The 55,566-nt window shown below is 71.7% G+C and carries 53 protein-coding genes (1 of these 53 cut by a window edge); 29 read left to right on the top strand and 24 right to left on the bottom strand.

The features are described from left to right. The 5 genes from folP to ABT354_RS05320 form a co-directional block, all read left to right on the top strand. Nucleotides 1-730: the 3' portion of a dihydropteroate synthase gene (folP, locus tag ABT354_RS05300; protein ID WP_351489324.1), read on the top strand. The gene continues 113 nt to the left of window position 1, outside the view; the window shows 730 of its 843 coding nt (coding positions 114-843); the start codon falls outside the window, past its left edge; it ends in the stop codon at nt 728-730. Continuing rightward, nucleotides 727-1,179, top strand: coding sequence for a nuclear transport factor 2 family protein (locus ABT354_RS05305; RefSeq protein WP_351489327.1), 453 nt, complete (start codon nt 727-729; stop codon nt 1,177-1,179). The genes folP and ABT354_RS05305 overlap by 4 nt, the downstream gene beginning before the upstream one ends. A 248-nt stretch (nt 1,180-1,427) precedes the next feature. Then, nucleotides 1,428-1,787, top strand: coding sequence for a dihydroneopterin aldolase (gene folB / locus ABT354_RS05310; RefSeq protein ID WP_351489329.1), 360 nt, complete (start codon nt 1,428-1,430; stop codon nt 1,785-1,787). Then, on the top strand, nt 1,784-2,371 hold the full coding sequence (folK, locus tag ABT354_RS05315; protein ID WP_351489332.1) for a 2-amino-4-hydroxy-6-hydroxymethyldihydropteridine diphosphokinase: 588 nt from the start codon (nt 1,784-1,786) through the stop codon (nt 2,369-2,371). Before folB ends, folK begins: the two co-directional genes overlap by 4 nt. A 66-nt stretch (nt 2,372-2,437) precedes the next feature. Beyond that, entirely contained in the window at nt 2,438-2,932 is a 495-nt protein-coding gene (locus ABT354_RS05320) for a DUF3180 domain-containing protein (RefSeq protein ID WP_351489334.1), read from the top strand. Between the two features lie 114 nt (nt 2,933-3,046). On the opposite strand, the gene folE is transcribed toward ABT354_RS05320, so the two are convergent. The 7 genes from folE to dacB all read right to left on the bottom strand — a co-directional run bounded on the left by folE (nt 3,047) and on the right by dacB (nt 11,318). Continuing rightward, nucleotides 3,047-3,652: a GTP cyclohydrolase I FolE gene (gene folE, locus ABT354_RS05325; protein WP_351489336.1), complete on the bottom strand. Its 606-nt coding sequence runs from the start codon at nt 3,650-3,652 to the stop codon at nt 3,047-3,049. Between the two features lie 119 nt (nt 3,653-3,771). After that, nucleotides 3,772-5,787, bottom strand: a complete 2,016-nt coding sequence (ftsH, locus tag ABT354_RS05330; protein WP_351489339.1) for an ATP-dependent zinc metalloprotease FtsH — start codon at nt 5,785-5,787, stop codon at nt 3,772-3,774. Nucleotides 5,788-6,015: 228 nt separating this feature from the next. After that, nucleotides 6,016-6,555: a hypoxanthine phosphoribosyltransferase gene (gene hpt / locus ABT354_RS05335; RefSeq protein ID WP_351490137.1), complete on the bottom strand. Its 540-nt coding sequence runs from the start codon at nt 6,553-6,555 to the stop codon at nt 6,016-6,018. A 146-nt stretch (nt 6,556-6,701) separates the two neighbouring features. Continuing rightward, the gene (tilS, locus tag ABT354_RS05340; protein ID WP_351489342.1) at nt 6,702-7,841 is read right to left on the bottom strand and encodes a tRNA lysidine(34) synthetase TilS; all 1,140 of its coding nucleotides are present in this window, start codon (nt 7,839-7,841) and stop codon (nt 6,702-6,704) included. Nucleotides 7,842-8,138: 297 nt separating this feature from the next. Beyond that, the gene (locus ABT354_RS05345) at nt 8,139-9,272 is read right to left on the bottom strand and encodes an Rv3626c family coenzyme F420 biosynthesis-associated protein (RefSeq protein WP_351489344.1); all 1,134 of its coding nucleotides are present in this window, start codon (nt 9,270-9,272) and stop codon (nt 8,139-8,141) included. A 71-nt stretch (nt 9,273-9,343) separates the two neighbouring features. Then, complete coding sequence (locus ABT354_RS05350) at nt 9,344-9,691, bottom strand: hypothetical protein (RefSeq protein ID WP_351489346.1); 348 nt, start codon at nt 9,689-9,691, stop codon at nt 9,344-9,346. A 178-nt stretch (nt 9,692-9,869) separates the two neighbouring features. Continuing rightward, nucleotides 9,870-11,318, bottom strand: coding sequence for a D-alanyl-D-alanine carboxypeptidase/D-alanyl-D-alanine endopeptidase (gene dacB, locus ABT354_RS05355; RefSeq protein ID WP_351489348.1), 1,449 nt, complete (start codon nt 11,316-11,318; stop codon nt 9,870-9,872). Between the two features lie 195 nt (nt 11,319-11,513). Here dacB and ABT354_RS05360 point away from each other — a divergent pair, with 195 nt between their 5' ends. Further along, a complete protein-coding gene (locus ABT354_RS05360) occupies nt 11,514-12,008 on the top strand; it encodes an inorganic diphosphatase (protein WP_003953602.1) in 495 nt (164 codons plus the stop codon). 163 nt (nt 12,009-12,171) lie between these two features. Further along, nucleotides 12,172-14,223 carry a threonine/serine exporter family protein gene (locus tag ABT354_RS05365; protein ID WP_351489352.1) on the top strand — a complete coding sequence of 684 codons (2,052 nt, stop codon included), beginning with the start codon at nt 12,172-12,174 and terminating at the stop codon, nt 14,221-14,223. Here ABT354_RS05365 and ABT354_RS05370 read toward each other — a convergent pair. Beyond that, nucleotides 14,143-14,955 (bottom strand): DedA family protein, encoded by an 813-nt coding sequence (locus tag ABT354_RS05370; RefSeq protein WP_351490140.1) that lies wholly within the window; start codon nt 14,953-14,955, stop codon nt 14,143-14,145. The two genes, ABT354_RS05365 and ABT354_RS05370, sit on opposite strands and share 81 nt — an antisense overlap. Before the next feature lie 281 nt (nt 14,956-15,236). Here ABT354_RS05370 and gad point away from each other — a divergent pair, with 281 nt between their 5' ends. Beyond that, a complete protein-coding gene (gad, locus tag ABT354_RS05375) occupies nt 15,237-16,661 on the top strand; it encodes a glutamate decarboxylase (RefSeq protein WP_351489354.1) in 1,425 nt (474 codons plus the stop codon). A gap of 53 nt (nt 16,662-16,714) precedes the next feature. On the opposite strand, the gene ABT354_RS05380 is transcribed toward gad, so the two are convergent. After that, a complete protein-coding gene (locus ABT354_RS05380; protein WP_351489356.1) occupies nt 16,715-17,356 on the bottom strand; it encodes a PadR family transcriptional regulator in 642 nt (213 codons plus the stop codon). A 156-nt stretch (nt 17,357-17,512) separates the two neighbouring features. Here ABT354_RS05380 and ABT354_RS05385 point away from each other — a divergent pair, with 156 nt between their 5' ends. Then, nucleotides 17,513-18,238 carry a bleomycin resistance protein gene (locus tag ABT354_RS05385; protein WP_351489359.1) on the top strand — a complete coding sequence of 242 codons (726 nt, stop codon included), beginning with the start codon at nt 17,513-17,515 and terminating at the stop codon, nt 18,236-18,238. A 113-nt stretch (nt 18,239-18,351) separates the two neighbouring features. On the opposite strand, the gene ABT354_RS05390 is transcribed toward ABT354_RS05385, so the two are convergent. The 3 genes from ABT354_RS05390 to ABT354_RS05400 all read right to left on the bottom strand — a co-directional run bounded on the left by ABT354_RS05390 (nt 18,352) and on the right by ABT354_RS05400 (nt 21,690). Then, nucleotides 18,352-18,888, bottom strand: a complete 537-nt coding sequence (locus ABT354_RS05390) for a DinB family protein (RefSeq protein ID WP_351489362.1) — start codon at nt 18,886-18,888, stop codon at nt 18,352-18,354. Between the two features lie 298 nt (nt 18,889-19,186). Next, complete coding sequence (locus tag ABT354_RS05395) at nt 19,187-20,644, bottom strand: aldehyde dehydrogenase family protein (RefSeq protein WP_351489364.1); 1,458 nt, start codon at nt 20,642-20,644, stop codon at nt 19,187-19,189. Nucleotides 20,645-20,781: 137 nt separating this feature from the next. Next, nucleotides 20,782-21,690, bottom strand: coding sequence for a Sco1979 family transcriptional regulator (locus ABT354_RS05400; protein WP_502983331.1), 909 nt, complete (start codon nt 21,688-21,690; stop codon nt 20,782-20,784). 313 nt (nt 21,691-22,003) lie between these two features. Here ABT354_RS05400 and ABT354_RS05405 point away from each other — a divergent pair, with 313 nt between their 5' ends. Further along, nucleotides 22,004-22,522: an ATP-binding protein gene (locus tag ABT354_RS05405; protein ID WP_351489369.1), complete on the top strand. Its 519-nt coding sequence runs from the start codon at nt 22,004-22,006 to the stop codon at nt 22,520-22,522. A gap of 311 nt (nt 22,523-22,833) precedes the next feature. Here ABT354_RS05405 and ABT354_RS05410 read toward each other — a convergent pair whose 3' ends face one another. Beyond that, the gene (locus ABT354_RS05410; RefSeq protein ID WP_351490142.1) at nt 22,834-23,076 is read right to left on the bottom strand and encodes a DUF397 domain-containing protein; all 243 of its coding nucleotides are present in this window, start codon (nt 23,074-23,076) and stop codon (nt 22,834-22,836) included. A 414-nt stretch (nt 23,077-23,490) separates the two neighbouring features. Here ABT354_RS05410 and ABT354_RS05415 point away from each other — a divergent pair, with 414 nt between their 5' ends. Further along, on the top strand, nt 23,491-23,985 hold the full coding sequence (locus ABT354_RS05415; protein WP_351489372.1) for a hypothetical protein: 495 nt from the start codon (nt 23,491-23,493) through the stop codon (nt 23,983-23,985). Between the two features lie 106 nt (nt 23,986-24,091). Here ABT354_RS05415 and ABT354_RS05420 read toward each other — a convergent pair whose 3' ends face one another. Beyond that, the gene (locus ABT354_RS05420; protein ID WP_351489375.1) at nt 24,092-26,140 is read right to left on the bottom strand and encodes an FUSC family protein; all 2,049 of its coding nucleotides are present in this window, start codon (nt 26,138-26,140) and stop codon (nt 24,092-24,094) included. Nucleotides 26,141-26,665: 525 nt separating this feature from the next. Next, a complete protein-coding gene (locus tag ABT354_RS05425; protein WP_351489377.1) occupies nt 26,666-27,772 on the bottom strand; it encodes a DUF2786 domain-containing protein in 1,107 nt (368 codons plus the stop codon). A gap of 410 nt (nt 27,773-28,182) precedes the next feature. Between ABT354_RS05425 and bla the strand changes: the two genes are divergently transcribed. From bla to ABT354_RS05455, 6 genes are all read left to right on the top strand, one after another. Continuing rightward, nucleotides 28,183-29,145, top strand: a complete 963-nt coding sequence (gene bla, locus ABT354_RS05430) for a class A beta-lactamase (protein WP_351489381.1) — start codon at nt 28,183-28,185, stop codon at nt 29,143-29,145. A 194-nt stretch (nt 29,146-29,339) separates the two neighbouring features. Further along, nucleotides 29,340-29,936, top strand: coding sequence for a sugar O-acetyltransferase (locus ABT354_RS05435; protein WP_351489383.1), 597 nt, complete (start codon nt 29,340-29,342; stop codon nt 29,934-29,936). Between the two features lie 53 nt (nt 29,937-29,989). Further along, nucleotides 29,990-31,693, top strand: coding sequence for a bifunctional 3'-5' exonuclease/DNA polymerase (locus ABT354_RS05440; RefSeq protein ID WP_351489385.1), 1,704 nt, complete (start codon nt 29,990-29,992; stop codon nt 31,691-31,693). A gap of 680 nt (nt 31,694-32,373) precedes the next feature. Continuing rightward, on the top strand, nt 32,374-34,191 hold the full coding sequence (locus ABT354_RS05445) for an ABC transporter ATP-binding protein (RefSeq protein ID WP_351490144.1): 1,818 nt from the start codon (nt 32,374-32,376) through the stop codon (nt 34,189-34,191). A gap of 323 nt (nt 34,192-34,514) precedes the next feature. Continuing rightward, on the top strand, nt 34,515-35,834 hold the full coding sequence (locus ABT354_RS05450) for a glycosyltransferase family 2 protein (RefSeq protein WP_351489387.1): 1,320 nt from the start codon (nt 34,515-34,517) through the stop codon (nt 35,832-35,834). Beyond that, the gene (locus tag ABT354_RS05455) at nt 35,827-36,975 is read left to right on the top strand and encodes a glycoside hydrolase family 26 protein (protein ID WP_351489389.1); all 1,149 of its coding nucleotides are present in this window, start codon (nt 35,827-35,829) and stop codon (nt 36,973-36,975) included. Before ABT354_RS05450 ends, ABT354_RS05455 begins: the two co-directional genes overlap by 8 nt. 102 nt (nt 36,976-37,077) lie before the next feature. Here ABT354_RS05455 and ABT354_RS05460 read toward each other — a convergent pair whose 3' ends face one another. After that, nucleotides 37,078-38,316: a glycoside hydrolase family 26 protein gene (locus ABT354_RS05460; RefSeq protein ID WP_351489392.1), complete on the bottom strand. Its 1,239-nt coding sequence runs from the start codon at nt 38,314-38,316 to the stop codon at nt 37,078-37,080. 208 nt (nt 38,317-38,524) lie between these two features. Between ABT354_RS05460 and ABT354_RS05465 the strand changes: the two genes are divergently transcribed. Further along, nucleotides 38,525-39,769 (top strand): cytochrome P450, encoded by a 1,245-nt coding sequence (locus ABT354_RS05465; RefSeq protein ID WP_351489394.1) that lies wholly within the window; start codon nt 38,525-38,527, stop codon nt 39,767-39,769. 21 nt (nt 39,770-39,790) lie between these two features. On the opposite strand, the gene ABT354_RS05470 is transcribed toward ABT354_RS05465, so the two are convergent. The 6 genes from ABT354_RS05470 to ABT354_RS05495 form a co-directional block, all read right to left on the bottom strand. Next, a complete protein-coding gene (locus tag ABT354_RS05470) occupies nt 39,791-40,762 on the bottom strand; it encodes a GlxA family transcriptional regulator (protein ID WP_351489397.1) in 972 nt (323 codons plus the stop codon). 9 nt (nt 40,763-40,771) lie between these two features. Beyond that, nucleotides 40,772-41,098 carry a DUF3817 domain-containing protein gene (locus ABT354_RS05475; protein WP_351489400.1) on the bottom strand — a complete coding sequence of 109 codons (327 nt, stop codon included), beginning with the start codon at nt 41,096-41,098 and terminating at the stop codon, nt 40,772-40,774. Nucleotides 41,099-41,184: 86 nt separating this feature from the next. Further along, a complete protein-coding gene (locus ABT354_RS05480; RefSeq protein ID WP_351489402.1) occupies nt 41,185-41,865 on the bottom strand; it encodes a DJ-1/PfpI family protein in 681 nt (226 codons plus the stop codon). Between the two features lie 151 nt (nt 41,866-42,016). Beyond that, nucleotides 42,017-43,132, bottom strand: coding sequence for an alkene reductase (locus ABT354_RS05485; RefSeq protein WP_351489405.1), 1,116 nt, complete (start codon nt 43,130-43,132; stop codon nt 42,017-42,019). 36 nt (nt 43,133-43,168) lie between these two features. Next, on the bottom strand, nt 43,169-44,164 hold the full coding sequence (locus ABT354_RS05490) for an LLM class flavin-dependent oxidoreductase (RefSeq protein WP_351489408.1): 996 nt from the start codon (nt 44,162-44,164) through the stop codon (nt 43,169-43,171). Between the two features lie 316 nt (nt 44,165-44,480). Next, a complete protein-coding gene (locus ABT354_RS05495) occupies nt 44,481-45,410 on the bottom strand; it encodes a zinc-binding dehydrogenase (protein WP_351489411.1) in 930 nt (309 codons plus the stop codon). A 135-nt stretch (nt 45,411-45,545) separates the two neighbouring features. Between ABT354_RS05495 and ABT354_RS05500 the strand changes: the two genes are divergently transcribed. Beyond that, nucleotides 45,546-46,289 carry a TetR family transcriptional regulator gene (locus tag ABT354_RS05500; protein ID WP_351489414.1) on the top strand — a complete coding sequence of 248 codons (744 nt, stop codon included), beginning with the start codon at nt 45,546-45,548 and terminating at the stop codon, nt 46,287-46,289. A 102-nt stretch (nt 46,290-46,391) separates the two neighbouring features. Here the strand turns inward: ABT354_RS05500 and ABT354_RS05505 are convergent, their stop codons facing one another. Then, the gene (locus ABT354_RS05505) at nt 46,392-47,156 is read right to left on the bottom strand and encodes a hypothetical protein (RefSeq protein ID WP_351489417.1); all 765 of its coding nucleotides are present in this window, start codon (nt 47,154-47,156) and stop codon (nt 46,392-46,394) included. A gap of 231 nt (nt 47,157-47,387) precedes the next feature. On the opposite strand from ABT354_RS05505, the gene ABT354_RS05510 reads away from it, so the two are divergent. Both ABT354_RS05510 and ABT354_RS05515 read left to right on the top strand, forming a co-directional pair. Further along, the gene (locus tag ABT354_RS05510) at nt 47,388-47,990 is read left to right on the top strand and encodes a TetR/AcrR family transcriptional regulator (RefSeq protein ID WP_351489420.1); all 603 of its coding nucleotides are present in this window, start codon (nt 47,388-47,390) and stop codon (nt 47,988-47,990) included. A 527-nt stretch (nt 47,991-48,517) separates the two neighbouring features. Next, entirely contained in the window at nt 48,518-49,294 is a 777-nt protein-coding gene (locus ABT354_RS05515) for an NUDIX domain-containing protein (RefSeq protein WP_351490146.1), read from the top strand. On the opposite strand, the gene ABT354_RS05520 is transcribed toward ABT354_RS05515, so the two are convergent. Further along, nucleotides 49,278-50,411, bottom strand: coding sequence for a helix-turn-helix domain-containing protein (locus ABT354_RS05520; RefSeq protein ID WP_351489423.1), 1,134 nt, complete (start codon nt 50,409-50,411; stop codon nt 49,278-49,280). The two genes, ABT354_RS05515 and ABT354_RS05520, sit on opposite strands and share 17 nt — an antisense overlap. Before the next feature lie 778 nt (nt 50,412-51,189). Between ABT354_RS05520 and ABT354_RS05525 the strand changes: the two genes are divergently transcribed. The 8 genes from ABT354_RS05525 (at nt 51,190) to ABT354_RS05560 (ending at nt 55,478) form a co-directional block, all read left to right on the top strand. Then, nucleotides 51,190-51,387 carry a hypothetical protein gene (locus tag ABT354_RS05525; RefSeq protein ID WP_351489425.1) on the top strand — a complete coding sequence of 66 codons (198 nt, stop codon included), beginning with the start codon at nt 51,190-51,192 and terminating at the stop codon, nt 51,385-51,387. 110 nt (nt 51,388-51,497) lie between these two features. Beyond that, nucleotides 51,498-51,722, top strand: a complete 225-nt coding sequence (locus ABT354_RS05530; RefSeq protein WP_351489427.1) for a hypothetical protein — start codon at nt 51,498-51,500, stop codon at nt 51,720-51,722. Nucleotides 51,723-51,805: 83 nt separating this feature from the next. Next, a complete protein-coding gene (locus ABT354_RS05535; RefSeq protein ID WP_351489430.1) occupies nt 51,806-52,270 on the top strand; it encodes a transcriptional regulator in 465 nt (154 codons plus the stop codon). Between the two features lie 95 nt (nt 52,271-52,365). After that, nucleotides 52,366-52,644, top strand: a complete 279-nt coding sequence (locus tag ABT354_RS05540) for a DUF6284 family protein (RefSeq protein ID WP_351489433.1) — start codon at nt 52,366-52,368, stop codon at nt 52,642-52,644. Continuing rightward, nucleotides 52,641-52,919 carry a DUF6303 family protein gene (locus tag ABT354_RS05545; protein WP_351489436.1) on the top strand — a complete coding sequence of 93 codons (279 nt, stop codon included), beginning with the start codon at nt 52,641-52,643 and terminating at the stop codon, nt 52,917-52,919. The genes ABT354_RS05540 and ABT354_RS05545 overlap by 4 nt, the downstream gene beginning before the upstream one ends. Continuing rightward, nucleotides 52,916-54,355, top strand: coding sequence for a hypothetical protein (locus ABT354_RS05550; RefSeq protein WP_351489439.1), 1,440 nt, complete (start codon nt 52,916-52,918; stop codon nt 54,353-54,355). The genes ABT354_RS05545 and ABT354_RS05550 overlap by 4 nt, the downstream gene beginning before the upstream one ends. Then, complete coding sequence (locus ABT354_RS05555; protein ID WP_351489442.1) at nt 54,355-55,104, top strand: DNA cytosine methyltransferase; 750 nt, start codon at nt 54,355-54,357, stop codon at nt 55,102-55,104. The genes ABT354_RS05550 and ABT354_RS05555 overlap by 1 nt, the downstream gene beginning before the upstream one ends. Continuing rightward, nucleotides 55,104-55,478, top strand: coding sequence for an RRQRL motif-containing zinc-binding protein (locus ABT354_RS05560; protein WP_351489444.1), 375 nt, complete (start codon nt 55,104-55,106; stop codon nt 55,476-55,478). The genes ABT354_RS05555 and ABT354_RS05560 overlap by 1 nt, the downstream gene beginning before the upstream one ends. Nucleotides 55,479-55,566 lie beyond the last annotated feature (88 nt).

Raw genomic sequence — 55,566 nt, forward strand, 5'->3', positions numbered from 1 at the left:
CGTCAAGCGGGGTCTCGATCTGGTCGCCGATGGGGCGGACCTGGTGGACGTCGGGGGTGAATCCACCCGTCCGGGCGCCAGCCGGGTGGACGAGGAGGAGGAGCTGCGCCGGGTGATCCCGGTGGTGCGGGGGCTCGCCGCCGAGGGGGTCACCGTCTCCGTGGACACCATGCGCGCCTCGGTCGCCGCCCGTGCCGTCGCCGCCGGGGCGACCCTGGTCAACGATGTCAGCGGCGGGCTCGCCGACCCGGAGATGGTGCCCGCGGTCGCCGCCGCCGAGGTCCCCTTCGTGGTGATGCACTGGCGCGGCTTCAGCGCCGACATGGCCGGCCGCGCGGTCTACGGCGATGTGGTCACCGAGGTCGTCTCCGAGCTGCGCACCCGGATGGAGGCGGTCGTCGCGGGCGGGATCGCGCCGGAGCGGATCGTGATCGACCCCGGTCTCGGCTTCGCCAAGGACGCCGGGCACGACCTCGCCCTGGTCGCCCACCTCCGCGAGCTGCACGCCCTGGGCCGCCCGCTGCTGATCGCCGCGTCCCGGAAGCGCTTCCTCGGCCATGTGCTCGCCGGGGACGAGGGCGCCCCGCCGAGGGCCCGGGAGCGGGACGCGGCCACCGCCGCCGTCTCCGCCATCGCCGCCTACGAGGGCGCCTGGGCCGTCCGGGTCCACGAGGTGCGGGCCACCGCGGACGCCGTCCGGGTCGCCCGTGCCGTCGGGGCCGCCCGGTGAGCGGCGGCGACATCGAGGCGGTCGAGGCGGCCAACACCCTCTTCTACGAGACGATGGAGCGCGGCGACTTCGACGCGCTCTCCGGGCTCTGGCTGGAGGACGAGATCTCCTGCGTCCACCCGGGGTGGCCGGTGCTCTCCGGCCGCGGCGAGGTGCTGCGCTCGTACGCCCTGATCATGGCCAACACCGAGTACATCCAGTTCTTCCTCACCGATGTGAAGGTGGCCGTCTCCGGTGACACCGCGCTGGTGACCTGTACGGAGAACATCCTCAGCGGCGGCCCGGCCGAGTCGGCCGGGGAGCTGGGGCCGCTGATGGGGCAGCTGGTCGTCGCCACCAATGTGTTCCGCCGCACACCGGACGGCTGGCGCATCTGGTCGCACCACGGCTCCCCCGTGCTGACGGAGGGCGACGACAGCGGCGAGCAGGACGAGGAGCCCTCCGCGTAGCCGGGGCCCGGGGCCCGCGGCCCCTGGGTGGCGGGGGCGCACGGGAGCGTACGGGAACCCCGGTGGGGTTTGGCCCCTCTGGCAGGGGGCAGGGGCGGATCCCGGGCCCCGGTGGGCCGACACCGGCCCCCCGCGCGGGGGTGGTGTCGGTGTCCGCAGGTAGATTCGCATGGGCGCTCCGGGTGCGTACGCGTGTACGGCCGTACCGCCCGCCGAGCCCGTCGGACGAGAGAGCAGGAGTGATTCGCGTGGATCGTGTCGCGCTGCGCGGCCTCAAGGCCCGTGGGCACCATGGTGTCTTCCCCCGGGAGCGCGAGGAGGGTCAGACCTTCATCGTGGACCTGGTGCTCGGCCTGGACACCCGTCCGGCCGCCGCCGACGACGACCTGGCGAAGACCGTGCACTACGGCGTGGTGGCCGAGGAGGTCGTCGCCGTGGTCGAGGGAGAGCCGGTGGACCTGATCGAGACGCTCGCCGAGCGGATCGCCCGGACCTGTCTCCGGCACGACGGTGTCCAGGAGGTGGAGGTGGTGGTGCACAAGCCGGACGCACCGATCACCGTGCCCTTCGACGATGTCACCGTCACCATCACCCGGAGGCGGGCATGAGCGACCCCACGGTGCAGCCCGTTCCGGCCTCGGTGGTCGAGCAGGTGGACGCGGCCGACATCACCCTCTCCAACCCCCGGCGGGCGGTGCTCTCCCTCGGCTCCAATCTGGGGAACCGGCTGGAGACCCTCCAGGGCGCCGTGGACGCGCTGGAGGACACCCCCGGTATCCGGGTGAAGGCGGTCTCCCCCGTGTACGAGACGGAGCCCTGGGGCGTGGAGCCCGGCTCGCAGCCCTCGTACTTCAACGCCGTGGTGCTGCTGAAGACCACCCTGCCGCCCGCCTCGCTGCTGGAGCGGGCACACGCCATCGAGGAGGCGTTCGACCGGGTACGGGAGGAGCGCTGGGGTCCGCGCACCATCGATGTGGACATCGTGACCTACGCCGGCCATCTCTCCGACGACCCGGTGCTCACCCTGCCGCACCCCCGGGCCCATCAGCGGGCCTTCGTCCTGGTGCCCTGGCACGATGTGGACCCCGACGCCGAGCTGCCGGGCCATGGCCCGGTGGCGGAGCTGCTGGCCGGGCTCGACCGCACGGACGTGGTACCCCGGGCCGATCTGGAACTCCGGCTGCCCGAGTAGTCGTTAGGCTCATGGCTCGGGACGGCGGCCGAAGGGCGGCAGGGTGACTGAAGGGCGGCTTGGTCGGTGAAGCAACTACGGCTCGGGGTACTGGCCGCTCTCTTCGCCGGAGCGGGGCTGCTCTCCTGGGCGGGCGCGCGGCTGTGGGAGTCCTACGACACCCTGCCGAGCGTTCCGCTGGCCGCCCCGATCGTGCTGGCGGCCATCGCCGCGGTCCTCACCGCCACCGCGCTCTCCCTGCGCTCCCGGCTGAAGGCCCAGCGGGAGCGCCGGCCCGGCGCCAAGGGCGTGGAGCCGCTGATGGCGGCCCGCGCGGTGGTCTTCGGCCAGGCGAGTGCCCTGGTGGCGGCGCTGGTGAGCGGGGCGTACGGCGGGGTCGGGGTGGTCCTGCTCGGCTCCCTGGATCTGCCCGCCCGCCGGGACCAGGCGATCTATGCCGGGTTCTCGGTGGTCACGGGGATCGCGGTGATCGCCGCCGCCTTCTTCCTGGAGCGGGTCTGCCGGCTGCCGGACGACCCGGACACCGCCCACCCGGGCAGCACCGGACCGGCCCGCGCCTGACCCCCGGCCCGGGTCCGCGTTCAGCGGACCCGATGGACCCAGCGGCCCGGCGGGCCGCTCTCCACGACCGGCCCGGCGGGCCCCGACGGGCACACCGGGCTCAGCGGTCCGGGCTCAGCGGGCCAGGATCAGGCTCATCGCCTCGGCGCGCGTGGTCGCGTCCCGGAGCTGTCCCCGGACGGCCGAGGTGGTGGTCTTCGCGCCCGGCTTGCGGATCCCGCGCACCGACATGCACATGTGCTCCGCCTCGATGACCACGATCGCGCCGCGCGCGTCCAGGATCCGCATGAGGGAATCGGCGATCTGAGTGGTCAGCCGCTCCTGCACCTGCGGACGGCGGGCGAACACCTCGACCAGCCGGGCCAGCTTCGACAGCCCGGTGATCTTCCCGGAGTCCGCCGGGATGTAGCCGACGTGCGCCACGCCGTGGAACGGCAGCAGATGGTGCTCGCACAGGCTCACGATCTCGATGTCCTTCACCAGGACCATCTCGTCATGGCCCAGGTCGAAGGTGGTGGTGAGGACGTCCTCGGGCTGCTGCCGCAGCCCCGCCAGCAGCTCACGGTAGGCCCGCGCCACCCGTGCCGGGGTCTCCCGCAGCCCTTCGCGGTCCGGGTCCTCCCCGACGGCTATCAGCAGCTCGCGAACGGCGTTCTCGGCACGCTTCTCGTCGAACTCACCGATCGTGCCGTCGCCGTCCAGCGTCACCGGGTCCGTCATCCTGTGCCTCGTTCCTGTTGCTCGGTCCACGGCGCACAATGCCGCGTCCCCCCAGGCTAGAACCTGGGGGGACGCGGCATTCATTCCGGGGCCGGTGGGGCGGGGCCCCACCGGGGGGATCAGCTCTCCGGAGGCTCCTCGGGGGCGGCCGTGGTGTCCTTGGTGAGGTCCGTGGTCGCCGACGCGTTCAGCGCGCCATTGGTCAGGGCCAGCTCCTTGGGCGAGAGCACCGGGGGACGGGTGGACGGGGTACGCCGGGAGGAGCCGGTCCACGCCGGACGGGCCGGGCGCTTCACGATCGGGGCGAAGATCTCGGCGATCTCCTCCTTGCCCAGGGTCTCCCGCTCCAGCAGCTGGAGAACGAGATTGTCCAGGACGTCGCGGTTCTCCACCAGGATCTCCCACGCCTCGTTGTGCGCGGTCTCAATCAGCTTCTTGACCTCTTCGTCCACCAGCGCCGCGACCTCTTCCGAGTAGTCGCGCTGGTGGGCCATCTCGCGGCCCAGGAACGGCTCGGTGTTGTCCCCGCCGAACTTGATCGCACCGAGGCGCTCGGTCATGCCGTACTGGGTGACCATGGCCCGAGCCGTGGTGGTGGCCTTCTCGATGTCATTGGCCGCGCCGGTGGTCGGGTCGTGGAAGACCAGCTCCTCCGCCGCGCGCCCGCCGAGCATGTAGGCCAGCTGGTCGAGCATCTCGTTGCGCGTGGTGGAGTACTTGTCCTCCTCGGGCAGGACCATGGTGTAGCCCAGGGCCCGGCCGCGCGAGAGGATCGTGATCTTGTGCACCGGGTCGGAGTTCGGCAGCGCCGCCGCGACCAGGGCGTGACCGCCCTCGTGGTACGCGGTGATCTTCTTTTCCTTGTCCGACATGATCCGGGTCCGCTTCTGCGGGCCCGCGACCACCCGGTCGATGGCCTCGTCCAGCGCCAGATTGTCGATCAGCTTCTTGTCGCTGCGGGCGGTGAGCAGCGCCGCCTCGTTCAGCACGTTCGACAGGTCGGCTCCGGTGAAACCGGGGGTCCGGCGGGCGACCGCGCCGAGGTCCACATCGGGGGCGACCGGCTTGCCCTTCTGGTGGACCTTGAGGATCTCCAGACGGCCCTGCATATCGGGGCGGTCGACGGCGATCTGACGGTCGAAGCGACCGGGGCGCAGCAGCGCCGGGTCCAGGATGTCGGGCCGGTTGGTGGCGGCGATCAGGATGACCCCGCCCTTGACATCAAAGCCGTCCATCTCGACCAGGAGCTGGTTGAGGGTCTGCTCGCGCTCGTCGTGACCGCCGCCGAGGCCCGCGCCGCGGTGCCGGCCGACGGCGTCGATCTCGTCCACGAAGACGATGGCCGGGGCGTTCGCCTTGGCCTGCTCGAAGAGGTCGCGCACCCGGGAGGCGCCGACACCGACGAACATCTCCACGAAGTCGGAGCCGGAGATCGAGTAGAAGGGCACGCCCGCCTCGCCCGCGACGGCGCGGGCCAGCAGGGTCTTGCCGGTGCCGGGCGGGCCGTACAGCAGCACACCCTTGGGGATCTTGGCGCCGACGGCCTGGAACTTCGCGGGCTCCTGGAGGAACTCCTTGATCTCCTGGAGCTCCTCGACGGCCTCATCGGAGCCGGCCACATCGGCGAAGGTGGTCTTGGGGGTGTCCTTGGTGATCAGCTTGGCCTTGGACTTCCCGAAGTTCATCACCCGGGAGCCGCCGCCCTGCATCTGATTCATCAGGAACAGGAAGACCAGCACGATCAGCACGAACGGCAGCAGCGAGAGCAGCACCGAGATGAAGGGGCTCTGCTTCGACGGCGAGACGGTGTACCCCTTGGGGATTTCACCGGCCTCGTACTTTTCCTGGAGCTTGGCGGCCAGGTCGGAACCCTGGGTGCCGATATAGCTCGCCTGGATCTTGTCGCTGCCCTTGACCTTGGTGCCGTCCTTGAGGTCGACCTTGACGATCTGATCGTCGCCGGTGGTCAGCTTGACCTGGTCGACCTGGTTCTTGTCGATCGCCTGGACGACCTGGCCGGTGTCCACTGTCTTGTAGCCGCCCGACGAGCCGACGACCTGCATCAACACGACCACGGCGAGGACGGCCAGCACGATCCACATGACCGGCCCACGGAAGTATCGCTTCACGTCCATCCATACGGAGCGAGAACGCCCCGTCCCTCCTGCCCGTAGGTAAATGCTGCTGTGAGAAAAGACTGTTCTTCGGACGGTACCCCAGCATCGCGGCGCTGACCGCACGCTGTGGCGGACAAACCTGCCCTCCGGGGGTCCAACGCGCCGGGTGGGTGGTTGGTTCCCGGGGGGCGGGCGGGGCCGCCCCCCGGGGACCAGGAGACGGACACAGCCGCCCCCGTGAGCCGGTCAGCCGCCGTACACGTGCGGGGCGAGCGTCCCGACGAAGGGCAGGTTGCGGTACTTCTCCGCGTAGTCCAGCCCATAGCCGACGACGAACTCGTTCGGGATGTCGAAACCGATCCACTTGACGTCGATCGCGACCTTGGCCGCCTCCGGCTTGCGCAGCAGCGTGCACACCTCCAGCGAGGCGGGCTCGCGCGACCCCAGGTTGGAGAGGAGCCAGGAGAGGGTCAGACCGGAGTCGATGATGTCCTCGACGATCAGGACGTGCTTGCCCTTGATGTCGGTGTCGAGGTCCTTGAGGATCCGTACGACACCGGAGGACTGGGTGCCCGCGCCGTACGACGACACCGCCATCCAGTCCATGGTGACGGGGGTGGAGACGGCACGGGCCAGGTCGGCCATGACCATCACCGCGCCCTTGAGGACACCGACGAGGAGCAGATCCTTGCCCGCGTACTCCGCGTCGATCTTCGCTGCCAGCTCGGCCAGCTTCGCGTCGATCTCTTCTTTGGTGATGAGCACCGACTGGAGGTCCGTGCCCATGTCCTTCTCGTTCACGCGGTCGCTTTCTCTCGCCGGGGTCCGGGGTCCGTCCCCGGACCGGCGCGGCCGGATTCCGGGGGGCCGGGCTCCGGAAGCCCTCGCCGGGGCTCCCGGGTGACCTCACCCCGGGCGGTACCGGGGCCTGGTCAGCCTTGCCGGATGACAAGTCTGCCACTCTGCCGCCGCGCCTCGACGCGCCCCGGCAGATTGATGGCTCCCTGGCCGCGCCACCCGGTGATCAGGCGGTCGACCTCCTCCACATGGCGGGCGAAGAGCGAACCGGCCGGTGAACCGGCCTCGATCACGGCCCGGCGCAGCACCCGGCGGCGCACGGCGGGCGGCAGCGCGTACAGCTTGGCGCACTCCAGCTGGCCGGTCTCGTCACGGACGGCGGCGTCCGCGTCGGCCGCCCAGGTGTCCAGGGCGTCGGCGTCGTCGCGGGAGAGCTGCGCCGTCCGGGCCAGCGCCTCGACGACGCCCTTGCCGAGCGCCTTCTCCAGGGCGGGCAGCCCCTCGTGGCGCAGCCGGGACCGGGTGTAGGCGGGATCGGTGTTGTGGGGGTCGTCCCAGACGGGGAGGGACTGGACCATGCACGCCTTGCGGGCGGTCTGCCGGTCGATCTGGAGGAAGGGACGGCGGTAGCGGCCCCGGGCGCCGGAGACGGCGGCCATGCCGGACAGGGAGCGGATGCCGGAGCCCCGGGCGAGTCCCAGCAGGACGGTTTCGGCTTGGTCGTCGCGGGTGTGGCCGAGGAGGACCGCGGCGGCGCCCAGGCGGTCGGCGACCTCGTCCAGGGCCGCGTAGCGGGCGTCCCGGGCGGCGGCCTCGGGGCCTCCGTCGCGGCCGACCCGTACCGAGACCGCCTCGACGGGGTCGAGCCCCATGGCGGTGAGGCGGGCGGCGACCTCGGTGGCGCGGAGGTCGGAGCCGTCCTGGAGACCGTGGTCGACGGTGATGCCGCCGGCCCGTACGGAGAGCTTGCGGGCCTCGAAGGCGAGGGCCGAGGCGAGCGCCATGGAGTCCGCGCCGCCGGAGCAGGCCACGAGCACCAGGGGGACGGGGGCGGTGGCGGCACGGGCGGCGGAACAGCCCGGGGCGGCGGAGTGCCGGAGCCGGGCCACCCGGTCGCCCCGGGCGGAGGGGTTCTGCGGGCCGTGGGGGGCGGGGAGGCTCCCCGCGGGCTGGGGGGTGTGCTCGGCGAGCCGGGGGGTGTGCTCGGTCAGCAGGTCGTGGAGTACGCGGCGGACCGCCAGGCGTATCGCCGCGACCGCAGGATGGGGACCCATGTCCGGTGCCCTTCGTGAAGAGGTGGGGGTACCTCGGGTGGAGGAGAGATCGGTACGGGGTGTCTCGGCATTCCGTGCCGGATTCCGGCGGCCGGGGCGACCACCGCTGCGGGGGCTGCCCCGGTCCGTCTCCGGCGGACCGACTCGGTCACTGAGAGTGCGACGATGGTGACAGAACCGAGCCGTTCTCCGAGCATCGCACGGCTGCCTAGGCCACCAGGGTCCCTCGGATGGGTGATGCTGCGCCCCCTCGGGGGCGTCCCCCGGCCCCCGGGGGGCGTGCGGCGGCGCCCGGTCTCACCCGTCCGCCCGCCGGTGCACCCGCGCGACCCAATCCGCCGGTTTCGAGATCTCCGCCTTGGTGGGGAGGGTGTTGGGGGAGGTCCATACGCGGTTGAAGCCGTCCATACCGACCTCGTCCACGACGGCGCGGACGAACCGCTCGCCGTCACGGTACTGGCGCAGCTTGGCGTCGAGCCCGAGCAGCTTGCGCAGCGCGAGGTCGAGCCGGCCCGCGCCCCTGGCCCGGCGCTGCTGGAACTTCTCCCGGATCTCGGCGACGGAGGGGACGACGTCGGGGCCCACCCCGTCCATCACATAGTCGGCGTGCCCCTCCAGCAGGGACATCACGGCGGTGAGCCGGCCGAGGATCTCCCGCTGCGCCGGGGTCTGCACCAGTTCCACCAGGGAGCGCCCGGAGTCGTCGCCCACCTCGCCCTCGGGCCGGGCCCCGGCCAGCGACTGGGCCGCCTCGCGGAGCCGTTCCAGGAAGGTCATCGGGTCGACGTCGGTCTCCCCGAGGAAGGACTGGATCTCGCCCTCCAGATGGTCGCGGAGCCAGGGCACCCCGGTGAACTGGGTGCGGTGGGTCTCCTCGTGGAGCGCGACCCAGAGCCGGAAGTCGTGCGGGTCGACCTCCAGCTCCCGTTCGACATGGACGATGTTGGGCGCGACCAGCAGCAGCCGTCCGCCGCCGTCGGGTCCGGCGGGCAGCTCACGGCTGGCGGGGGCGAAGGTCTCGTACTGTCCGAGCACCCGGGAGGCGAGGAACGACAGCAGCATCCCCAGCTCCACGCCGGTGACCTTGCCGCCGACGGCACCGAGGACGGCGCCGGTGGGCCCCCCGCCGCGACGTTCCTGCATACGGCCGAGGAGCGGGGTGAGCAGCTGCCGGAAACCGGCCACATTGGCCTTGATCCAGCCCGCCCGGTCCACGACGAGGACGGGGGTGTCCTCGGGCTCATGGCCCTCGGGGATCATCCGGGTGAACCCCCGGACGTGCTCCTCCGACGCCTTGGCGTGCCGCCGCAGCTCGGCGACGACCCGGCGCGCCTCGTCCTTGCTCACCTCCGGCCCCGGCCGGACGAAGCGGATCGCGGTCGCCACCGCGAGATTCCAGTCGACCATCTCGGCCCCACCGATGCTCGTCATGCGTCAACCGTACGTGCTGGGCCGGTGCGGTGGTGGTTCTCCTGGTTCCGGGAGGCCCTCGCGGAAGCTCCTCACCGGGGCGGTACGGCGCGGGGGCGCATCGCGCGCACGGTCCGGGTGACGGCGTACCCCAGCAGCCACGGCAGGACGGTGATCGCGCCGAGGTAGACCAGGAGATAGCCGGTGACGTCCTCCCCGTAGGTGTCGTGATCCCAGTTCCTGACGGGCAGCAGGACGATCCACGCCGAGACGGCGACCGGCGGCAGGGGCAGCAGCAGCGACCAGAGCCGGGGCCACATCCCCGGGCGGTGGGCGCACCACACCCCGAGCGCCGCCATGGCGACGGGGCCCAACGGCACCCACAGCAGGGCCGGGACGAGGAAGACCGCCGACCACTCGTCCGCGTATCCGAACATCATCGGCGCCCCCGGGTGTCTTGTGCCGGACCCTCACCCGCCCCGGCACGGGCCGGTACGGGCGCCGGGAACGACGCCCCGGGGTTGTCCGGTGGTTCCCGTACGCCCGGAGGGGGCAGGGGCGTCAGGGGGCCGGGCTGCGTCACGGCGCGCCTGTGCCAAGCAGGTAATGACGGGGCGGCTACGGCGCCAGTGCTCCGGCCAGGCGGTCCAGGGCGTCCTGGGAGGCGTCCCGTGAGGGGGTGCGTCCGGCGAGGAAGGCGAAGGCGAGCAGCCGCCCGTCGGGGCCGGTGACGGTGCCGGAGAGGGAGCCGACCCCGGTGAGGGTGCCGGTCTTGGCGCGGACCAGGCCGCTGCCCGGGTCGGTGCCGGAGTAGCGGCCGGCCAGGGTGCCGGTGAACCCCGCGACCGGCAGCCCGGTGAGCGCGGGCCGCAGTTCGGGGCGGCCGGGTTCGGCCGCGCGGGCGAGCAGGGTGGTGAGCAGCCGGGCGGTGACCCGGTCGCGCCGGTCGAGGCCGCTGCCGTCGGCGAAGCGCGCCCCGGTCAGCGGGAGTCCGAGCCCGGAGAGACGTTTCCGTACCGCGCGCTCGGCGCCCGCGAAGCTCGCGGGCTCGTTTCCGGCCACTGCGGTCTGCCGGGCGAGTGACTCGGCCACGTCGTTGTCGCTCTCCGTCAGCATCCGCTCCACCAGGGCGGCCAGCGGCGCGGAGTGGACGGCGGCGAGCGGGCGGGCGCCCCGGGTGGCCTTCCCGGGCGCCGGGGAGGCGGCGACCCGTACCCCCTCGTCCTGGAGCAGTGCGGCGAAGGCACGGGCGGCGTCCCCCGCAGGATCGTCACTGCGCTCGGCGTAGCCGGTGCTCCGGGGATCGGTCCGGGCGCCGTCGGCCATCAGGGCGGTGACGGGGGCGAGATTGCCGTTTCTGCCGATGGGGTGGATCGGGCCGCCCCGGTAGAGGGAGGTGTCGTACGCCAGCCGGACCGGCCGGTCCGGTGAGCCCGCGGGGGCGGTACGGGGCGCCGCGCCGTCCCCGGTCCCGGGGCCCCGGTCGGCGAGGGCGCGGGCGGTGCGCTCGGCGAGGGTGCGCAGGGCCGCCCGGGTGAGGGTGGCGTCCCCGCCGCCCACCAGGGTGAGCCGGTCCCCGGAGGCGACCACGGTGGTGGCGATGCGGTGCTCGGGCCCGAGCGCGTCCAGCGCCGCCACCGCGGTGGCGATCTTGATGGTGGAGGCGGGGGTCATGGGCCGGTCCGCCCCCTGCCCGTACAGCTGCCGCCCGGTGGCCGCGTCGATCACCGAGGCGGTACGGAGCGGTCCGAGGCCGGGGTCGCGCAGCAGGGGGCCCAGCTCCTCGCCGAGACCGCCCGCCTTGCCGTCGGCGGGCCGGTCGGAGGCGCGGCCTCCGAGGGGGCCGAGCACCCCGGGTGCGCTGGGCGCGGGGGCGGGCCGCCCGGGTCCGGCGGCGGCCGGTCGGAGCCCCGTACGTCTCTCGGACTCCAGTTCAGCCGCCTGGGCGCGTTCGGCGGTGCGACGGCCCGACTCCCAGGGTCCGGCGAGGGCGACGGCTCCGGCGGCGAGGGCCAGACCGGCCGCGGTGGCACCCGCCACGAGCTGCCATGTTCTGATGATCGGCATCTCGCACCAGCCCCTTTCGCGATCACACACCTGCGTGAGAGACACTTAATCACCAGAACTGCGTCTTGCCGTGTGCACGGCACCCCGGTCAGCACCCGGTCAGCGCCAGCGACCATACGGCTGGGGGTCCGGGGATCGCTCCCCGGAGAGGCACAGCCTTATCGGACGTATGTGTTGATCATGGAGGAGTCACCCGTGGAGTTCGACGTCACCATCGAGATCCCGAAGGGTTCGCGGAACAAGTACGAAGTGGACCACGAGACGGGTCGTATCCGCCTGGACCGTCGACTCTTCACCTCGACCAGCTACCCGGCGGACTACGGATTCGTCGAGAACACCCTGGGCGAGGACGGCGACCCGCTGGACGCGCTGGTCCTGCTGGACGAGCCCACCTTCCCGGGCTGCCTCATCAAGTGCCGCGCCATCGGCATGTTCCGGATGACCGACGAGGCGGGCGGCGACGACAAGCTGCTCTGCGTCCCGGCCTCCGACCCGCGGGTGGAGCACCTGCGCGACATCCACCACGTGTCGGAGTTCGACCGCCTGGAGATCCAGCACTTCTTCGAGGTCTACAAGGACCTGGAGCCGGGCAAGTCGGTCGAGGGCGCGGACTGGGTCGGCCGCGCCGAGGCCGAGGCCGAGATCGAGGCCTCCTTCAAGCGCCTGGAGGCGCAGGGCGGCGCCCACTGAGGCCGTCCACGGACACACACCGCGACGGGCGGGCACCTCGGGGAGGTGCCCGCCCGTCGTGTACGGGGCAGGAGATCCCGGAGTCGTACACCGCCGGGACCGCGCACATACTGGGCTGACACCGGCGACACGAGAGGGCGAGAGGGAGCGAGGTCAGCACGTGGTGGCGGAGCCGGACGTTCCGGAAGGTGGGGCCGCAGCGGGAACGGGCCCCGGCGACCGGGCCTCCGGGGGCGGGGAGCGCCCCCGGGACGGGGCACGCGGCGACCGGGCGGACCGGGGCGCGCGGAAGGGCACCGACGGTCCGGGACCGAAGCGGTCGAGCGGCGACCCGGGACCGGAACGGCCGAGCGGCGATCCGGAGCCGAAGCGGCCGGCCGACGGGCCGGGACCGGAACGGCCGGGAGCCCAGGAGACCCCGAGGCCGGGCACACCCCGCCCGGCGGGGGGCGAGCCCGAGGAAACCCGGGAGACCGGGAAGCCCCGGGAGACCACTGAGACCACCCGGGTCACCGATCTGCCCGTACCGCCCCGGCCCCCCGTCGTCCCCTCCCCCGACCCCACCGTCCACGGCAGGCCCCCCGAGGAGCGCAAGGCCGCCTCCGACGAGGCCCACAGCGCCTTCACCCCGCCCGTCGGCGTCGCGCTGCCCGACAGCCCCGACGAGGACCACACCACCTCGGAATTCGCCCTGCCCGACGGCGCGCTCCCGGAGCCCCCGCCCGAGCAGGAAGGTTCCGCCTTCGCCACCCCCAGCGTCTACAGCGCCCGGCACTCCCCGCCCGCGTACACCCCGTCGCACGGCCTGCCCAAGGTCCGGCTGACCAAGGACGCCCCCTGGCAGGACCGGATGCGGACCATGCTGCGGATGCCGGTGGGCGAACGCCCGGTCCCCGAGTCGGTGCAGAAGCTCGACGAGGCGGGGCCCGCGGTCCCCCGGGTGCTCGACCTGACCCTCCGTATCGGCGAGCTGCTGCTCGCGGGCGGCGAGGGCGCCGAGGACGTCGAGGCGGCGATGTTCGCCATCTCCCGTTCGTACGGACTGGACCGCTGCGAGCCCACCGTCACCTTCACCCTGCTGTCGATCACCTATCAGCCGTCCCTGGTGGACGACCCGGTGACGGCCAACCGGACCGTACGCCGCCGGGGGACCGACTACACCCGGCTGGCCGCGGTCTACCGGCTGGTCCACGACATCAGCTCGCCCGACACCGGGATCACCCTGGAGGACGCCTACCGCAGGCTCGCCGAGATACGGCGCAACCGGCACCCCTACCCCGGCTGGGGCCTCACCGTCGCGGGCGGACTGCTCGCCGGATCCGCCTCCGTACTCGTCGGCGGTGATCTCCTGGTCTTCCTCGCCGCCACGGTCGGCGCCATCCTCGGCGACCGTTTCGCCTGGCTCTGCGCGGGGCGCGGACTGCCGGAGTTCTACCAATTCGTCGCGGCGGCCATGCCCCCGGCGATGATGGGCGTGGCGCTGACCCTCTCCCCGCTGGACATCCGGGCCTCCGCCGTGATCACCGGTGGGCTCTTCGCCCTGATCCCCGGACGGGCCCTGGTCGCCGGGGTGCAGGACGGGCTCACCGGCTTCTACATCACCGCCGCCGCCCGGCTCCTGGAGGTCGGCTATCTGATCGTCGGCATCGTCATCGGTGTGCTCATCGTGCTCTCGCTGGGCCTCGCACTGGGCGCCGGACTCACCCCCGAGACCGCCCTGCTCCCGGTGGAACGCCCGGTGACCCAGCTGCTCGCGGCCATGGGTCTGTCGATGTGCTTCGCCGTCCTGCTCCAGCAGGAGCGGCACACCGTCTGGCTGGTGACGCTGAACGGCGGGGTGGGCTGGGTGATCTTCGGCGCCCTGGCGCACACCGCCGACGTGAACCCGGTCGCGGCGACGGCCGCGGCGGCCGGTCTCGTCGGCCTCTTCGGGCAGATGCTCGCCCGCTACCGCTTCGCCTCGGCACTCCCGTACGTCACCGCCGCCATCGGTCCGCTGCTCCCCGGCAGTGCGACCTACTTCGGTCTGCTGGCCATCGCCCAGGGTGATCTGAACACCGGTCTCGCCTCGCTCTCCAAGGCGTCGGCGGTGGCGCTGGCCATCGCGATCGGGGTGAACCTGGGGAGCGAGACCTCACGCCTGTTCATCCGGGTGCGCGGAACCGGCGCTTCCGCCGAGCCCCGCCGCGCCGCGAAGCGGACCCGCGGCTTCTGACCCGGGCCGGGCCGACTCCGGGGCTTCCGGTCCGGGCCGGGCCGGCTCCGGGGCCATGGGTCCAGGCCCAGGCCCAGGTCCGGCGGAGGCCGCCGGCGGCCCCGCCCTGCGGCGCGCCCGCGCGGCCCGCAGCAGCTCGACGGCGATCGGCAGCACCGACACCGCCACCACCAGCAGCAGGATCGCCTCGATATGCCGGTGGACGAGATCGATCGTGCCGAGGGCCGCGCCCAACAGGGTGACCCCCGCGCCCCAGAGCACCCCGCCGACGACATTGAAGACCACGAAGGAGCGGTACTCCATCCGGCTGACCCCGGCGATCACCGGGACAAAGGTCCGCACCACCGGGACGAAGCGGGCGAGGACCAGCGACTTGCGCCCGTACGCGGCGAAGAAGGCGTGCGCCCGCTCCACGTTCCCCCGGTGGAAGAGACGGGAGTCGGGACGGGTGAAGAGCGCCGGTCCCACCTTCCGGCCGAAGAGATAGCCCACCTGGTCCCCGGCGACGGCGGCGGCCACGATCAGCACGCACACGGCCCACAGCGGCAGGGTGTCCAGCGTGCCGGAGGCCACCAGCAGCCCGGTGGTGAACAGCAGCGAGTCCCCCGGCAGGAAGAAGCCGATGAGCAGTCCGGACTCGGCGAAGACGATGGCCAGGACGCCGATCAGACCGAAGGCGCCGATCAGCCGGTCCGGGTCGAGCCACTCCGGCCCGAGCACGAGATCCGTCACCGGCCCGAGAGCGAAGTCCGTCACCGGGCCGAGCGCGAGGGTGGTCACGGGGCCGGGCTCCTGACCTCGGAGAACACATCATATGAAAGAGCGCCACTCCCGTACGAAAGGGGCGCGCGCCCACGCTACCAACGACCCGGCCGCCGGACGCGGACGGCGGCTCCCGCGTTGCGGGCGGCACCCACCCGTACCAGCGTGGTGGTCGACCCGGCCCGGCCCCGCCCCGGGTGGACGGGCACCGGGCCCCACCCCGTACGGACACCGAAGGGCGGCGCGACCGGATGCCACTCCACCAGGGCACGGACCGGCGGTCGGGACCCTCCCGCGAGATGCGGCGGCTCTCGCTCAACCCCTTCTACGGGGAGGCCGACCCGGTCAGCGGGATGACCGAGGCACCGCCCACCCACCGGCTGCCCGACGGCCCGCTGCCGCCGCTGACCGCGTACCGGCTCGTCCACGACGAACTCATGCTGGACGGCAACTCCCGGCTCAATCTCGCCACCTTCGTCACCACCTGGATGGAGCCCCAGGCGGCGGTGCTGATGAACGAGTGCCGCGACAAGAACATGATCGACAAGGACGAGTATCCGCGCACCGCCGAGCTGGAGCGGCGCTGTGTGGCGATGCTCGCCGACCTCTGGCACGCCCCCGACCCGGCGGCGACGGTCGGCTGCTCCACCACCGGCTCCAGTGAGGCGTGCATGCTCGCCGGGATGGCCCTCAAGCGGCGCTGGGCCAAACGGAACGCGGACCGCTATCCGTCGACCGCCCGGCCCAACCTCGTCATGGGCGTCAATGTCCAGGTCTGCTGGGAGAAGTTCTGCGCCTTCTGGGAGGTCGAGGCGCGGCTGGTGCCGATGGAGGGCGAGCGGTTCCACCTCGACGCCGAGGCCGCCGCCGAGCTGTGCGACGAGAACACCATCGGTGTGGTCGCCGTGCTCGGCTCGACCTTCGACGGTTCGTACGAGCCGGTCGCCGGGATCTGCGCGGCCCTGGACGCCCTCCAGGAGCGGACGGGGCTCGATGTGCCGGTCCATGTCGACGGGGCGTCGGGCGCGATGGTCGCCCCCTTCCTCGACGAGGAGCTGGTGTGGGACTTCCGGCTGCCCCGGGTCTCCTCGATCAACACCTCGGGGCACAAGTACGGCCTGGTCTACCCGGGGGTCGGCTGGGCACTGTGGCGCTCGGCCGCCGAACTCCCCGAGGAGCTGGTCTTCCGGGTCAACTACCTCGGCGGGGACATGCCGACCTTCGCCCTCAACTTCTCCCGGCCCGGCGCCCAGGTCGCGGCGCAGTACTACTGCTTCCTGCGCCTGGGCAGGGACGGCTACCGGGCGGTCCAGCAGGCGTCCCGGGACGTCGCGTGCGGGCTCGCGGAGCGCTTCGCGGAGATCCCGGAGTTCCGGCTGCTCACCCGGGGCGACCAGTTGCCCGTCTTCGCGGTGACCACCGCACCGGAGGTCACCGCCTTCGATGTCTTCGACGTCTCCCGTCGGCTGCGTGAGTACGGATGGCTGGTTCCCGCCTATACGTTCCCCAGAAACCGGGAGGATCTGTCCGTCCTGCGGGTGGTCTGCCGCAATGGGTTCTCCGCCGACCTCGCCGCCGTACTGACGGAGGATCTGGACCGGCTCCTGCCGGAGCTGCGGAAACAGCCGTACCCACTGAGCCCGGACACGGCGAAGGCCACCGCCTTCCACCACTGAGCCCGGCGCGCCCACCGCTGAGCCCACCGGGGCCGGTGGGTCCGGTGGGTCCGTCAGGCGGTGTCGCCGGGGTGGCGCTCCCCCGTCGCGTACGGGTTCTCGTCACCCTCCCCGAGGACGGTGACCGGCAGCTCGCCCTCCCCGGCGAACACATAGGCGCCGCCCTCGATCCGCCGGATCAGCCCGAGCGTCCACTCGACACCGAAGTCGGCCGAGGAGACCCAGAAGTCCATGATCTCGCCGATATGGCCCAGCGACCCCGGCCCCTCCTCCGGGGTGTAGTAGTCGGTCACCGCCGTTCGCCACTCCCGCATCGCCGCCACCCGCTCCCGCAGCAGCGCGACCGCCTCGGCACGGGGCAGATGGACGATGAAGCCGATCCCCGCCGAGAGCACGTCCAGCTTCTGGTCATGGGCGGTCAGCGCCTCCCGGAGCAGCCGGAGGAACTCCTCGCCGCCCGCCTCGGTCAGCTCGTACTCGGTCCTCGGCGGGCCGCCGGCCGGGGAGGGGGCGGTCTCATGGGCGTGCAGCAGTGCCTGTTTCGCCAGCTGCTTCAGGGCGTGGTAGATCGAGCCGGGCTTGGCGTTGGACCACTCGTGCGCGCCCCAGAACTCCAGGTCGTTACGGATCTGGTAGCCATGGGCCCGGCCGTGCTGACGCACGGCGCCGAGCACCAGCAGACGGATCGCTGACATCGGCCGGTTCTCTCCTCGTCGCTCTTGGGTGCTCGGGTTCTCACCGTTCCCGGCTCTGCGTATCCTCCCGTCCTCCCCGCCGGCGCGCTCGGACGGCCCCCATGAAGGCACTATTCAACTTTGACCTATGTAGCCAATTTTGACTAGCCTGCGAGGATGACCGAGAAGACCATCCCGCTCCTCCCCTGCCGCACGCAGCTGCTCCCGTCGGTGGTCGACTTCTATACCGCCCTCGGCTTCGAGACGACCTTCTTTCAGAAGAGCCCCTATCCCTACGCCGTGGTCGAACACGGCACCATCGAACTCCAGTTCTTCGGGATGAAGGAGTACGACCCCGCCGAGTCGTACTCCGGCTGCTACATCCTCACGGAGGCCGTGGACGCGCTCTACGAGACCTTCCGCGCGGGGCTCAAGGAGATGTACGGAAAGGTCCCGGTCCGGGGGCTGCCCCGGATCGGACCGCTCAAGGACATGTCGTACGGGGTACGGCAGTTCCTGATGACGGACCCCACCGGCAACAGCATCCGGGTGGGTCAGACGATCAGCGAGGACCCGAGTCATCGCCCGGTACCGAAGGGGACGTACGAACGCGCCCTGCATCTGGCCGACCTCTTCGTGGACTCCAAGCAGGATCTGCCCGGGGCAGCGAAGATCATCGACCGGGCGCTGACCGGGACCGGCACGGAGGAACCGACTCCGGCGCAACTGCTGAGGCTGCTGGTGCTGCGCGGAGACATCGCGGTACGGGTCGGTGAGACCGGGCGGGGCGCCGAGTGGCTGGAGCGGGCGGCGGGCATCAACCCGGCCGGGCTGCCGGAGGAGCAGCGCACGGAGGTACGGGACACCCTGGCGCGGCTGGCGGAGCTGCGCGAGGAGGCCTGACACGTCCGGAGGCCGCCGGGGCCGGGGGCTCCCGGACCGGGGCCCCGGCCCCCCGGACCGCCCAGCCGGCCGGCCCGCCCAGCCCGGCCGGACCGCTCAGCCGGCCGGACGGCTCAGCCCCGCTCCAGGGCCACCAGCTCGAAGGCGCCCTTCCCGTCCAGGGACTCCCGGACGATGTCGGCATGACCCGCATGCCGGGCGAACTCCTCGACCAGATGGAGCATCAGCCAGCGCATCGACACCCGGCCGTCCTTCGGGAACCACGGCGCGGGCGGCAGCGGAAAGGTGTCGTCCAGGCTGGGCACGGCACGGATGAACTCCTCGGTCTCCCGGGCCACCCCGTCCCAGAACTCCAGCACCTGGGGGATCGACTCATCCTCGGCGAGCCGGAACCCGTTCGCCCAGTCGTCCTGGCTCCGCTGCCGCTCGTTCGGCCGCTGCTGGGCCATCCGCAGCCAGGTCAGCTCGACCTCCGCCACATGCTTGAGCAGCCCGGACAGGGACAGTTCGCTGGCGCTGGGGCGGCTCGCCGCCTGCTCCTCGGTGAGCCCCAGGACGGACCGCCGCAGGGCGCCCCGCTGCGCCTCCGCGAAGGCGATGAGGGCGCCGCGCTCGTCGCCGTGGGCCTCCGCCGGTACATGCGTGACCATGGTGTCCACCCTTCGTGTGCGCCGCGCGAACGCCTTGGTGTACGCCGCGCGAACGGCTCTCCCGGGGCGGGGCCGCAGGCCTCCGCTCCGTCCGACATCGCTCACCCTACGAGCCATCGCGGACAGAAACGGTCCGCGATGACCCGGTGATGGCCGCGTCCCGGAAACAGCACCGCCGATCCCCCGGGGTACGGGGAATCGGCGGTCGCGCCGGGGGCGCGGGGCTGTCGCGGCCGGGCCAGGGACAGCGTCCAAGCCCGGGTCCGGGTCCGGGTCCAAGCCCAGGTCCGGAGGGCGATCAGAAGGGGAACCGGGACCGGCCGTGCTGGACCGAGATCCACTTCTGGGTGGTGAACGCCTCGATCATCGACTCGCCGTTGAGCCGGCCGCTGCCCGAGTGCTTCTCCCCGCCGAAGGGCACGATCGGCTCGTCGTGCACGGTGGAGTCATTGATGTGGATCATGCCTGTGTGGATCCGCTTGGCGATCCGCACCCCGCGCTCGATATCGGCCGTGTGCACGGCGCCGCTCAGCCCGTACGGGGTGTCATTGGCGATCCTGACCGCCTCGTCCTCCCCGTCGAAGGGCACGATCAGCGCCACCGGGCCGAAGATCTCCTGCCCGAGGACGGGGGAGTCGGTGGCGATACCGGTGAGCACGGAGGGCTCCACCAGATTGCCGTCGGACCCGCCCCGCAGCAGCGCGGTGGCGCCCGCCGCGAGGGTCTGCTCGACCAGCGCGGTCACCGCGTCCGCCTGCCGGGAGTTGATCAGCGGCCCGATATGGGTCGACGGATCGGCCGGGTCGCCCACCTTGAGGGTGCGCACCTTGGCGACGAACTTCTCGGTGAACTCCTCCTCCACCCGCCGGTCCACCAGCACACGGTTGGCCGCCATACAGACCTGGCCCTGGTGCACGAAACGGCTGAAGACGGCGGCGTCCACGGCGTAGTCGATATCGGCGTCCTCCAGCACGATCAGCGCGCTGTTGCCGCCGAGTTCCAGGATCGCGCGCTTGAAATTGGCCGCGCAGACCATGGCGACATGCTGGCCGACCTTGTCGGAGCCGGTGAAGGAGATGGCCTTCGGCACCGGGTGCTCGATGAGCGCGTCACCGATCTCGGCGATATCGGTGATGACGACATTGAGCAGCCCCGGCGGCAGACCGGCGTCCTCGAATACCTTGCCGACCAGGGAGCCGCCGCAGATCGGGGTGTTCTGGTGGGGCTTGAGAACGACACCGTTGCCGAGCGCCAGCGAGGGCGCGACGGACTTGATGGAGAGCAGGAAGGGGAAGTTGAACGGGCTGATGACGCCCACCACCCCGACCGGGAGCCGGTAGACCCGGTTCTCCTTGCCGTCGACCGGGGAGGGAAGAATCCGCCCCTCGGGCCGCAGCGCCAGCTGAATCGCCTCGCGCAGGAATTCCTTGGCGAGATGCAGCTCGAAACCGGCCTTGATGTGGGTGCCACCCAGCTCGGCGATGATCGCCTCGGTGATCTCCTGCTCGCGCTCCTCGATGATGCGCAGCGCGTTCTCGAAGACGGCGCGGCGGGCATAGGGGCTGGTCTCGCCCCAGGCGACCTGGGCCCGCTCGGCGGCGCGGTAGGCCTGGTCCACTTCGGCGGCCGTGGCGACGGTTATGGAAGCCAGCTTCTCCCCGTCGTACGGATTGAAATCGATGATGTCCCAGGAGCCGCTCCCGGGCCTCCACTCGCCGTCGATGTACTGGTAGGCCAGTTCGCTGAACAAGGACATATGATCCGATTCCCTTACCCGTCGGAAACTCGTCAGGGCCTCCCGGACCCCGCGGAACGCCAGAAGGCCAGAACGTCAGCCAGAACGCCGGAACCTCACACAGCTCGGGTCTGATGCGACGTCACTATACGTCTGTGCTAGGTAAGTTGGAGTAGACCACGCAGAACATCACGACTTTCCTCCGTGTCCGGACTGTCCTCCCCTAGTCGCGTCATCGCCTTCTCGTACTGGGCGACGTCTTCGCGCTTGTCCAGATACAGCGCACTGGTGAGCTGTTCGAGATAGACGATGTCGGACAGGTCGGACTCCGGGAAGCGCAGCATCGCGAAAGAACCGCTCTCGCCCGCATGCCCGCCAAAGCTGAAGGGCATGACCTGGAGCGTGACATTCGGCTGTTCGGAGATCTCGATCAGATGCCGCAACTGCCCCTGCATCACGGCGCGGTCGCCATAGGGGCGGCGCAGCGCGGCCTCGTCCAGGATGGCGTGGAGGCGCGGGGCCCGCTCGGAGACGAGGAGCTTCTGCCGTTCGAGCCGGAGGGCGACCCGGCGGTCGATCTCCGCCTGGGGAGCGTTGGGCATGCCCCGGGCGACCACCGCATGGGCATAGGACTCGGTCTGGAGCAGACCGTGTACGAACTGCACCTCGTAGAGGCGGATATGGGAGGCCGCCGCCTCCAGCCCCACATATGTCTGAAACCAGCCGGGGAGGACATCGCTGTAGCTGTGCCACCACCCGGCGACATTGGCCTCCTTGGCCAGGCCGAGCAGGGCGCCGCGCTCCGCTTCGTCCGCGACTCCGTAGAGCGTGAGCAGATCCTCCACGTCGCGCGCCTTGAAGCTCACCCGGCCCAACTCCATACGGCTGATCTTTGACTCCGATGCGCGGATCGAGTAGCCGGCGGCCTCACGGGTGATGCCGCGCGATTCGCGCAGTCTCCGCAGCTGCGAGCCCAACAGGATGCGCCGCACCACGGAACCCCCACCCGGACCTTCGGCCCATGAATCGGCTGCGGTCACGACTCCAACCCTCCCCATCCTCGTCATGCGTCTCGTTCGGTTCCTCTACAGACCCTCTACAGACTGAGGCACCCCCCGGACCTCAAGTGCGGGATTCTGCCACCAAAACACTTCGGGGCGTACTCGGGCAGTTACGGAAATGGGAAGACCTTGGGGAAGCCATGGAAGAGATCGGGGAAAGATATCACCCACAACTGTGATGGAGGTGGACATGGCGGGCACGTGCACGTGCATCTGCCCTTGCATCTGCCTGACGCATTCGGAACCATGGTCCTCGCCGCATCTGCGTGCTCGTCCGTGTTGTTGCACCACAGCCGCGATTCCCCCGGGAGTGCCTCGCATGGGAACGAATGGATCGACCATGCTCGCGCCGTTACGGCAGGGCCTTCCCCCCATCGATCCCGCACAGGTCTCCAGCTCCGCGTCCTGCTCGCTGCCCGCCCGCTATGAAGCGGTGCGCGGCGCACGGCAGTTCACCCGGACCACCCTGGGGGAGTGGAGTCTGGGGGACCGTTTCGACGACATCGCGCTGGTGGTCTCCGAACTCGTCACCAACGCACTGCGGCACGCCCTGCCCGCCGATCCCCCGCGTGAACCGCAGGATCCCCCGGTACGGCTGCATCTGATGCGCTGGCCGGGACGGCTGGTGTGCGCGGTACGCGACCCGAGCCCGGATTCACCGGGTGGTACGGGGACGGGGCCGGGGGCCTTCCCGGATCCCCAGGGGACCGCGGAGTCGGGCCGGGGGCTCTTCCTGGTGGACTCGTTCAGCGACAGCTGGGGCTGGCATCCGCTGGCCGGCGCGCTGCACGGCAAGGTGGTCTGGGCGTTGTTCCGGCTGGGGCAGCCGGGGCACTAGGGACGACCGGGCGGCCCAGGCGGCCCTGGACGACCTACCTCATACCTACGGGAACGGCGAAGCGGCACCGGCACGGTGCCGCACCATGAGCCGGGAGTGGCGGGCCCGGCTATCGGGGGGCGGGCCCGCCACTCCCCTTCCGTACCGGCGGTGGGCGGTGCGGACTTCGGGGTGACACGAGCACGCGCCGGGCCCGGCGATCAGAGCCGGTGCGTTCCGGGCCGGTTCGTCCCGGGCCTGTGGTTCCGAGCCTGTGGTTCCGGGCCGACGTTCACGGCCGGTGTTCCGGGCGGGTGTTCAGGATCCGGCGATCAGGGTCCCGCGATCAAATGGTCGAACTCGCCGTCCTTGACGCCCAGCAGCATCGCCTCGATCTCCGCGGGCGTATAGACGAGCGCGGGCCCTTCCGGATGCCGCGAGTTGCGCATGGCGACATTTCCTCCGGGCAGTCTGGCGAACTCGACGCAGGATCCCTGCGAGTTGCTGTGCCTGCTCTTCTGCCAGACGACCCCCCGCAGCTCGGTGGCCGCCATGCCGTTGTACGCGTGGTGCACAGGACGCTCCCGGGCTACAAGATGCATTCGTCAACTGTCCCGGATCATAGCTCTGTTTCACGTGCGAATGCGCGAGCGTTGGCACGGGCATATGCACGTGCACGCGCGGTATTGCCGTGGTTACAGGTCCGGCCCGTTACAGGTCCGGACACAATCCGGTTCGATGGCGTATCGGCTCTCAGAAGGGCCGTGGACACCGGCCGCCGCCCATGGCGCGGTCCGCGCCATCCGGGCCGGTCCGTCCCGGCGAATCCCCCTGTACCGAAGAATGACGCTCCGAAGGCTCCCAAGGATCCCGTCTTCGCGTGATAGCCCATATCCGGTTCCCGGTGATGGAGTTGCGCATCTCACAGGCCCCAGGAGAACACCCTGGTAGCTTGGCGCGGACCTCTTCCGACAACCAAGGGGCGCTCCGTGCGTATACGTACCTCCCGGGCCATGGCCGGATTTGTCGCGGCCGCGGCACTCGCCCTCACGGGCTGCGGCGGCGACGACAGTGACAAGAAGAAGGACCCGGCAGAGACCACCGCGGGCGCTCCGACCGCCACCGCGGCCGGCGACTCCCCCGGGAGCGACGCGGGCGCCGTGGACTCCACCTCGGTCCAGGGCCGGTGGGCCGGGAAGACCGAGGGCACCGGGCTGCTGATCACGGTCACCGGCACCAAGGTCACCCTGGTGGCGGGCGGCGGCACCGCGTGCGCGGGCGAGGTCGCCGACCACGGGGATCTCATGCTGTCGCTGAAGTGCCCCGACGGCGCCACCGAACGCACCATGGGCACGATCAAGTCCGCCGACGGCGAGCGGCTCGTGGTCGACTGGGGGAACGGGCTGACGGACAGCCTGGCGAAGGCGCAGAGCGGCAAGCTGCCGTCCGGGCAGGGGACCGGGGACAGCTCGCCGGAGTCCTGACCCCGGAACCCTGGTCCCGGGTACGGGATTCGGGACGGGATTCGGGTACGGGAGCGAGGGCCGGCGATGTCCGGCTCCCCGGCACCCCCGGCCGAGGCGCCGGGGGTCATCGTGCGCCGTCGCCCAGGGCGTCGGCCAGCTCGTCCAGCGCCTCCGCGAGCAGTTCGGCGCCGCTCCCGAGCACAGGGTGACCCCGCTCGGCCTCCTCCCATGCGGCGAGGGCCGCCCGTACCCGGTCCCAGGACGGGACACGGCGCTCCCGTACGGCCTTCGCCGCGCGCTCGGTGTCCTGCCGCAGCGCCTCGGCGAGCCCCCGCGCGGCGGGCACCGGCACGGCACCGTGCTCCGGAAGATGAGCCTCCATCAGCATGGCGCTCCGCCCCATCTGCGCGAGCGCGTGCTCGGCCGCCTCCGCCGCCGCCCGGGTCAGACCACGGCTCCGTACCGGCTCGTGCACCGCCCGTGCCAGCGCCGCCTGCCAGGCGATCCGGGCGTCCCGCGCGGCGATCAGCGCCGTACGGATCTCCTGGCTGGCCGGATCGCCGGGGCGGGCGTAATGCTCGATCACGGCCGCCGCGTACCGGCCGTCCGCCTTCAGCCAGTCGGCGAGGCGATAGCGGAGCCGTGGGGTCTCCCACGCGGGGTAGACGGCGTACGCCAGCATCGCGAGCACCCCGCCGAGCAGGGTGAGCAGGACCCGGTCGGGGACGGTCTGGCCCGCCTCCTGCCCGGTCATGCCGAGCAGGAAGACGACATACGCCGAGATCCCGACATTGGTCGCCGCGTATCCCGTCCGCATCACCAGATAGGTCCCGAAGGCGCAGACCACGGCGAGCAGCCCGGAGAGCAGGACATCCGGGTGCGCGGTCTGGACGACGGCGGTGGCGACCCCCACCCCGATCAACGTGCCGCCGAAGCGGGCCACGGACCGGGCGTAGGTCTGCGAGAAGTCCGGGCGCATCACCATGACGGAGGTCATCGGCGCCCAGTAGCCATGGCCGAGGGGGAGCGCGGTGCCCAGCAGATAGCCGGCGCAGACCACGGCCGACACCCGGATGGCGTGGCGCAGCACCGGGGAGCCCCGGCGCAGCTCCCCGCGTACCCGGCGGACGGCGGCCGGGAGCAGCCGGCGCAGCGGTGGACGGTCGCGGTACGGGCCCTCGTCGTCGCCCTCGCCCCTGGCCTCCTCGACCACGTCGTCGAGGAGCGCGGCCAGCCGGATCACCGCGCGCCGGGGCGGGCCCGCCAGCAGGGCGAGGGTGTCCGGTGTGCGCAGGGTGGCGCGGGCGGCGGGCGGGATCCGTACGGGGGTGCCGTGCCGGATCGCGTGCGCGGCGCAGTCCAGCACCTCACCGGCGGCGGCGAGCAGTTCACGGACCCGGTCGCGCTCCGGGCCCTCCTCGGGGACGCCCACGGCCGGGTCGGCGAGGGAGGCCAGCACCGGGCGGATCCGCTCGGCAACGCCCCGGGTGCCGTGCAGCTCCGCCGGTCTGCGGCGGGCCTGCCGGGGGGTGACGGCGGCGGCGCTGCGGGCGACCATCAGGGGCTCGGGGTCGAAGGAGGCGACGGGGTCGTGGCGCAGCCGCCGCGCGTAGTCCGCCTCGGCGGCCAGGGCGTCGGCGAGGGCGTCCCGCTGGGCGCCCCAGCGCCGTACCGGGAAGAGCAGCACCAGCAGCGCCTGGACCGCCCCGCCGACGGCGATCACGGCGGCGTGTCCGGCGGCGGTCGCCACGGAGGTGGGCAGGGTGATGGTGATCAGCATGATGGCGACATTGGAGGCGGCGATGACGCCGACGGTGACACCGATCGACCAGGCGAGTCCGGCGGCGAAGGTCCACAGGGCGAGCACGGCGACGAAGAGGGCGAGGTTGCCGGCGGCGAGATAGCCGACGAAGGTCGACACGGCGAGGCTGGCCCCCGAGGCCAGGGCGAGCAGCGGTCGGGGGCGCCAGCTGCGCTGGTAGACCGCGATGCCCGCCTGGAAGGCGCCGAACGCCGAACTGACCGCCACCACCGGCCCGAAGAGCGCGAGCGCCCCACCGACCACCACGGCGAGCCCGGCCGCCCCCCGCAGCGCGACCAGCGGCTCCAACCGCCGAGGCTCGATCCGGAGCCCTGCGCGGGCGGTCTCCTTCAGCGCCCGAAGCCAGGTCATGACCTGAGCGTAACGTCCCGTTCAGGGCATTCCGGGCAACACGGTGGCGCCCGCGCCGCCCGGGGTCGGGATCACCACGCGGGCCATGCGGCGGCCCGAACCCCACGGTGGCGGGGCGGACGCCGCCTGCTCCTAGCCGTAAGCCACCAGTGCCGAGCTACCCCCGCGCGCGGGGCCGACGCGGACGGCAAGCTGCGGGACCTGCGCGGCCGGGAGCTACCCCCGCGCGCGCGGGGCCGACGCCACCTGCTCCCGGGACCCCGCGAACCCGAACGAGCTACCCCCGCCCGCGCGGGGCCGACTGCATGGACGACCGCCAGACGCCGACTGTGGGCGAGCTACCCCCGCCCGCGCGGGGCCGACACTTCCCGACCTGGGCCGTTGTCCCGCGATCATGGCGTTCTGCTTGACCTGCTCCAGAACGCCCCTGGCACCGTCCCGGGCTCGACACCCGCACCCTATCCGCTGGAACAGCCACCCCGGGTGGACCCGTACGTGACCCGAGGCGCCCCGGGGTGCCGGGGCTCAGCGGCCCAGCCGCCCCCGCTCCCGCGCCACCCGCGCCGCGTCCGCCGCCGTGCGGCCCTCGGACCAGCCCGCCTCGTCGGTGGCGCCCCGGACCCGGGTCGCGGTGGTGTGCGGGAAGAGCTGGTCCGTGCGGTCGGCGACGGCTATGTCCCGGGTGGCGAGGACGGGCAGCAGCCCGGCCGGGGCGGTGACGCTCTCGGCGGTGGCCGCGAGCCGGTCCCCGAGGCGGGAGGCGTACGAGAGCAGGAAGGACTGGCGGAAGGTCTTGGTGCGGCGGCGCCCGCCCGCCCGCTGGGCCGCCTCCGCGCGGGTCATGGCCGTGGTGCCCTGGACCAGCAGGGAGGTGTACAGCAGCTCGACCGCCTCCAGGTCGCTCTCGAAGCCGACCACCGTGGAGAACCCGAGGTCGCCGTTCCACACCGCACGGCAGCGGTTCGCCGAGGCGACCGCGTCCAGCAGGATCGCCTTGGCGCTCTCGTACGGCTGGTCGACCCCGATCCGGCAGGCGGCCGGGGTGTCGGCCCGGTGCTCGGGGAGCGCCGCCTCGTCGAGGGCATGACGGGCCATCAACTCCTGGGCCTTCGCGGTGAGCGCCTCGGCCTCCTCGGGGAAGGTCGTCGCCTCGGCCTTGGCGAGGAGCCCCCGGATCCGGCCCAGTGTCCGGGGGTCGTAGCCGCTCGCCGCGACGAACACCGTCCCCGGCACCGGGCCCACCGGCTCCAGCGACGGCAGCCGGACCAGCAGCCGGTACAGCTCCAGCACGGCGGTGGCGTAGGAGAAGCGGTCGGCGGTCCACCGCGCCGGGTCAAGGGCGTCGAGCTGACCCCGCCAGCGCGGCGGCAGGGTCCCGTACCCCGCGCACTCGGTGGTGATCAGCTCCGTGAGGAGCAGGACATGGTGGGCGGAGAGCTCGCGCCGGGCCAGCCGGACGAGGTCGGCGGGCTGCCAGCCGCGCTCCCAGGCGCGCCGGACCAGCTCCCGGCCCTGGCGGGCCAGCTCGGCATCGGACCCGGGGGCGGCGGCGAGCAGGGAGGCGCCCGCGTCGAGGGAGGCGTCGCCCTCCTCGTACACCGCGCCTGCCAGCGCGTCGTCCACAGCGGTCATGAGTCGGGCACCCCCCTTCCGGTGTCCTGGGTTTCCCGTGCGGGCGCTCGGGCCCGCCCCGATCCTCGCGGTCGGGCCGGGCGCCATCGGTCGCCGCCCTCACGGTAATACGCCGTCCCGGATCGCGCCGCACTCGTCCACAGCCTGTGGACAACCGATCGCGCATCGCCCGGCACCATCACCCGTGGATCAAGGATCCCCCAGGTCAGCGGTGCTGAGTCCCACCCGTCACCAGCACACCGTCGAGCGGACCACCGCCGGACGGCCCAGAAGACGCCGTGCCCCGGCCCCCCGGTTCCGCGTTCCCATCACCCCGGGATCGGCCGGTGAGAAGGGCCACAGAACCGCCGCCCGGGGCCGGGAAGTCTCTCCCGGTGTCGAATGATCACCTCATTCAGGGAGAAATTCACATGACCCACTCCGTGACACCCTCCGATCGCGCGGGCCGCGCCGACCACGCGGACGGACCCCACCCCCGGCGGCGCACCCTGCTGACCGCCGGCGCCGTGACGAGCCTGGCCGCCGCGGTCACCCTCTCCGGCGGCGGTACGGCACACGCCGCCGGGGACCGCGCCACCCCGGGGGACCTCCGCGGTCGGCTGCGCGCGCTGGAGCGGAAGCACTCCGCCCGGGTCGGGGTGTACGGGCACAACCTCGCCACCGGGCGGAAGGTGGGCTACCGCGAGGACCGGCTCTTCCCGATGTGCTCCCTGTTCAAGTCGCTCGCCGCCGCGGCCGTGCTGCGGGATCTCGACCACGACGGCACGGTGCTGGCGAAACGGATCCGCTACACCAAGGACGATCTGCTGGTCCACTCGCCGAAGACCTGCGAGAACCTGGCCACCGGGATGACGGTGGAGGAGCTGTGCGACGCGACCGTCCGCTACAGCGACAACGCCGCCGGGAATCTCCTTCTGCGCGAGCTGGGCGGCCCGACCGCGATCACCGACTTCTGCCGTGACATCGGGGACCGGGTGACCCGGCTGGACCGCTGGGAGACGGCCCTGAACTCCGCCGAGCCCTGGCGCGAGGAGGACACCACCAGCGCCCGGGCCATCGGCAGGAGCTACGGCAGGCTGATCCTCGGGACCGCGCTGGAGCGGGCGGACCGGGAGCGGCTCACCGACTGGATGCTGCGGAACACCACCAGCGGGAACCGGTTCCGCGCGGGGCTGCCCAAGGACTGGCTGATCGCGGACAAGACCGGCGGCGGCAGCTACGGCACCAACAACAACGCGGGCATCGCCTGGACGCCCGACGGCGCGCCGCTCGTCCTCGCCGTGCTCACCACCAAGCCCGATCAGCCCACGGCCACGCCGGACGACCCGCTGGTGCGGGACGCGGCCGAGGCGCTGGGCGAGTCCCTGGTCTGACCCGGGTCGCCCGCCGTGGGACCGTTCGACCGGGCGCCGGGCCCCGCCCCGGCTGAAGCCGGTCGCACAGGGGTACGGCTGGCACCGGGGGCGACACGGCGGCCGAGGTGACACCGGGTCACCCGGGGCCGGTACCACCGGTTCGCCCCCGGTCCCTACCGCTCCGTTCCCGTACGGGAGAGAAGAGGTCCGAGGTGGGCGTGAACAAGGAACGCATGCTGGCGGGTGACTGGTATCTGCCCGACGACCCCGAGCTGGTCGCCGACACCCGGCGCCGCTCCGCGCTCTGCGCGGCCTACAACGCCGATGGCGGCGCGGCGCCCGAGGACCGGGCCGCGATCCTCTCCGAACTCCTCGGCTCGGTCGGCGAGGGCGTCATCATCCGGCCGCCCTTCCTCTGCGACTACGGCACCTATGTCTCCATCGGCGACCGCACCTTCATGAACTTCAACGCGGTCCTCCTGGACGCCGCGCCGATCACCATCGGATCGGATGTCCAGATCGGCCCGAATGTCCAGCTGCTCACCCCGGCGCATGAGCTGGACACCGAGCGCCGCCGGGCCGGCTGGGAGAAGGGGCTGCCGATCACCATCGGCGACAACGTCTGGCTCGGCGGCGGGGTGATCGTCTGTCCGGGCGTCACCATCGGGGAGAACACCGTGGTCGGGGCCGGTTCCGTGGTGACCAAGGACCTGCCCGCCGGGGTGCTCGCCGTCGGGAACCCGGCACGGGTGATCCGCGTCCTCGACCCGGCGTCAACCGAGAAGGGCCCCGACTACTCGTCCGGGTGAATCGACGGCCGGGGCGCCGTGGATTGTCAGACCCCGGTGCCAGAATCGAACCCATGAGCGATACGGGGGGCCGGTGGGCACTGGCGGCGACCGAGGGCGGCGGAGCACGGCTCGTCGCCCTCGGCCCCGGCGGTGCGCCCCGGGGCCCGGTGGTCACCGCGCCCGACCTGGTCACGGCCGTCCGGGACCGGCCCCATGTCGAGCGCTGGGTGTGGCGGTCCACGCCCGAGATCCACCCCCGGCTGCTGGACGCCGGGGTGCGGGTGGAGCGGTGCCATGACATCGAGGCCGCCGAGCAGCTGCTCCTCGGACACGAGGGGCGGCTCGGGGAGCCCCGCTCCGCCGGGGCGGCCCTGGCCCGGCTGCGCGGCGGCCCCGTCCCGCCCGATCCGCCCCCGAGATCCGCCGAGCCCGGGGCCCAGTCCTCGCTCTTCGACCCCGTCCCCGTACCGCTCCCCCTGGAGTCCCTGGTGGAGGTGTACGGCGAGCAGCAGCGCCGGCTCGACGCCACCGAGCACCCGGGGCGGATGCGGCTGCTGGTCGCCGCCGAGTCGGCGGGCATGCTGGTGGCGGGCGAGATGGGGCGCGCCGGGCTGCCGTGGCGGGCCGATGTGCACCGCCGGGTCCTCGCCGAGCTGCTGGGCGAGCGGTACGCGGGCGGCGGCGAGCCCCGCCGCCTGGCCGAGCTGGCCGATGAGATCTCGGCGGCGTTCGGCCGACGGGTGCGGCCCGAGCTGCCCGCCGAGGTGATCAAGGCGTTCGCCCGGGACGGAGTGCGGCTGCGGTCCACCCGGCGGTGGGAGCTGGAGGAGATCGACCACCCCGCCGTCGCCCCCCTGCTGGAGTACAAGCGGCTGTACCGCATCTGGGTCGCCCATGGCTGGAGCTGGCTCCAGGACTGGGTCAGGGACGGCCGCTTCCGCCCCTCCTATCTCCCCGGCGGCACGGTCTCGGGCCGCTGGACCACCCAGGGCGGCGGTGCGCTCCAGATCCCCCGGGTGATCCGGCGCGCGGTGGTGGCGGACGACGGCTGGCGGCTGGTGGTCGCCGATGTCGCCCAGATGGAGCCCCGGGTGCTGGCGGCGATCTCCCGGGACCCCGGACTGATGGAGGTGGCGGGCCACGACGGCGATCTGTACGCCCTTCTCTCGGACCGGGCCTTCTCCGGCGACCGTGAGCAGGCCAAGCTGGCACTCCTCGGCGCGATCTACGGCCAGACCTCCGGCGACGGCCTGCGGAATCTGGCGGCGCTGCGCCGCCGCTTCCCCGCCGCGGTCGCCCATGTGGACGAGGCCGCACGGGCGGGCGAGGAGGGCCGGCTGGTCCGCACCTGGCTGGGCCGCACCAGCCCCCGTGCGGTGGGGCGGGACGAGGGCGACGAGGCGGGCCTCCCGCAGGAGGCGCCGGAGCCCGCCCCGGGCTCCGGCGGCTCGGACGGCTTCACCCCGGGCCACTCCTCGGCCGACGCCCGGGCCCGGGGCCGCTTCACCCGGAACTTCGTCGTCCAGGGCAGCGCCGCCGACTGGGCCCTGCTACTGCTCGCCGCCCTCCGGCAGGCCCTCTCGGGGATACGGGCGGAGCTGGTCTTCTTCCAGCACGACGAGGTGATCGTGCACTGCCCGGCCGAGGAGGCGGAGACGGTGGCGCGGGCGATCGGCCGGGCGGCCGGTATCGCGGGAGAGGCGGCGTTCGGCAGGACCCCTGTTCGATTCCCTCTGACAACGGCGGTGGTGGAGTGCTACGCGGACGCGAAATGACCCCGGCCCGGCGGCGACGGCTCCGGATGACCCGGGTGGCCTGGGCGGACCGGGTGAATCAAGCGGACCGGGCGGGCCTGACGGGCTGCTCGCGCCGGTCACGCCGGTCGGGGAACGGCTCATGGGATCCGGGAGCGGCGCACGGCCCCGCCGCACACGGTCCGGCGCCCGGCGCCGGAGCGGGCCAGAGAGGCTGAGTGGATGTACGACCCGCGCAGGGCGGGAGCGTGCCCCGCGGGCCGGAGTGACCCGAGTGCCACCGGGCTTCCGGACCCGCACCTCCATTGAGGCATTGACCGTGACGCGACGGCGATCGGCCGCGTTGGCCTTGCGCCAAGGGGCCAGGGACACCGGGACGGGGTTGCATGACACAGCGGACGGAACAGACGGCGAAGTCACCGACATCGGCCCCGGCGGGGCCCGACCCGGCGGAGAACGGCGCGGGTGACCCGCCGGAGGGCGCCGCTCCCGAGGGCACCGATCCGGAGGGGGCGAAGCGGAACGGCGGACGCCGTGGCGGGCGGTCCCGCAAGCGCCGGGCGGCCCGCCCCTCCCCCGAGGGCGCCCCGGACACCGGGGAGGTCTCGGACTCCGAACAGCTGCTCTTCGGCGGTCCGCTGCGCTACGACTCCGGCTGGGATCAGCACAGCGGATCCTTCCTCGAACTCGGCCTCCGCACCATGATCGCGAGGATGCCCCGGCTGATCGCCTCCACGGTCCGGCTGGCGCACCGTGCCGATCCGCGCGCCCTGCGGCAGGTCGCGGGCGCGGAGCTGGGCGGCGGCATCGCCCAGGCGGTGGGTCTGGTGGCGGTCAATCAGGTCCTGGTCCAGGTGCTGGCCCCGGGCGCCACCAGTGAGCGGCTGGTCGCGGCCGTCCCCGCGTTCATCGCCGTCGCCGTCACCGCGCTGATCGGCGCGCTGCTGCGGTCCGCCTCCACCGCCGGGACGGGCCGGCTGGAGCCCAAGGTGTTCCGGGTGGCGACCGAGGAGTATCTCGGCCGGGTCGCCCGGGTGGAGCTGACGGCCGTGGAGGACGAGGAGTTCCACAAGCTGCTGGACTCGGCCCAGTGGGGCGCGGAGTCGGCCCGCCGGATGATCAAGTTCTGTACCTCGGTGGTCACCTCCGGGATCTCGCTGATCGCCGCGGCGGGGGTGCTGACGGTGCTGCATCCGGCCCTGCTGCCGCTGCTGGTGCTGATGACCCTGCCCAGCGCCTGGAGTTCGCTGACGATCGCCCGGCGCCGCTATGTCTCGTTCCACATCTGGGTGCAGCACGCCCGCGCCGGCCAGCTCCTCGGGCGGCTGCTGACCGACGCCCAGGCCGCCCCCGAGGTGCGGGTGCACAACATCGGCCCGTTCCTGCTGAAGCACTTCCGGACCATGGCCGAGACCGGGGAGCGGGAACAGACCCGGCTGGCCCGGCTCGCCGCCCGTACCGGACTGATCGCTTCCGGCTGGACCGGGCTGGCCACCGGGGCGGCGTACGGCACCCTCGGCTTGCTGCTGTGGTCCGGCGCGATGGATCTCGCGGTGGCGGGCACGGCGGTGATCGCCATCCGGACCGGCTCCACCAATCTGGAGGCCCTGGTCGTCCAGCTCAACTATCTCTACGAGGAGAGTCTGTTCGTCGCCGATCTGGAGCGGCTCTGTCAGGAGGCCGACCGCCGGCTGATCCCGCCGACCGGGCTGGCCCTCCCCCAGGAGGTACGGAGCATCCGCTTCGAGAAGGTCTCCTTCACCTATCCCGGCGAGGACGGGAAACCCGCGCTCGACGCGGTGGATGTCACCATCCCCGCCGGCCGGATCGTCGCCCTCGTCGGCAACAACGGCAGCGGCAAGTCCACCCTCGCCAAGCTGCTCTGCGGGCTGTACGCACCCGACTCGGGCCGGATCATGTGGGACGGCGTGGACGCGGCACGGGCGCACCGGGCCGAGCTGTTCGACCGGATCGCCGTGGTGGCGCAGGACTTCTACCGCTGGCCGTTCACCGCCCGGATCAATGTGGCGATCGGCCGCCCGGAGGCCCCGTACGACAACACCCGGCTGGACGCGGCCGCCGCGTACGCGGGGGCGGACCAGACGATCGGGTCGCTCCCCCATGGCTGGGACACCCTGCTCGCCCGGGGGTACAAGGGCGGGCACCAGATCTCCGGCGGGCAGTGGCAGCGGCTGGGCATCGCCCGCGCCCGGCACCGCGACGCCCGGATCCTGGTGGTGGACGAGCCCACCAGCGCACTGGACGCCGAGGCGGAGCAGCGGGTGTTCGACCAGATCAGGGCGCTCGCCGCCCAGGGGCAGACCGTGGTGCTGATCACCCATCGGCTGCACAGCGTCCAGCACGCCGACGAGATCTATGTCATGGAGCGGGGCCGGGTCATCGAGCACGGTTCGTTCGAGGAGCTGATGCGCCCGGAGGACGGGGCGTTCCGCCGGATGTACCGGGTCCAGTCGAGTCAGTACGCTTACGACGGAGAGGCGTCGGGGACGGCGGGCTGAGCGGGACGCCGGACGGCCGGAGGCCGGACGAGCGGGGTGCCGGACGCCCGGCCCAGCGCACCCGGGCCGACCGGGGAACAGTTGTGGCCGGTTGGATTTCTGTTGGGTATCGATTGCGGAACACTTCCGCCTCTCTCCCTCCATCACCGCGTGGCATGACTGATTTTTAGCGCTTTGTCACCCGGTTGCCCGGATAACGTAGCGGTTCAACCACCCTGTGCGCCGATCTTCTCCTTCGCCGTACTCCCCATATCCACGTCTGCTCTTACAACAGGACATGTGCGGTCGGGCCCCGTGCCGTCCCGCCGGCTCCGGGAATGGCCATGCTCGCGTTTCTGCTTGAGATCAGGGAATGGTGGATCAACGGGACCATTTACCCGTTCGCCGTCTTCATGACCATGATCTGGGCGCTGTGGCTGCTGCGCATCGTGCTCGCCCGGCGCTACAAGCCCTGGACCGCACCGCACACCGCGACCACCTCGGTGATCATTCCGGTGGTGGACGAGCCCGAGGACCTCTTCCGTTCGGTGCTCCAGCGGATCATCCAGCAGCAGCCCACCGAGATCATCGTCGTCATCAACGGCCGCAGAAACCCCGATCTGGAACGCATCTGCACCGATCTCGATGTGATGTGGGTGTGGACCGAGATCCCCGGCAAGCGCAACGCGCTACGGGTCGGCCTTGAGCACGCCACCGGCGAGATAGCCGTACTGGTCGACTCCGACACCATCTGGACCAGGAACACCCTGAGCGAGCTGATCAAGCCGTTCCGGGACGCCGAGGTGGGCGGGGTCACCACCCGTCAGCGGATCCTGGAGCCGGGCCGTTCCGTCCTCACCCGCTGGGCCGACTGGCTGGAGTCCGTCCGCTGCCAGTACTCGCTGCCCGCGATGAGTGTCATGGGCGCCGTCGGCTGTCTGCCCGGCCGCACCATCGCCTTCCGCAAGCGGATACTCGACGACTGCATGCACGACTTCCTCAACGAGAAGTTCCTCGGGGTGTTCCTGGAGGTCAGCGACGACCGGACGCTGACCAACTACACCCTCAAGGCGGGGTACCGCACGGTCTACCAGTCCAGCTCGCTGGTCTACACCGATGCCCCGCTGGAACTGAAGAAGCTGGCCAAGCAGCAGTACCGCTGGGCCCGCGGGTCGCAGTACAACTCCCTGCGGATGTTCTGGTGGATGCTGCGCCACGCCAAGGTGCTCTGGCTCTTCTACATGGCGGACATCCTGGTCCCGTTCGTCCTGCTCGGCACCTTCGCCTCCTGGGGCATGGCCGCCTTCGAGCGCAGCAGGCCCGGTATCTACAACGAACTCCCGCTGCCGGAGATCGGCTGGCAGGCGCTGCTCTTCATCCTGGGCCTCGCCGCAGTGATGTCGCTGATATCCATGGCCGTGCGGTTCGGCAGACACTTCGCCTACCGCCCCCAGGACATGTTCTTCCTGCCGGTCTTCATGCTGATCAACACCCTGTTGCTGCTGCCGGTCCGGCTGCTGGGCTTCTTCCGGATGGCGCACAACGCCAGCTGGGGCACCCGGGCGGACAGCTTCGCGGGGGAGAGGGCGCGCAGCCCGCTGGTCGTCGTTCCCTATCTTCTGGGTGGAGCCATGCTGTTCGGGTCGGTGATGATGAGTGTCTAGGTCCTCCGCCGCGCCCGCCGCCGGCCCCCGGGGCAAGAAGAAGCTGCACTGGTGGAACCGGGGTACCGGCGTCCGGCTGCGACTGTGGATGGCCTTCAACATGGTGCTGCTCTCCGGCCTCTCCTACGGGGTCTATCTGCTGGTGCAGTCCAATGCGACCCCCGCGTTCGCCGGGTTCGGCCAGCAGGAGAACCAGAGCATCACCGATCGGCTCATACCCGGCTCCAAGCCCCCGCCGATACCCAGCCGCGCCGAACTGCTCGACCCGCAGGGCCGCCACTTCGGTGTGAGCACCTATGAGGCCCCCTGGTCGAAGGCCGAGGTCAGCCGGGTCTCCGAGGCCGCCGGAACCCGGCCCACCATGGTCGAGTACTTCGTGCAGTGGACCGAGGACTTCGACCCGGGCGCGGTGGACGCCTCCTACCGCCAGGGACTACTGCCCGTGCTCTCCTGGGAGCCTTGGGCCGGCAAGGACAAGGGCGTCACCGACCAGCCGAAGTACCGGCTCCGCACCATCATCGACGGCAAGCACGACGCGTACATCAAGCGCTTCGCCCGGGATGTCGCCGCCCATGACTGGCCGCTGGCCATCCGCTTCGCCCATGAGATGAACGGCGAGTGGTACCCGTGGTCCGAGCAGTACAACGACAACCGCGTCGGTGAGTACAAGAAGATGTGGCGCCATGTCCACAAGATCTTCGAGGAGGCCGGGGCCGACAATGTGATCTGGCTCTGGAGCCCCAACATCCTGCGTCCGGTGCCGGACATCTCCCTGAAGCAGCTCTACCCGGGCAAGGAGTATGTCGACTGGGTCGGCCTCGTCGGCTACGCGGTCAAGGAGAAGAAGGCGGCGGCGGTCTTCGAGCCGACGCTGAAGGCGCTGCGGAAGTTCACCGAACAGCCGATCTTCATCACCGAGACCGGCGCCCAGCCCAGCGGCCACAAGGCGGACTGGACCACCGACTTCTTCCGCTGGCTGAACCGCAATCCCGATATCGCCGGGTTCATCTGGTTCGAGCGGAGCGAGAACGAGGGCGGCAACGCGGACTGGCGGTTCACCGCCGATGCGCTGACGACCGAGGCGTTCAAGAAGGGTGTGGCGACGGTGGATCTGGTGGGCCCGACCCGACGCTCCGGCTGAACACGGCGCTCCGGCTGGACCCGGCGGCCCGGCTGAACCCGACGCTTCGCTTCGGCTGAACCCGGTGGTCCGGGTCCGCCTGGAGAGCCCGAGGGCTGTGCGTCAGGCGGAGCGGCCCAGACCCGACTTCTCCCGGTCCGACTCCCCCAGCTGTGAGTCGCCCACCCGGAGCGGCTCCCCCTTCGGAGCCCTCGCCAGCTCCACCCACTCCAGCCCGCCCCGGAACGCCCGCTGGGTGCCCGGTGTCTCGGCGAAGCGCCAGTCCTGCTTGCCGCCGTGCCCGGTGTCCCGCTCGAACCAGACGAACCCGACGACATCCGGATTGCGGTCCAGCCACTGGAAGAAGTCCGCTATCCAGGCGGCCTTGTCCCGCCCCGGCTTCGCCCCGGTCTCCGCGATCAGTATCGGCCGCCGGGTGAACTCGCGTATCTCCCGCAGCGCCGGGTCGAAGACCTCCCCCGCCGTCCGCTCGTCCCGGCGATAGCCGCTGACCCCGACCAGATCCACATAGCGGTCGCCCGGATAGAGCGGGCGCAGCCTGGTCCGCTCCACGGTGCGCAGTATGTTCGGGCTCCACTGCCAGACCACATTGTCGGCACCGGCGTCGGTGAAGACATCGTGCACATGGCGCCAGGCCCGGACGTACTCCCCGGCGCTGTTGCCGTTGCGGCCCTCCGCCCAGGGGAACCAGGTTCCGTTCATCTCATGGGCGAAGCGCAGGATCAGCGGCCGCCCGTGCTCCCGTACCGCCTCGGCGAAGTTCCGTATGTACGGATCGTGGTCCCCCTCCGCGATCCGCGCCAGCGCGTACTCGGGCTGCTCGGTACCGGCTTCGAGGGAGACCCAGGGCTCCCAGGTCAGCAGCGGGACGGCGGTCTGGTCATAGGTCGCGTCCACCGCCTCCGGCCGGTACTCCTCGTTCCACTTCACGAAGTACTCCAGCAGGTTGGGCCGGGCCTCGGCCCGCTCCGCGACCAGATCGGTCTCCTCCGGGGCGAAGGGGGTCTTCAGGGTGCTGATCCCGAAGTAGACGCCCTTCTTGGGGATGAGGCGCTCGGCGGCCGTCGAGTTCACCGGCGATACGGGAACCTCGGGCGCCTCGCCCTCACCACCGCCCCCGCCACTGCCACCGCCACCGCCCGGACCACCCGGCTCCGCGACCGCTCCCGCGCCACCGGATCTCCCCGGCTCACCACCCGTCGAACACCCCGTCAGCAGCGACAGCAGACAGACCGGCAGCACCAGCAGGGCCCGCCGGGAGGAAGAACTCCGCCGGCCTCGGACGGAGGACGGGGCCACGGCCCGCCCGGGAGCGGAGGAGCTGGGTTCTCTGTGGGGCACACCAGCAACCTACCGTCCCCCTTACGGAGCGAGAATTCCCAGTTCGGAGGTGATAGGGGCGGGAACGGACGGTGATCACGGCGCGCCGCGCCGTCCCCGGGCGCCGGGGCCGGGCGGGTGAACCGGAGCCGGTCCGGGTCCGTGAGGGGAGTACCGGACCCATGCCCTCACCCCCCGGGAGGGCGGACGCACAGAGGCGGAGGCATCCATGGGCGCCCACGAAACGCTCCGGACACTGCCCTTTCCCCGCATGAATGTCCTCGACCCACCGGCGGAGTTCGCCCGGCTGCGCGCCGAGGGCCCGGTCCGACGGGTCCGTACCCCCGGCGGGGACACCGCCTGGGCCGTCACCGGGCACACCGCCGCGTACCGGCTGCTGGACGAGGCCCGGCTCGGCCGCTCCCACCCCGACCCCGAGCGCGCGCCCCGGGTCTCCCTCTCGCCCATCTCGGGCCGCCCCCAGGGCGACCACCGCACCGAACGGGAGCACCACCGGCGGATGCGCCAGGTGCTCACCCCGTCGTTCTCCGCCCGGCGGATCGCGCTGCTGAGCGACCGGCTGGACTCCCAGGTGGCCCGGTTGCTGGACGGTCTGGAGCGCGCCCCGCGCCCCGCCGATCTTCACCGGCTGCTCTCCGAGCCGCTGCCGGTCGAGATGATGTGCGAGCTGTTCGGTGTCCCGGCCGAGGACCGCGACCGGTTCCGTGCCTGGTCGAGCGCGTACGGAAGGGTCGACGCCCCCGAGGTCGCCCGGGCCGCGCAGGGCGAGCTGTTCGGGTACGTCCAGGAGCTGATCCGGCTGCGGCGCGCCGAACCGGCGGAGGACATCCTCTCGGACCTGGCCGCGATGGACGGCATGAGCGAGCGGGAGATCGTGGAGCTCGCCGCCCTGCTGATGTTCGCCGGCCATGACACGGCGGTGACCCGGATCGACTACGGGACCCTGCTTCTGCTGCGCCACCCCGGGCAGTACGCGGCCCTGTGCGCCGACCCCTCGCCCGCGCGGGTCGACGGCGCGGTGGCGGAGATGCTGCGGATGAGCGTACCCAGCGATCAAGGACTGCTCCGGTACGCGCACGCCGACATCGGGATCGCGGGGGTGACGATCCGGGCGGGCGACGCGGTCCTGGTCTTCCATGGGGTGGCCAACCGGGATCCCGCCGTCTTCCCCGACCCGGACCGTTTCGACATCGACCGTTTCGGCAGCGGCCGTTTCGGCAGCGGCCGTTTTGAGATCGACCGCGCCGGGCAGGGGGCGCGGCAGAGCCTGGCCTTCGGGGCGGCGGGTCATCTGTGCGTGGGGGCGCCGCTGGCGCGGGCACAGCTCCGCTCCTTCTTCGGGCAGCTCGCACGGCGCCTTCCGACCCTGCGGCTCGCGGTGCCGTACGAGGAGCTGCGGATGACGCCGAACCTGGTCACCGGGGGTCTGGCGGCGCTGCCGGTGAGCTGGTGAACCGGTGACGCCGGGGATCCCTCAGCAGGACACCCGTACCGGAGAACGGAAGGCCGCCCGGTACGCCTGGGGCGAGACCCCCGTATGCCGGGTGAAGTGCTGACGGAAGGTGGAGGGCGCGCCGAACCCGGTCTCGGTGGCGACCCGTTCGACCGGGATCCCGGTGGTCTCCAGGAGTTGCTGCGCCCTCAGGACCCGGGTACGCAGCAGCCATTGCAGTGGTGTGGTCCCGGTCTGCGCACGGAAGTGACGGTTGAGGCTGCGGATGCTCATCGCGGCATGCCGGGCGATGTCGTCCAGGGTCAGGTTCTCCCGCAGCCGGGACTCCATCCAGCGCAGGGTGGGCTGGAGCGTCGTACTCCGGTCCGCCGGGTCCGGGTGCTGGATGTACTGGCTCTGGCCGCCGTCGCGCTGGAGCGGCATCACGATCAGCCGGGCGGTGGCGGCGGCCTCCGCCGCGCCGAGATCGCGCCGGACCAGATGGAGGCAGAGATCGAGCGCGGCGGCCACCCCGGCGGCGGTGATCAGCGGCCCATTGTCGATATAGAGACTGGAGGGATCCACCTCGACGGCGGGGTGACGGCGGGCGAGTTCATCGGCGTACCGCCAGTGTGTGGTGGCCCGGTGTCCGTCGAGCAGCCCGGTGGCGGCGAGGGTGAAGGCCCCCACACAGACGGAGGCGAGCCGGGCGCCCCGCTCGGCCGCGGCACACAGCGCGTCGAGCACGGGCGCCGGATGGCTCGCGTCCAGACTGCCCCCATGTGCGGGGATCACCACGGTGTCGGCCTCGGCGAGGGTGTCGAGGTCCCACCCGGTCTCCAGCCGGAACTGCCCCAGACCGTCGGCCGTGACGACCCGGCGGCCGGGGGCGCAGACCCGTATCTCATAGTGATCGCGGCCCGCCGCCTCATTGGCCGTGCCGAAGACCTGACCGGGTACGGACAGCTCGAACGGGACGGCGCCGTCGAGCGCCAGGATCGCCACAACCGTCATGACCGCAAGCTAACGGGCGGCGGCGGTCGGTCCGAAACCGGGGTCGGGCCGGTCAGGTCGGTCGGACCGGCGGGCCGGGCGGACCCGGTGGATCCGGTGGGCCCGGTGGAGTACGGCCGCCCCGCCCACACCGGGGATCAGGGCGTGCAGCCTCATCGTGGCGTCGCTCCCCGGCAGCCGCAGGGCGATCAGGACGACCATGAGGTACGCGACCCCGTGCACCGCCCCCACCAGGGCGGACACCATCCCTTCGGCGACGGTGAGGAGATTGCCCAGCAGCAGCGCCAGCGTGGCGGCCTGGGCGATGACGGCGATACGCAGAAGGCGGAAGGACACGGTCACACACTCCTGTTGCCTGAGGTCCGCTGGGACAGGGCCTGCTTGTGGGACGGGGCCTGCCGAGATGTCCGGGATGGCGCTGCTCAGACGACGGAGGGCTCAAGGCCCTCGGCCCGCCAGACCAGGCCCCGGCGGTCATGGCCGAGCAGCTTCTCCACGGCGCGCCCGATCCGGGGGCCGTAACTCCGTTCCAGCAGATGGATGCCCAGGTCCACACCGGAGACGACGCCCGCCGCGGTGACCAGGTCCCCGTCGTCGACCACCCGCGCGTCCACGGCGCGCACCCCCGACTCCTCCAGGCGGGACAGCTCGGTGCGGTCCCAGGTGTGGTGCGTGGTGGCGTACCGGCCCTCGATCAGCCCCAGCCGTGCCAGCATCGCCGAGCCCGCGCAGACGGTGGCCACGGTGACATCCGGCCTGGCCACGGCCTCCTTGAGCAGTGCGGGCAGCTCGGTCGCCAGGGCTCGTTCCAGATGGTGGGCGATGCTGTCGACCCGGGCGGCGAGCGGTGAGTCATCGGCGGCGGCCATCCGGCCGGCGGCCCCCGGCACCACGATCAGATCCGCCCGCTCCGGGTCGAGCCGGCCGGTCGCCCGGACACTGAGCGGCGGCGCCCCGCTGGGGACCTCCCGCTCGCCCTCGGCCGTCACCAGCTCGACCGTCAACTCCCCACCGGTGAAGAGTCCGCCGGCGAAGAGTGCCTCGTACGGGCCGAGGGCGTCCAGGGGGTCGAATCCGTCGAAGAGGACAATCTGCGCCAGCATGCCGTACCGCTCCTTGCCGTGAGGGTGTCCGGTCCGTCCCGGACACCCTCAGCCTCGCCGTCCCGGTCCCGACCGACCAGTGGCGAAAATGCCCCCCGCCGCCGGATTCCGGCCAGGCCGCCGTTCGCCCGACCGCCCGATCGCCTGGAGGTCAGCGGGGCCCGTCCGGACCCGCGTCGGCCGGGCGTGCCGGGGCTGCCGGGCCGAGGGCCGGGTAGTCGGTGTAGCCCGTCGCTCCCCCGCCGTAGAAGCCCGCCCGGCGCGCCTCGTTGAGGGGTGCGCCGATACGGCAGCGGGTGACCAGGTCGGGGTTGGCGAGGAAGTCCCGGCCGAAGGAGACCAGGTCGGCGCCGCGTTCCAGGGAGTGGGCGGCGGCCTCGGGCTTGTCGCGGTCGGCGGGGAGCGGGGTGACCATGAGCGCCGTGGGCCACCCTTCCCGTACCGCGGTGTCCAGTTCCGTACCCGTCTCGCCGTGGTGCAGATAGGCGATCCCCAGCGGGGCGAGGGCACGGACCAGGGCCGTATAGGTGCCGTACGGGTCGCTCTCCGCCAGGCCGCCGAAGGGGTTGGACGGTGAGATCCGCACGCCGACCCGGTGCGGGCCGACGGTCTCGGCGACGGCGCGGGTGATCGCGACGGTGAGACGGATCCGGCCCTCGGTGTCCCCGCCCCAGCGGTCGGTACGGAGGTTGGCGTTGTCCGCGAGGAACTGGTGGAGCAGATAGCCGTTGGCGGCATGGATCTCGACCCCGTCGAGTCCGGCGGCCACCGCCCGGCAGGTGGCGCGGACGAAGTCCTCGATCAGCTCCCGTACGGCACCGTCGGTGAGCGCCTTCGGGGTGACGGCGGGCACCCGCCCGTCCGGGGTGTGGACCAGGGTGTCGGCGGCCACCGCCGAGGGGGCGACCGGCTGGACCCCGTCGGGGAGGAAGCGGGGGTGGGCCAGCCGTCCCGCATGCATGAGCTGGAGGAAGACCCGTCCGCCCGCCGCGTGCACCCCGTCCGCGACCCGGGCCCAGCCGTCCTGGTGGGCATCGGTGAACAGGCCCGGCGCGTCGGGTCCGATGGCCCCGGCGGCGGCCGGGTGGGTGCCCTCGGCCACGATCAGCCCCGCCGAGGCGCGCTGGGCGTAGTAGTCGGCCATCAGCGCGCTCGGGGTGCCGTCGGAGTCCGCGCGGGCGCGGCTCATCGGGGCCATCACCATGCGGTTGGGCAGGGTGAGATCACCGAGCCGGGTGGGCTCGAAGAGGGCGGCGGGGGCGTGCACGGCGGGTCCTTTCGTGTACTTCCGTGTTCGGTCGGGTCAGAGGCTCCAGCTCTTGGCGAGCAGTTCGTACGAGCGCAGCCGGGCGTCGAAGTCCCAGGCCTCGCTGAGGATCATCAGCTCGTCGGCGCCGGTGCGTTCCACCAGGGATTCGAGGCCCTCGCGGACGGTGTCCGGGGTGCCGACATAGGACTGGGCGAGCATCGCGTTCACCATCTGCGCCTCCTGCGGGGCCCAGACGGCGTCGATGTCGTCGACCGGCGGCAGGAACTGCATCCCGCCCCGGAAGTGGGTGAGGAACTTCTGCTGGAGCGAGCTGAAGATCCGTACCGCTTCCCGCTCGGTGTCCGCGACGACCGCGTTGGCGGCGACGATCGCGTACGGCTTCGCCAGCGTCGCCGACGGACGGAACCCGGCGCGGTACAGCTCCAGCGCGGGCAGCAGCTGGTCCGGCGAGAAGTGCGAGGCGAAGACGAACGGCAGCCCTTCGCGAGCGGCGAGGGCCGCGCCGAAGGTGCTGGAGCCCAGGATGAAGACGGGCACGTCGGAGCCCTCGCCGGGGATGGCGCGGACCTTGCGCTCGGCGCTGCCGGGGGCGAGGTAGCCACGGAGTTCGTTCGCCAGCTCGGGGAAGTCCGCACCGCTCTGGTGCTCGCGCCGCAGGGCGCGGGTGGTCCAGGGGTCACTGCCGGGGGCGCGGCCGATGCCGAGGTCGATCCGGCCGGGGTGGTACGCGGCGAGGGTGCCGAACTGCTCGGCGACCACGTACGGGGCGTGGTTGGGGAGCATGACGCCACCCGCGCCGACCTTGATCCGCTCGGTGGCGGCGGCGACCTGGCCGATGATGATCGAGGTCGCGGAGCTGGCCATGGCCGGGGTGTTGTGGTGCTCGGAGATCCAGAAGCGGCGGTAGCCGTACGCCTCGGTGGCGCGGGCCAGCGCGACGGTGTTCTCCAGCGCCTCGGCGACGGGCCGGCCCGTACGGATCGGGGAGAGGTCGAGGACGGAGAGGGGGGTGGCGGAGTAGCTGTTCATGTCCGTTCTTTCGGTGGGGTGGGGCGCGCGGGGCGGCCCCGGGGATGGGGGTTTGGTCGGGCCCGGTTCCCTGTCGTTCACCCTTTTCGCCCCGTACGGTCTGTTCATTGCGTTGGGTACGGGGTGGTACGGGAACCGGGCGATCACGGTCGCGGGCCGTCACGGGTCGCCCGGCCGACTGCCTGGTCGGTCCGTCGGATCCGTCAGGGCCGTCAGGCCCATCGGGTCCATCGGGTCCATCGGGCCTGCCGGGCAAGGCCTGTCGGATGTATCCGACATGTGAGGCCTGACACATCTGACAGATTTGCCGGATTCATCAGCCGGTCAGATCCAGGACGGCCTTTCCGGTGAGCCGGCTCTCGCGCACGGCGTCGAGGGTGTCGGCGGCGTCGGCCCAGCTCCCGCGCGAGGCGATGTGCGGACGGAGCCTGCCCGCGGCCACCTCGGCGGCGAGCCAGGTCAGATCCCGGTCGATACCGTCGCCGCTCATCTCGAAGAAGGTGACGATCGAGCGGTCCCGGCGGGTCGGGTCGGCCAGCAGGCCGCCCGGCGGGAAGGCCGTGGCGCCACCGGAGGCCGCCCCGGTCAGGACGAGCGTGCCGCCCTCGCCGAGGGTGTCGAACCAGGCCGCGAGGTCGGGCCCGCCGACCTGGTCGAGCACACCGTCGACCCGCGCGGTGACCCCGTCGGGGCCGGTGACGACCTCATCGGCGCCGAGGCCGCGCAGCTCGTCGGCGAGCTGCGGCTTCCGGGCGGCGGCGATCACATACGCACCGCTCCGGGCGGCGAGCTGGACGGCGAACCGGCCGACCGCGCCCGACGCCCCGGTGATCAGCACCCGGCGGCCCAGGATCGGGCCCAGCGCGCGCAGGGCGCGCAGCGCGGTCCCGGCGGAGACCGGCAGGGTGCTCATCGCCCCGAGGTCGGCACCCTCGGGGACGGTCCCGATCAGCGCGGTGTCGACGGCCCGCAGCTCCGCCCAGCCCTCGCTGAGGCCGAGCGTGGTCACGGGGGTGCCGACCGCCGGTCCCGAGCCGTCGGCGGCGGCCCGTTCGATCACCCCGGCGGCGTCCCAGCCGATCACGGCGCCGTCGGGGGCGCCGGGAAGGATGTAGCGGAACTCGGCCGGGTTGGGCGAGATCGCCGTGACCCGGACCAGCGCCTGATGGGGTGCGGGTACGGGGTCGGGCGCCTCGGCCAGCCGCAGCTGCCCGGGGGCGGAACGGTCGACGATCAGGGCACGCATGGGATTCCTCCGGTTGATCTCTGGGACGGCCGGGCCAGGGAGAGAAAATGTCACTCAGTGGCACATGCCTATGAAAGGCAAACGCTACCCAGTGGCTGAGGTATTCCGGGGGCGTTCCCGCCTACACTCGCCGGTATGACGACAGCGGCGGCGACGACACCGGGACCGGAGGGGAAGGAGCTGCCGCTGCGCGAGCGCAAGCGGCTGCGCACCCGGCGGGCCCTGGTCGAGACCGCGCTCGCCCGGTACGCCAGGGACGGCTTCGAGCGGACGACGCTGGACGATCTGACCGATGAGGTGGAGATCTCCAAGCGGACCTTCTTCCGCTATTTCGCCTCCAAGGAGGATGTGGCGCTGGCGCCGGAGAAGGAGTTCTGGGCCGAGTTCCTCAAGGTCCTGGAGGCGTCGACGGAGGCCGAGCTGACCGGGCCCGTCCTCGGGACCCTGCACCGGGCGCTGATCACCGCGCTGGAGCGGATGGGGGACGAGTGGGAGCGGCGGTTCGCGGAGAGCCGCCGGCTGGTGGAACGGACCCCGGCGCTCGCCGCCCACAGCCTCCAGCACTGCGCGGAGACCGCCGAGGCGATCCTGGCGCTGCTGTCGGTACGGCTGGGTCCGCTGGTCGCGGACGACGCCTGCCCTCCGGAAACGCCGGAAACGCCGGGGATGGACGGGCTGCGGCTGCGGATCGCGCTGGAGATCACCGTGGCGGCCTTCCGGTGTGCGCTGCACGCCTGGTCAACCGGCCCGGCGGACGCGGGCCGGCCGGAGCTGATCGCCCTGACCGACCGCGCGTTCGCCGCGGTGCCCGGCAGTCTGGACCTGATGGCCCGGCCCGCCGGAGAGACCGAACAGACGGGACAGACCGGAAAGAACTGACCGGTCCCTGTACGCGGGCGCCCGGCCGGAACCGTGAGGGTGTTCCGGCCGGGCGCCCGTTCTTCCGTTCCGTCGTTCTGCTTCCCGTCGTTCTTCCTGCCGTCAGATCTGCGGCTTCGGGTGCGGCGGCGACACGTCGAAGGACGAGTGCGCGCCACCGAGCGCCCGGGACTCCGGCAGCCAGGAGGAGATGATCAGGCTGGTCCGGTCCATGAGCTGCTCGGCACCGAGCTGCTCGGGGAGGAAGCGACCGAAGGCACCCAGGCGCTCCAGGTACTCCAGCCCCTGGGAGATGGCGACGGACTGGTCGGCGTCGCCGGACTTCTCGGCCACGGTGATGATGCCGATCTGCTTCTCCTCCGGCTGGAACATCAGCCAGACGCTGGACAGGCCCTGCTTCTCGGCCTCGTCACGGATGGCAGGCCACACCTCGGCCAGCAGCTGCTCGACATTCTCGTTGGCGTACGAGTACCGCTCGAACCGGTTGATGTGGTGCGAGGTGGCCATCGGCTTGAAGTCGTGCGCGCCGGTGACCTTCCAGTAGTGCTTGTCCACACCCGGGAAGCGCGACCAGAACTTCACACCGGGCTCCGGGAAGAGCTCCTCGTTGGTGAAGTGGTTGTAGTCGAGGACGTTCTCCCAGGTGTCGAAGAGGTAGCGACCGCCGATGTACTTCACACCGGTGGCCGGGTCGAAGCGCAGCGGGGTGTACTTGTGCCGCATACCGGGACGGATGTCCATGTTGGGGCGCTCGCGCTCCAACATGTCGACCAGGTCCTGGGTGGAGTAGCGGTCGTCCAGGGGGAAGTCGGAGGTGAAGGCCGCCTCCGCCTTGATCGGGCCGGTCTCGTAGCCGCGGACGTCCATGACTGTTTCCTCTCGCTCTCGCACTGCGTGGTGTGCCGCTCCCCGGATCGGTCGATCCCGTGTGGTCCACGGTCCGCGCCCTTCGGCGGGCACGGCGGGGAGGGCCGGCGGATGACCCCGGGTACGGGATCACCCCCATGACCGCGGCGAATCCACTAACCGGACCGCTCGGTCATGTTTGAACCGTAGCACAGAACCTGACCGAGTGGTCCGCTTAGGTAGACTGGAGGCATGACAAGAGCCGACGCCGTACGCAACCGACGCCTGCTGATGGACGCGGCGACCGCAGAGTTCGCCGAGAACGGCATGGATGTGTCGATCACCCGCATCGCCACGCGCGCCGGGGTGGGCAAGGGAACCGTGTTCCGCCACTTCGACACCAAGGAACAACTACTGGCGGAGATCTTCAGCGACCGCCTGGAGGAACTGGTCGCCGCCGGGGAACGCCTCGCCGACTCCGGCGACCCGGCCGGCGCGCTGTTCGACTTCATGACCATCGGTACGGAGATCCAGGCCCGCGACCGCTCCTTCTGCCAGGCCGCCGCCGCCCTCTCCCGCAGCGAGGCCACCGTCCGCACCTCCCGCGAACGCCTCGCGGACGTCGCCGACGCCCTCGTCACCCGCGCCCAGCGGGCCGGCGCGGTCCGCTCCGATGTCACCGGCCTCGACATCGTGCTCCTGCTCAGCGCCGCCTCCCAGGCCGTCCTGAGCATCAGCGAGGAGGCCCCCGGCCTCTGGCAGCGCTACCTCGCCCTGATCTTCGACGGCCTCCGCCCCACCCCGGCCCACCCCCTGCCCACCCCGGCCCCCACCCGGGCCCAGTTCACGGGCTGACCCCCGTCTGGTCGGCGCCCCCCCTGGGCGAACGCCCCACCGGGGCCCGCCCCCTGACCCGGAAAAACGAAAAACCCCAGGTCACGGCGAGTGAGTCCTGGGGTAATTCAGAGCCGCCTTCGGGATTCGAACCCGAGACCTACGCATTACGAGTTGTCCGATCTTGTTCCGGGCGTGTCCATGGGTGTCCGGCGGGCGACGGGCGTCGCTGGTCAGGAGGTGTGCCGGATGCCCGTGGACGACCGTGGACCGTCATGGAACGGCCTCTCACTGAGCCCGCAAGTGAGACCACTCCCCACGTCGAGAACCGGCTGGGCAAGGTCAGCGATCGAGGTGGTTACCGCAGCCGCCCCGGCCGCGTGGAGCTTCTGATCCTTGTGAGGCTTGTTCGCGTACTCGATCGTGGCCATGCCTGCCGCACCGGGCAGGCGGCCCCAGGAAGAGAGGTTCGCATGGCCGAGTCATCCGTCCTACTCCCCCGATACGCTGGCTACCAGCAGCCGACAACCCGGGAGTGTGCGCCAAGGATGGGACCCAAGACACAGAGGGTCTACGAGACGATTCGATCCTGGATCGAGTCGGGCCGCTACGGCCCCGGCGACAAGCTGCCATCCGAGCGGACCCTGAGCGCTGAGCTTGAGATCGGCCGCACCGCATTGCGTCAGGCGCTCGCACGTCTCGTGAACGAGCACTTCATCAAGGCCCACGACCGCAGTTCGTACCGTGTTCTCGTCGGTGACAGAGCCCCGACGCCGACAGAGCGGGACCCATGGAAGATCCACGGCTCCCGCTCTGTCTACGAGAATCGCTGGGTTCATCTTGACCTGGTCGACGTAGAACCTCCCGGCGTACAGCGCTTTGAGCATCACGTGGTCCGGCTCTTCCGGGTTGCCGTGACCGCCGTGATCGACGACCAGGACCGCGTCCTCATGCTGTGGCGGTACCGCTTCGTGCCGCAGCAATGGGGCTGGGAGCTGCCCGGCGGAATCGTGGACGCCGGTGAGGATGCCGCCACCACAGCAGCACGCGAGACTGAAGAAGAAACGGGCTGGCGCCCCGGCCCAGTCGAGCACGTCGTGAGCTACCAGCCAATGATCGGCATGGTCGACTCGCCTCACGAGATCTTCGTGGCACGGGGCGCCGAGAAGGTCGGAGAGCCCACGGACGCCGAAGAGGCGGGGGATGTCGCTTGGGTGCCCCTCGACCACATCCCCCGCCTGATGTCCGAAGGCAAGCTCATGGGGTCAGGCACGCTCGTGGCCCTACTCCACATCCTGGCGGACCGTGCTAGAGGCGCCCGGTAAGCATCTCCACTCGACGGCGATGCCGCACGGATCCCGTGCGGTTCGCCAGCAACCGGGCCTTCTGGAGATGAGACCGCGCTTCTTCCAGCTCTCCTCGGGCCAGGTGCGCTTGGGTGAGGTCGCAGTGCAGTCCGGAGTTCGCTCGCACGAAGGACGCATCTGCGCTGGCAAGCGAGGTGTACAGCTCTTCCATCGCCGAAGCGTCTCCGAGCTTGGCGAGGACATTTCCGCGCCACCTTGTCAGGTGACCGGTGTTGAGGAAGATGCTCAGCAGGTCTACATCCCGTACCTCACCGTCATCGGGGAGGAGAGCGGTTGCTCGCTCCATGGCGGCCCTCGCCGCCGACTCCATTTCAGGCCCGGCCGCCGCACACAGCTCGGCCTCGGCTGCCGCGAGCCACGCCCGTAGCCTTGGCGACTGGCGCTCGGGGTGGACTCGCTGCGCGTCCCGCACCAGTTCAACGGCGAGCTGAGGACGCCCGGCATCCGCGAGAACGTACGCCTGCTCGCCCATGGCATGCGCCAGGTACAGCGGAGACTCGGCATCTTGAGCGGCCTTCTTGGCCAGCTCATACCTCCGCCATGCCCTATCCACGGCACCAGCGTCCAATGCCTGCCAAGCGGAGAGGGTGGCTGCTCCCGCGAGAGCGGTCGCGATAGGCCGTCGCACTCCTGGCAGCACAGCGAAGGTCAGGGCTTCCTCCATCGCCGTCAGGTGGCCGTTCATCTGATCCACTAGGCCGGTCGCACCCATTTGCCGATCCATCGTCCGAAGTAGTTCGGTTTGGGCCAGGAACGACGGGACCATGGACTCGCTCAGACTGCCTGCTGCGTCGATTCGGCTCAGCAGGTCCACGTATCCGTCCGCCTGCGGCTCTTGCGGTGCAACCGTGCCACGCAGTTCATCGTCCGCGACGCCCAAGAGTGGCCGGAGGATCGCGGCGTACCGGTCCGTGATGGTCCGCCGGCCGTTCTCCCACTCCGAGATGTAGGTCTTGAGGCTTGCCGCCGAGGCAATGTCCAAGAGTCTTTGGTCGGCGAACCGACGCATCTCGTAGACCAATCTGTCCTGCGACCACCCTCGCGCCATCCTGGCCGTCCTGAGGCCTGTAGCCACGCCGCCTCCCGTAAACCGCAGGTGAGAGCTGGTTAACCCCCTTGAGGTTAACCCCCGTTGGCTACCACGACACCCCCCTCAAGCCGTTCTCTAGAGGTGCGCGCCAAACCAATCCCCCTCAGGGGCTTGCATCTGGTGCGCACCAGATGCCATTCTTCTGGTGCGCACCAGATGAGCTTCGAGATCTGGATGGCGTCGCATCACCTCGGGCGGGTCCCGCGTGAGCGGGATCCAGCGGATTCCACACCCGTCCGGGAGTGACCGTTGGTTGAGAACTGAACAGAGTGTGTGAATGAACGGCGGGGTGGAAGTCCCCGTCCCTGCGGCGGCCGGGTAAGTGCCGTCCGGCGGCACCTTGCTCGTGTGCCAGCTCTGGAGAACATCCGCGCGGGATCATCCCTCCCTGTTCCGGGAGGTCAGCCCGCCGTGGTGCCACCTGGTGCACGGCCGCCCTGCTGGCGTCAGAGCAGTGACGATGACGCGCCCGTGTCCGGCATCCCGGGACCGGTCCTCCGTGGCAACGGAGTGCCGGTGAAAGCCGTGTCCCCGCGATCACGTGAGGGAGGTCGGTTGTGTGCCGACGACGACATACCAGGGTGCCGCCGGGGCTGGACCGGCCCGGCGGCGCCGTACACGAATCCGGTCCGCTCGGCCCCGCCCGCTCGGGCGGTCGGCTGCCTCTCCCACCCGTCCGGGCCCGCCGTGTGGCGGGGTGCCCCGTACGGGTGGGTGGGGGGAGCCGGAACGGTTCCGACCACCCTTTGGTGAGGAGAGTTCGATGGGCTGGATCAGCAAGCTGACCGGTGAGCAGGTCTCGTACGACGACTCCGGGAACAGGACGACGATCAGCGCCGACGGGGTCACCGCCGAGCGGGACCCGCACTTCTCCGACGCCGACATGACGGCCCTCCAGTCCGGTGACATCTCGGATGTGGAGTACCGGCGCCGGTACAACTCCCGCTACTTCGGCCGCTGACCCTCCTGGTACGGCGGTTGCCTCTCCCCGCCCGCACAGCCCCCACCTGGGGGTTGGCCGGGCGGGGTGGGGGGAGCCGGAGACTCCGGCCCCGTCGAGGAGGGCTCGATATGGGATGGATCAGCAAGCTCACCGGTGACCAGGCCAGCTCTGACGATGCCGCAGGCGAGCGGGAGCAGGGCCGGGTGCGGGTCCGCCGGGTTGTGGATCCGCAGACCGGTCGTGTGGTGACCGAGAGGGCCGTGCTGTACGGGGAGGCCGTCCAGGTCGCGCCGGGTCTGCGGATGGTCCCGGGCAAGACCGGCGGCAAGAAGAAGAACAAGAAGAAGAGCTGACCACTACTGGTCACGGTGCGGCCCTGGGGGGTGCATCCCCCCGGGGCCGCTGTTTCGGGACCATCACTTGGAGGGGGATCGGCATGGACGTGTTCGCCGCTGTGTTCATCGCGTTGTGGGTCGGCCACAGTGTGGGCGACCACTGGGTACAGACCTCGTGCCAGGCAGCCGGTAAGGGGGCGCCGGGGTGGGCGGGCCGCGCGGCCTGCGCCCGGCACGTGGCCTCGCTGACCGCCACGAAGGTGGTGGCGCTGCTGCCGGTGGTGTGGCTGCTGGACGCCCCGGTGACCGTCACGGGGCTGCTGCTCGGCCTGGGGGTGGACGCGGTGTCCCACGGGTGGGCGGACCGCCGCACCACCCTCGCCGCTCTCGCCCGGATCTGCGGCCTGGAGGCGTTTCACAACGTGGGGACCGGGGCCCATCCGGCGCATCCGGTCACCGCCGCCGGCACCCCCGCCGCGACGCTCGGCACCGGCGCCTACGCCCTGGACCAGAGCTGGCACCACGCCTGGCTCCTGATCGCCGCGCTGGTCATCGCCACCGTCTGACTGTTCTGTTCCGCCGAAGCGGCGCGGGCCCCGGGGGTGCATCCCCAGGGCCCGCAGTGGGCCGTTTCCACCAAATCCACAGGGAGAAGTGACCCGTGAACATTGTGCCCGCCCTCGCCTGGGGCGCCGTCGCTTTCGAGCCGTGGCGTGAGCCCACGGATATCGAGCTGGACGCGATCGATGCCGAGATGCCGCTCATCCGGGCCGGGATCGATCTGCTGGACGCGGAGATCGCGGTGCTGGACCGGGTGCCGTCGGAGCTGGACGAACGGCGTCTTCGCCGGGCCCGCCGCCGGGTGCTGGCGGCCCGCCGTGACCTGACCAACCACACCACCGCCGAGACTGCTCGGGTTCTCCCGGGGGGTGTGGCATGACGCTCTTCGCCCGGCTGACCAACAGCCTGTACGCGGGGCACTGGGAGCTGTACATCCCGAGTGCCGACGATGTCTCTGTCTGGCCTGAGCACGAATTCCGGCGCGCGTACCCCCTGCCGACGCTGGCCGAGCGGCTGAGGGTCCTGCGGGACCTGGGGTACGAGCCGGTGCCTGGGTCCGCCTGGCGGTGGGACGAGGACCCGGCCGGTCCGAACGACCGGGTGGAACTGACCGCCTCCATCCCCGTCCGCCCGCAGGACGAGGGTGTGTCGTGAGCGCGGTGGATGTGCGGGCGGAGCGCCGGGCGGACCGGGCCGCCGAGGCCGATGAGCGCCGCAGGGACGCGGTGGCCGCCGATGAGCGGGCTGCGGCTAGGCGGCGGGAGGCGGACGAGCGGGCCGCCCGGGAACGCGCACGGACCCGCGAGGAAAACACCCAGGCGGATGTGGAGCGGCGGCGGCGCCGGGCGGAACGGGCGGTGCGTCGTGCGGGGGCGCTGACACCGGAGCACGTCTACCGGCGCGGGACGCTCGCCCTGGTCGCCGCGTCCGGTCTCGCGTCGCTGCCCGCGCAGGTGCTCCACTTCGTCCACATCTCGCCGATGCTGCTGCCTCTGCCGTTCGCGGTGGAGGGGGCCGCGTGGGTGCTGGCCGCCGGGGTCGCCTTCGCCCACGCCCGCCATCTGCCCGTGTGGGTGTGCTGGACCCTGCGGGTACTGGTTCTGACGGCGGCGGGGTTCGCCGCGTCCATCAACTACGACTACGGCCTGAGCCTGGAGAACCTGTCCGCCGGTGAGGCACGGACGGCGGGGATCGGACTCGCCGCCGTCACCCTGCTGGGCCCGGTGCTGTTCGAGATCCGGCAGTGGGTCGGCACCCTCGCCGCCATCGGCGACGGCGAGGACGGACGGGTGGTACGCGCCCGCCGCCGCCACCGCCGCACCCGGCGCCGGCACCACCGCCCGGTGGCCCGGATCGCCGACCGCCTGCTGTCCGCCGCCCCCCATGGAGCCCTCACGGCCGAGGACGCGTGGGCGAAGGCATGGCGGATCCACACCGGCACCGACGACCACGGCATGACCCCCGATCTCCACCGCCGCGCGGTCGAGTCGGCCGCCGCGATGGCCAGGGCACAGCAGCCGATCGCCGCCCCGACCCACAACCGGGAGGAATCGGGGCAGCAGCCCATGTATCGGTCTATGTCTGACCTGCCGGTATCGGGGCCGGTCGCGTTCACGATCGACCGGGTCACCGGGCCCGCCCGCATCGGGGTCGACTGCATGAAACCGCACCCGATCCACAAGCCCATCCGCGCCATCGAACCGGGCCCGACCGGCACGGTCCACCGGGTCACCCCCGGGGGACCACACCTCGATCTGTTCACCGAACAGACCCCCACCGATGCCCCGGTTCTCCCGGCCGCCGTGCCCGATCGATCCGGCACCGATCCGGTGCGGGTGGCGGCGGCCGACGCCCCGCGCCGCCCGCGAAGGGTGACGGGCCGGGTGCCGGTCGCGGCCCGGCCGCCTGCCCAGCCGCGCCGGACGGCAGCCGAGGTACTGACCGCAGCACGCGAGCTGACCGCCGACTGGACGGACACCGACCTGTCGGCGGAACGGCTGCGGAAGATGCTGCGGACATCTCCGGCCCGTGCCCGTGAGATCCGGGACACCCTGCGCGCCGAACGCGCCCGTGGACCGGTGCCGTCGTGATGCGGCGGCCGACGGTGCTGGACCTGTTCTGCGGTGGCGGGGGTGCCGGGATGGGGTACTGGCGGGCCGGTTTCGACGTGGTCGGGGTGGACATCGTGCCCCGCCCGTCGTACCCGTTCCGCTTCGTCCAGGCCGACGCCCTGGACGCCGTGCACGCCATGTGCCAGGACGTCCACCTGGTCCATGCTTCACCGCCCTGCCAAAACTCGTGCACCCTCACCAAGGGCACCAATCACGGCCGGAAGTACCCGGACCTCATCCCGCAGATGCGGGAGATCTGCCGGTGGTACGGGGTGCCATGGGTGATGGAGAACGTCCCCGGCTCCGACCTCCGCAAGGACCTGTCGCTGTGCGGCGAGATGTTCGGTCTCGGGGTGATCCGGCACCGGTACTTCGAGATCGAGTGGATCGGCGCCGCGCCCCTCACCCCGCCCCCGCACATCACCCATCGGGGACCGGTGCGGGGCTGGCGGCACGGGGTGTGGCGCGACGGCCCCTACATCGCCGCCTACGGTCGCGGCGGGGGCAAGGGCTCCGTGGCGGAGATGCAGACCGCCATGGACATCCACTGGACCGACGACCACAACGAGCTGACCGAAGCCATCCCACCCGCCTACACCCACCACATCGGCCAGGAGTACATCTCGACCGGGGAATGGGGCGCCCACCACGAGCCGGACCCGGCGGCACGGCTGGCACGGCTCGCCCGCACCGCACTCCACCCCGCCGATCTGACGACGGCCGCCTGATGGCCACCCGCGCCGATCTCTACGACCCAACCGGCGCCCAGCACGGGATCCCCACCTACCCGTGGCGGTGCGCGCCGGAAGGGCTGGCCTCCCGCCGTCAGCTGCGGGCGCTGGGGCTCCGCCCCGGTGGTCAGCCCGTGGCCGGGCAGGTACTGCGGCCCCGCCGCAGACGCGGCCCGCTCACCGCATACCTGTACCGGATCGACCGGGCCCGGCCGGTGCGGCCGATGACCCCCGCCCGCAGGGCCGCTCTCGACGCGGCGATGCGGGCCCGCCGCACCTGCCCCGTCTGCCGGGCCGATCGCGGCTACTGCATCCCCACCTCGCTCGGCATGTGCCCGCACTGCGCCGACGGTGCGACGCACACCCCCTGACCTTCCCTCTGAAAGGACCGCCCTCATGGGTGTTTGGCGCGACAGGACGCCCCGTAAGGACACCGAGATCACGCGGCCGGACCCCGGG

It is taken from the genome of Streptomyces sp. NPDC000594 (genome assembly GCF_040299965.1).
Taxonomy (GTDB): domain Bacteria; phylum Actinomycetota; class Actinomycetes; order Streptomycetales; family Streptomycetaceae; genus Streptomyces.

Bases quoted from the DNA above. Each gene is read 5' to 3' on its own strand.
- folK (WP_351489332.1), top strand. From the start codon at position 1,784: ATGAGCGACCCCACGGTGCAGCCCGTTCCGGCCTCGGTGGTCGAGCAG.
- folE (WP_351489336.1), bottom strand. From the start codon at position 3,652: ATGACGGACCCGGTGACGCTGGACGGCGACGGCACGATCGGTGAGTTC.
- ftsH (WP_351489339.1), bottom strand. From the start codon at position 5,787: ATGGACGTGAAGCGATACTTCCGTGGGCCGGTCATGTGGATCGTGCTG.
- hpt (WP_351490137.1), bottom strand. From the start codon at position 6,555: ATGGGCACGGACCTCCAGTCGGTGCTCATCACCAAAGAAGAGATCGAC.
- tilS (WP_351489342.1), bottom strand. From the start codon at position 7,841: ATGGGTCCCCATCCTGCGGTCGCGGCGATACGCCTGGCGGTCCGCCGC.
- ABT354_RS05345 (WP_351489344.1), bottom strand. From the start codon at position 9,272: ATGACGAGCATCGGTGGGGCCGAGATGGTCGACTGGAATCTCGCGGTG.
- ABT354_RS05350 (WP_351489346.1), bottom strand. From the start codon at position 9,691: ATGATGTTCGGATACGCGGACGAGTGGTCGGCGGTCTTCCTCGTCCCG.
- dacB (WP_351489348.1), bottom strand. From the start codon at position 11,318: ATGCCGATCATCAGAACATGGCAGCTCGTGGCGGGTGCCACCGCGGCC.
- gad (WP_351489354.1), top strand. From the start codon at position 15,237: ATGCCACTCCACCAGGGCACGGACCGGCGGTCGGGACCCTCCCGCGAG.
- ABT354_RS05380 (WP_351489356.1), bottom strand. From the start codon at position 17,356: ATGTCAGCGATCCGTCTGCTGGTGCTCGGCGCCGTGCGTCAGCACGGC.
- ABT354_RS05385 (WP_351489359.1), top strand. From the start codon at position 17,513: ATGACCGAGAAGACCATCCCGCTCCTCCCCTGCCGCACGCAGCTGCTC.
- ABT354_RS05390 (WP_351489362.1), bottom strand. From the start codon at position 18,888: ATGGTCACGCATGTACCGGCGGAGGCCCACGGCGACGAGCGCGGCGCC.
- ABT354_RS05395 (WP_351489364.1), bottom strand. From the start codon at position 20,644: ATGTCCTTGTTCAGCGAACTGGCCTACCAGTACATCGACGGCGAGTGG.
- ABT354_RS05400 (WP_502983331.1), bottom strand. From the start codon at position 21,690: ATGACGAGGATGGGGAGGGTTGGAGTCGTGACCGCAGCCGATTCATGG.
- ABT354_RS05405 (WP_351489369.1), top strand. From the start codon at position 22,004: ATGGGAACGAATGGATCGACCATGCTCGCGCCGTTACGGCAGGGCCTT.
- ABT354_RS05420 (WP_351489375.1), bottom strand. From the start codon at position 26,140: ATGACCTGGCTTCGGGCGCTGAAGGAGACCGCCCGCGCAGGGCTCCGG.
- ABT354_RS05425 (WP_351489377.1), bottom strand. From the start codon at position 27,772: ATGACCGCTGTGGACGACGCGCTGGCAGGCGCGGTGTACGAGGAGGGC.
- bla (WP_351489381.1), top strand. From the start codon at position 28,183: ATGACCCACTCCGTGACACCCTCCGATCGCGCGGGCCGCGCCGACCAC.
- ABT354_RS05440 (WP_351489385.1), top strand. From the start codon at position 29,990: ATGAGCGATACGGGGGGCCGGTGGGCACTGGCGGCGACCGAGGGCGGC.
- ABT354_RS05445 (WP_351490144.1), top strand. From the start codon at position 32,374: ATGATCGCGAGGATGCCCCGGCTGATCGCCTCCACGGTCCGGCTGGCG.
- ABT354_RS05450 (WP_351489387.1), top strand. From the start codon at position 34,515: ATGCTCGCGTTTCTGCTTGAGATCAGGGAATGGTGGATCAACGGGACC.
- ABT354_RS05465 (WP_351489394.1), top strand. From the start codon at position 38,525: ATGGGCGCCCACGAAACGCTCCGGACACTGCCCTTTCCCCGCATGAAT.
- ABT354_RS05470 (WP_351489397.1), bottom strand. From the start codon at position 40,762: ATGACGGTTGTGGCGATCCTGGCGCTCGACGGCGCCGTCCCGTTCGAG.
- ABT354_RS05480 (WP_351489402.1), bottom strand. From the start codon at position 41,865: ATGCTGGCGCAGATTGTCCTCTTCGACGGATTCGACCCCCTGGACGCC.
- ABT354_RS05490 (WP_351489408.1), bottom strand. From the start codon at position 44,164: ATGAACAGCTACTCCGCCACCCCCCTCTCCGTCCTCGACCTCTCCCCG.
- ABT354_RS05495 (WP_351489411.1), bottom strand. From the start codon at position 45,410: ATGCGTGCCCTGATCGTCGACCGTTCCGCCCCCGGGCAGCTGCGGCTG.
- ABT354_RS05500 (WP_351489414.1), top strand. From the start codon at position 45,546: ATGACGACAGCGGCGGCGACGACACCGGGACCGGAGGGGAAGGAGCTG.
- ABT354_RS05505 (WP_351489417.1), bottom strand. From the start codon at position 47,156: ATGGACGTCCGCGGCTACGAGACCGGCCCGATCAAGGCGGAGGCGGCC.
- ABT354_RS05510 (WP_351489420.1), top strand. From the start codon at position 47,388: ATGACAAGAGCCGACGCCGTACGCAACCGACGCCTGCTGATGGACGCG.
- ABT354_RS05515 (WP_351490146.1), top strand. From the start codon at position 48,518: ATGGGACCCAAGACACAGAGGGTCTACGAGACGATTCGATCCTGGATC.
- ABT354_RS05525 (WP_351489425.1), top strand. From the start codon at position 51,190: ATGGGCTGGATCAGCAAGCTGACCGGTGAGCAGGTCTCGTACGACGAC.
- ABT354_RS05530 (WP_351489427.1), top strand. From the start codon at position 51,498: ATGGGATGGATCAGCAAGCTCACCGGTGACCAGGCCAGCTCTGACGAT.
- ABT354_RS05535 (WP_351489430.1), top strand. From the start codon at position 51,806: ATGGACGTGTTCGCCGCTGTGTTCATCGCGTTGTGGGTCGGCCACAGT.
- ABT354_RS05545 (WP_351489436.1), top strand. From the start codon at position 52,641: ATGACGCTCTTCGCCCGGCTGACCAACAGCCTGTACGCGGGGCACTGG.
- ABT354_RS05555 (WP_351489442.1), top strand. From the start codon at position 54,355: ATGCGGCGGCCGACGGTGCTGGACCTGTTCTGCGGTGGCGGGGGTGCC.
- ABT354_RS05560 (WP_351489444.1), top strand. From the start codon at position 55,104: ATGGCCACCCGCGCCGATCTCTACGACCCAACCGGCGCCCAGCACGGG.